The following is a 57,451-nucleotide window of genomic DNA, read 5'->3' on the forward strand; positions in this document are numbered from 1 at the left end:
ACTGGTCCGCTACAAGCGCCCGGAACTCGCTGTTGAAGCTTTCAATCGTGCCGGTCTCAAGCTCATCGTCATTGGCGGCGGAGAGATGCTCGATGAGCTTCGTGCGCTCGCGGGTCCGACCGTCCAGATACTCGGCTCGCAACCTTTCGCTGCGCTCCAGCATCACTATGCCCGGGCAAAAGCCTTGATTTTCCCCGGCGAGGAAGACTTCGGCATCGTTCCGCTAGAGGCAATGGCAAGCGGTCGCCCGGTCGTCGCTTTCGGCCGAGGCGGCGCAACCGAAACCGTGATCGACGGCGTCACCGGGACGTTCTTCATGGAGCAGACCGTCGATGCCCTTCTCGAGGCCGTGGATCGCTGCAGCCGGCTTTCTTTCTCATCCGAGATCGCCGTTTCGCATGCGCGACAATACGGGATTGACCGCTTCATCAGCGAAATGCGTGACTTCATCGCCCAATCATTTGAGCACCACAATCAATATATCGAATGAACATCGACCATTCTAATTCGCATTTAGCATATTCGAAAGTCCGTCAAGTCAAACAAAGGCAACTTGATGACCAGTGCGTCTCATGATTTGAATCGCCTCCGTGGACGCCCGAGGCAGAGCGAGCGTGAAGTCGGGCGGGACAAGTTGATCGAGCAGTCGCGGAAGATCATGAATCTGCGTCCGAGGATGGACATTCAGCGCCGCGAGATCGCTGAGATCGTGGGCGTCACGCCGGCCTTGATCAACTATTACTTTCCGGACAAGTGGACCCTACTCGAAGCGGCAGCGTATCCGTTCGTCACAGAACTCGTGACCAATATCACATCAACATTAAACTCACCATCAACAGATACAATAAAATTTCAGGAAATCGTTTCAATTTATCTCGCCTTTCATGAGAAAAGCGGGTTTGCATTGTATTATTATATCATATCATCCAAAAGGCTTAGAAAAAGGGAGAATCTGAGCGCTATACAATCTTGTAGAAACGAAGTCTATGGTTTGATCAAGCAGATCATCCCGATCAATGCCCCCCCGGAACAGACTGTCGAAACTGTCCACGCGATGTTGTGGAGTGTCTGTGAATGCCTCGGACGTCTCCCCCCGCGACAGCGTGGCCCGGATCTCGTGGACGATACGGTGTCCGCGAATGTCCGGGCCTATCGCCCGCTTGTCTTGGACCTCTTCTCACATGGCGTTCTGAACCTCTCGAGCTATCCGCGATTTTCGGCGAGGCGAAGCCCCGCGAGAGCAGCATCGATTGCCTGAATGATGTCTGGCATTTCGAACGCCGCGGGGTGTCCCGTCGGAGAATTCTCAGCCCTGAGCTCACCCATCTGTTCAATCGGACGAATCTCTGACAGAATCGGCGGCGACGCAGCAAGACGATATCGTTTCGTTCACGAAGAAGGTGCCAGTCTCGCAGACCGGTTGCACGTCGATCGGGTGGATGTCGCATCGTGCGAACGTGCAGAGACCATCGTCCTAATCGGGACCATGGAGCGGGCTGGAGCGCCTCATGACCCAGATTTGCGCTGGTGCATTCTGCGTCGGCTTCCTAATCGCCTTCGTCATTTCCTTTCTCCCGTTCGCCGCCAGCTTGACGGTCTCCGTCGTCATCGGCGCAGGACTTTCGCTCGCGTCCGGTCGTTCGATGGGCGAGACCGTGATGGCGGCGTCGAGCATCTGGTTTGCTTGCCAAATCGGCTACGGGCTCGGCCTGATTGCGGCCGCCTTCTGTGAGCCGGTTTGGCGCACCCATCGACGCTGGTGGCCGCCGAATCGTGCCGAGGCGGTCAAACGTCTACGCTCCGGGCGCAAGTAAGCGTCGCTTTCCTTCGTGGCCCGCCCCTGGCCCGCTCTTGCGAATGCATTTCGCAACGAGGCATTCCGCGGAAGAGGTCGACCGATCCAGCTTCTCGAAGTCCTCGACGCCGAGATGGATCCCGGATTGGCGCAAGACGGTCGGCCAAGACAGAGATTCATATTCGTTTCTCAACGCAGGGTGTTCGCGAGCCATTCCGGGGGCACGGTTCCCCATGCGCGGATTACGAATTGCGATGAATCTTCGACGCTTCCGTCATAAGCGCGCGACAGCCCAAACTCGAAGGGAAAGCCGTATCGGATGAGCATCGAGCCGATCGGGGCCGTGACGATGCTGCTCGGTCTGATTGCCCTCTTCCGGGGGCCGGACTTCGCGCTCGGCGCGTTCATTCCTCTGACCCTCCTCGGAGCAGCGGCCGCCATCCTGCTCGGCGGATCGGGAACGATTCAGCCCGCTCACTTGATGCTGGGGTTCTTCGCCATTGCCGTCTTTGCAAGTCCGAATCGTTTCGGTCCGGTCCTGCGCAGCCTGACCTTTCCACGCGAAGGGTTCTGGTTCTGCGCCCTCGCGGCCTACGGGATCGCGGGCGCATTTCTGCTGCCACGCCTCTTTGCAGGTGCGACGGGGGTAAACGCCATCGGCGCGACCGAACACGGCCCCTCCGTCGTCCTGGTACCCCTCGGGCCTACCTCGGGCAACATAACGCAATCCATCTATCTCATTGCGGACATCGTCTGCTTTTTGGCGGTCCTGACCTATGCCGCAAGGCCTCGCGGCTTTGTCCGCGTCTTGAGGGCATTGCTGGTTTATGCCGGTGTCAACATCATCCTCGCGGGCATCGATCTGGCGACGGGTCTGACGGGCACGGGCTTCCTCCTCGATTTCATTCGGAACGCCGACTATCAGCTTCACCTTGAGGAGACGACGGGCGGTCTTCGGCGGATCGTCGGCTCCTTCACGGAAACCTCCGCGTTCTCTTACGCCACTGTCGGATCGCTCGGGTTTACGGCGCAGCTCTGGCTTTTAGGCTACCAGCCCTGGTTGACCGGGACGCTGAGCCTCGCATCGCTTATGCTCCTAGCGTTCTCGACCTCGACCACGGCCTACGTTGCGACCCCCCTGCTCGTGGCAGTGCTTTATGCCAGCTCGCTTCTTCGTGTGTCTCGAGGACGCGCCCCGGCCACGACGTTCGTATTTCTGGCGCTCGCTCCCCTGGCGACGCTGCTGCTTGGTTTAGGCATCGCGCTGACGCCCCCCGCCTCACAGGCGATTCTCGATTTTCTCGATGTTGCGATTGTCGGAAAGTCCGCGAGTCAGTCCGGACTGGAGCGGGCGCAATGGAATCAGACCGCGTTTCAGAACTTCGTCGACACATCTGGCATGGGTGGCGGACTGGGGAGCATCAGGGCATCGAGCTTCCTATTGGCCGTGCTGTCGAATCTCGGCGTCATCGGTCTCCTGTGTTTCACCATGATCCTACTCCAGATCTTCCGACCTTTTCAGCAAGCTCGGCAGGGGGATGACAAGACGTACGGGCGCAGCGCGGCAAGAATCGCCTGCGGGGGAATTCTGATCGCCGCCACGGTCTCGGGGGCCCTCGTCGATCTTGGTCTTCCGTTCTTCGTCTTCGCCGGTCTGGCCTGCGCTGCAGGCGACCGATCGTCGGCGAGGGAGGAGTGGGCCTGTGACCTGTCCCCGGACAGAAATCCAAGCTCATCATCCCGCTGAACCGCGTTGACCCTGCCCCAGCAAACGGGTCCGCGCTGAGCGCAAGTTCATGGGCCCTCTGAACCCTGAAGGAGGATGGACGCCATGCCTCCCACCCGCGTCATGAACGAGCGGATCGCTTTGGCCCCGGGGCCGGGGAGAACTGTGCGAGAGCGGTCTCGAAATCTACCTATCCGGGGAATGCCAAGCCGCCCACACGAGACTTACACAGGTGGAGGAGGTCTCGGCGCAGCGGGGGGCCCGGTGTCTCCCGGCCTTTCCTTTAGGTTGCTCACCCGCCTCACCGTCGAGCGCGTCGCGTCGATGGCCACGTTGGCTGCTCCGAGCATTCGGAGTTCGGTCGGTCGATTCAGAGCTTGTCGCGCGATGCTGGCAGCCAGATCGTCCACCTCGGCCGCCATCGCCTCCAGACGATCGCGATCGGTTTCCCGACAGGCCGCCGCACGCAGTTCGAGAAGGCGGCTCGTCGCGACTTCGATCCGCTCCCGTCGGATGCGGCCGAGCCGTTGGCGCAACCAAGCTATCGTCGACCCGACACCGCCACCCAGGATGGCGACGAGGTAGATCCAGCTCTCGTAGCGCTCGATGAAGGTCTCCTGCTCACGCTCGTAATAGTCGATCGCCCCCGGATGAATGGGGAGGTGCGCGCTCGTGGCGTCGGCGGTGTCTTCGTAGGCCGGACTCGTAATGGCATCGGCTGCGGGCACCCGATCGGCCAAGGCGCTGCGCATCTCGAACAGATGCTGCGTCACCTCTGCGGCAAGGCTGCGCGACAGGTCGGCCCGGGCCATCAGGCGGTAGGACGATCCCACGGTTGCCACGTCCTCGGCGGGAAGGCGGGGGTTGCCGCCAAACAGCCCAGATGGAAGCGTGACCGCTTGAAGGCGCGGCCAGCGGGCCAGGAAAGCCGTCGCATCGGCCACCCCGAAGAAGGCGATTTCGTTGTCGGCGCTCTCGTCCTTGATGAGGAAGACAAGTCGTTTGGCGATGGGAGAGGTCGGCGTGGTGATCATCACCAGCGCGTCGATCCGACGATCGCGCAGGGCGGCGCCGATGTCGGCTTCATCGAGGGCCACGAGGGTTACGGCCTTCTTCGACACGATCTGCCCTGGGGACTCCGTGAGTTCCAGGTCATGATGGACGGCGAGAGTGCCGACCAGTGTACGGTCGGCGGTGCGGCTCGCCAGCATGCCGAGGCGTTTGCCGGACAAGTCCGAGAAGCCCTTGATGCCCGCGTCGGAGGGCGCCGCGACGAAGACCGCGAGTTCACGCAGGACGGCAAGCGTCAGGGCATTTCCAGGCATCGCGACGTCGGGTCGAACGACGGCTAGATCGGCCTTGCCGGCCTTCAGAGCCTCCGCGCTCTCCCGAACGCCGTCGAAGGGCACGACCTTCAGCCGGATCCCGAGCTTTCTTCGCATCAGCTCATCCGCATAGGCCTGCAGCAGGGCAGGCTCGCTTCCGCCTTTCGGGGCTACCGCGACGGTGAGCGTCGTCGGACGCGTCAGCTGGTAGGTCGCGATGGACACGAAAACGAGTACGCACGCCAAGCCCAGCAACAGCCAATCCTGCCGCCGGGCGGGGAGCTTCATCCTAGCCACGCAGGCTCTCCATCCCCTCGCGCACGTCCGTCGAGAACGCCTGTCGCGATGAAGTGGGCCTTGCCAGCATAGCGCGTCCAAGACAACGTCACCGTATCGGATGGGGGAGGACCGCCTGACTCAACCACCCTCGGCTTCCTCACGCGCGGAACGCGAGCCTGCGTGCCAGGATCGACCATCACACCACCATGGCCAACTGCGTGCGGGTCGGATCGGACGCTGCGTCAATGGCTGCGGTGCGCGGCAGCCGAAGCGTCGAAACTACGGAAAGCGGCGGCCCGCGCCGCGACGAGGCCGGCAAACGTCAGACCCTTGTCGATAGGAATGGACGTCCCTCGGCCTCGCGCCGCAGGTCACCGACGTGCTGGATCGCGACGGCGCCCTACCGGCCCAGCGCCTGTCGCAGCGGCCGCGATCTTTGGTTTGAAAGGACGCGGACGCCCCATGCGCCTCGGCCCAGGCCTCATTCACACTGCCGCCGACCTTTTCTTCGTGCGAAGGCTCGGCAGAGGCACACAGCTGATCGGAGGGACTGCACCTCCCGCGCAGCCTGCACCCGCAGCCGATCCCGACTGAACGGTCGCTTCTATACCTTGCTGATGACAAGACCTGCATAGAGGTCTCCCAGAATCCGCGCCTGGGCCATCAAGCGTTCGCTGGAGTTCTTGAGATAGGCGATCTCGATCTCGAGAGCGGCCAGGGGGGTGCGAGCGGCCGCGAGCTTCCTGAAGGTGGCCGTTCCCTCGGCATAGGACTGGCGCGCGAAATCCGCCCATTCGATACAAGCGGTCTGGTTCGTCCTGGCGGCGGCCGAGATGGCCCTCATCGTGGTCTCGAGGCCGCTCCCGCCGCCGGAGGCGCGGGGGAAGGTTTTGTCGAACGCCTTGGTCATCGTGATCATGGTCTGCCCCTGCCCTACCGGGCTCTTCCTGGACGATCGAAACGACTTGCGCGTAGCGCAGATTCCTATTTGTGCGATGCAACAACTGCGGTCAAGAACGCACCGCACTGCAATATAACCGATCAAATCCCGTGCGCCTCATTAACCCGGCTGTAACTGCGTGCGCCTAGCCTGATTGACAGATGTTTCGGGTTGACGGCGGCAGCGCCACACCTGTCCCCATGTTGCAGTGCAAACCGGCCATGCCGTGTTTGCCGAAGCGGTGAGCATGATGCGTAGCGTACCCAACCGCGTGGTGGACGACTTGGTACGAGTGTCGCGCCCGAGCGCGAAGCATTCCCTGCCCGCCCTAATCGCCGCGGCGGCGGTGCTGACTGCCCTTGCGTCGCCGGCCGAGGCCAAGCGCCGGGTGAATCATCGCGGCGGGGGCGGCTACAACCCACCCTACGCGGCGATGGTCGTCGACGTGAAGACGGGCAAGACCCTTCACGCGGTGAACGAGGATTCCCTCCGCCACCCCGCCTCCATCACCAAAGTGATGACCCTCTACATGCTGTTCGAGCAGCTGGAGCGCGGTCGTTACACACTAGAATCCCCCCTCACCATTTCGCCTTACGCCGCCGCGCAGGCGCCATCGAAGCTCGGCCTGCGCCCCGGCTCGACCATCTCCGTCGAGGACGCCATCAAGGCGATCGTGACGAAGTCGGCCAACGACGTCGCCTGCGCCATTGGCGAGAACATCGCCGGCGGCTCCGAAGCGCGCTTTGCCGAGATGATGACCGCCAAGGCCAAGGCCCTCGGCATGAGCCGGACGAACTACGCCAATGCGTCGGGCCTGCCGGACTCCGATCAGATCACCACGGCGCGCGACCTTACGGTACTGGCCCGCGCCATCCAGGACCGCTTTCCACGCTATTATCGCTACTTCCAGACCCGCTCCTTCGCCTTCCGCGGCCGGGTCATCGGCAATCACAACCGCCTCCTCGGCAACGTCCAGGGCGTCGACGGCATCAAGACGGGCTACACCCGCGATTCCGGCTTCAACCTCATGACGGCGGCCCGCCTCGACGACCGCCAGATCGTCGCCATCGTGCTCGGCGGCAAGTCCGGTGCGAGCCGCGACAAGATCATGGCCGACCTCGTGCGGGCCAACCTGCCCCGCGCCTACGCGGGCAACCGCCAGACGCCGGCGACCGTCGAGGTCGCCGAGCGCGCCCGTCCCGCCGTGGTGGCGGACGGCGCATCGCGCACCCGCACCCAGGTGGCGTCGGCCGACGATGAGGAGATCGAGACCACGGCGTCCACGGCGCAGCCCCTCGACATCTCCCCGAACCGGGCAACCACCACCCCCGGCAGCGCCGGCGCCAAGGGTCGCCTGCCCGCCAGCGCTCAGGCCTACGCCCCGGCGGCACCCGCCGCCCCGTTCCCGATGGCCACGAAGAGCCCCGCCCGCCTCGCCTCCGTCGACGGCGCACGCACTGAATCCGCCCCCAAGACGGTGTCGGGCGCCAAGGCGACGCCCACTGCCTGGGTGATCCAGCTCGGCGCCATGGACGACGAGGACAAGGCGAAATCGATGCTGGCCGAGGCCCGCAACCGCGCTGGCGGCTCCCTGGCCCGTGCCGCTCCCTACACGGTGAAGGTCGAGCATGGCGGGGCGACCCTCTACCGCGCGCGTTTCTCGGGCTTCTCCGAGCAGGATGCTGCGCAAGATGCCTGCAACGCCCTGAAGCGCAGCGGCTTCTCCTGCTTCGCTACCCGAAGCTGACCGGATCGGCCGATCCCGTACGGATCGGCCCTCGCTCCGCGCGACGCCGCACCGCTCCGCGCGGTCGGTCCGTCGTGCCGGTGAACGACGTTGTCTCGTAAATTCCCCCCTCTGGCACGCGCGTGGAGTATCAGCGATGTCGGTTCGTCAGCCTGTCCCGGGCCGCGTTGACGCGCGCCGCCTGCTCGGCCGTCCCCCCCTGGTCGGGGTGGAGCCGCTTCATCAAAGTCCGGTGAGCCATGCGGACGCGCTCGAGGGACGCCCCGCGCTCAAGCCCCAGGATCTCATAGGCCTGCTCCTGCGTCATCGTCCCTGGGTCCGCCGGACGGCGCGGCCGCGGGTCGGCATCCGGCTCAGCGTCTTCACGCCCGCCGGCCGGCCGGCTGTGCACATCCGCCTGTAGGCGCCCCCTCCCCCGGACCCAATTCGTGAAAGCGCGCCAGCGGCGCCGCAGGCCCGTGCCCCCTTCGAGGAGCCAGAGGCCGGCCAGAACCAGGATCACTCCGAGTTCGGGGCGGCCCCGGACGAGGACCAGGCCAGCCGCCGCGAGGGCGCCATAGCCACCGATCCGCCGCAGCAGGCGGGCCGTGCGCGCCGGCGAGCGTCGCAGGGCGTTGCGGCCGAGCCACCACAGCAGCAGCAATCCGAAGCCGGCGAGCAGGAGCGTCATCGGGCAACGCCGTATTCGGCGCTCACCCGGCCACCGATGCGCAGGCGCACGCCGCCGATCTCGCGAAAGCCGTCGTCCCCCCGCGCCGGTGGCGAGAGGCGCCCGGCGCAGTCCGGCCGGTCGGGCAGGCGCACGCCCTCGGGGGCGTCCTGCGGACAGGGGAGCCGGGCAGCGCGTGCGCGAGCCCCCTCCCCCGCCTGCACGGCGGGCGTCAGGAGAAGGACGAGGAGGGTCGGGAATCCAAGGGCGAGACGCATCGGTCCCTCGTGTGGGTCGTGGATCGTTCGTGACGCGTCCGGCGCGAAACGCTCGAGCATCGTCTTTACCCGATAGTCGGAAGCCAGCTGTCGGGACGATGCTCTAAGCGATCCCGATGGCATGAAAGATGTCGGGTGACCATTGGATCGTCCCGCGCGGGCCGCGAGCCTGATCGAAATACGCCCGGAGCGTCCCCTCGTGCGCGGGATCGGTGATCGTCCGCTCACCGACGCGGAAGGCCTCGATGCCGCCGAGGACGATTTCGTTGTTCGCCCCCCTCGTGCCCGCCATGACGATCCTCGGAACGGCGTCCATGTAATCCACCATCCCACGCGCAGCGTCGATGGAAAGATCGCCGTGTTCGAGGTCCCGCAGGATCCCGGCGGTGGCGGGCAAGTAGTGTCCCCGGACCTTCGCGAGATCGAATTGGGTCGCGATCTCGATCTGCCGCGGGGACAGGCGCTGCTTGAGCCACCGTGCCGGCACGCCGCCATAGAGGCCGAACGCCTCGCAGGCACCGACCGCGACCGCGCCTGCGGCGAGCACGGCACCCTCGGCGATCCGGACCCCATCGACGACGGTGGTGTCGGCCGAGAGGATGACACCGTCGCCGAGCGTGACGCCCAAAGCCTCGTTCTTCAGGGACTCCTTCTGTTCCTCGGAGAACAGATGCGAGAACAGCTTGCCGTACACCCCGGCCGAATTGTGCGACACACTCGAAACCCGATGTTCGCCACCGACGATGATCTTGCTCGAGGGGTGAGCTTCACAGAAGGCCCCGGAGCGGAACAGGATCGTCGGCGATCGCGGCTGCTCGGCCAACAGCACCGGGCGCCCGATGAGGCCGACGGAGAACCGACCGAACAGGAAGATCGAGTTCCGCATCCGAACCTCGATCTCGTAGGGGTAGTACAATTCGCCGATCAGACGGTCGAATGTCGGCCCGAGATCGAAGTTGTAGTATGTGTCCCTGGACAGATGCATGGCTCATCCCCTCCACTTTCGGGCGGCTTGGTCGGGACACCGCCCGTGTCCGGGGTTTCGCGACCTGCGTCGGGGACGGTCGCTCACGGCCGTGCGTCCGCCACATCCGTCGTCGTGACGCGGACCCGACGGGTGCGTCCGTCGCGCTCCACGGTCAACTCCAGGGCCGCATCGACGCCCGCCTCCGCCATGGCAGCGGTGAGGTCGGCGAGGCGGTGGACGGGGCGGTCGCCAGCGGCCACGATGATGTCGCCGAGGGTCCCGGCCTGCGGATCGACGCCGCGCAGGCCGGCTTGCGCGGCGGGAGAGCCACGCAGCACCCGCACCACCACGACGCCGTCGATGCCCAGTCGCGCGGCGACGGATTCCTGACCAGCGATGATGCCGATCCCGGGATTGCGGGTGCGCCCGTTGCGGATGAGTTCGGGCACGACGCGATTGACCACGTCGACGGGGATGGCGAATCCAATGCCGGCACTCGCCCCCGAGGGCGAGAAGATCGCCGTGTTGACGCCGATGAGCCGGCCGGCCGAGTCGAGGAGCGGGCCGCCGGAATTGCCTGGATTGATCGCCGCATCGGTCTGAATGACGCCCGAGAGTTCGCGTCCCTCGGCCGTCGGCAGACGGCGCTGGAGGGCGCTGACCACCCCCGTGGTGAGGGTGTGGTCAAGGCCGAACGGGTTGCCGATGGCGTAGGTCGACTGACCGACCTTCAGATCGGCCGAGGTGCCGATGGCAAGGGGTGGCGGCGGCGCGGTGCGGCCGAGTTGCAGCACGGCGAGGTCGTAGTTCGGGGCCGTGCCGACGATTCGCGCCGGAACCACCGCCCCGGAGGCGAGGCGCACGGAGACGGAGCTGCCGCCCTGCGCGGCGGCGGCCACCACGTGATTGTTGGTGACGATGTGGCCTGCCGCGTCCCAGACGAACCCCGTTCCCGTCTGCGATCCACCGCCGTCCTGCTCGCCGCCCTCTTCGCTGTCCGCGCCGAACAGACCGCGATTCTGGGCTGCGGCCTGCACGAAGACGTGAACCACCGAGGCGCTGGCCCGGGCGAACAGGGCGACGGTGGAGGCCTCGGCGGGTGCCAGTTCTCCCCGAGCCGTGATTGCCCGTGGGGTGCGTGCGGCGAACAGGAATGCCGTCACGTAGGGCTGCGCCACCAGGAGCCCCAGCAGGAGCAGCGCCGCTCCAACGGTGATCCGTACGAATCGGTCCCGCATCGCCATCCTCTTCAACACAGTGGGATAAATCGTTTGCTGCGCTGCGGCATTAACCCCTCGGTGACTCTTCTGCCGTCAACTGAGGTCAAGGGCGGGACAGGCTGCGGGTGCGTCAGCACACCGTTCAATCCCACGGCCGAGGCTACATCCTGCCTATAGGACGAACGAAGAGAAGACCCGTTACACGACAAAGCGGCACCACCAAAGCAGCTCGCGGCAGAACGATGTGCGTATCATCGGTCTGCTCCTGCACTGGATCGGAGCGACCTTCGGGATTGCGTCCGAATTAAGCGCAGGGCCGCCCCAGTGATGCTTCCATTCCCGGCGATTGTCCCGTTGCGGCCGTTCAGGTTCATGCGCCTATCAGGTGTGGACCGGACTGCCGGCATCGCGGGGAGCGCCCCTCTCGATCAAGGAAAAGGACCCATGGAAACCGAAGCCCTCGAACGTCCCGCCGACCTGACCATCTGGCGGACCGCCCCCGTCTCGGCCCCCGTGGCCCAGCCGGAGCGTTATGACACCCTGCGCGAGGCCATCAAGGCTGCCGCCGGTGCCCTCACGGACCCCGCCAAGCAGCCGTGGATCATCACCGAGGAGGGCGAGATCCTTTCTCCGAACTGGATCCGTACCTACCTGAACTGAGCCTTCCGAGACGACTCCGGCCCTAACGATGGGCCGGGCTTCCCCTTGAGCCGACCGCCGGGTTTCCCGGGGCCGGCTCACGAGGGTGACGGGACCGGATGGGGCGAGGATCGATAGGCCCGCCGATCCGGATTGAGAACCGGCGCCTGTTCGGACGGTCCGCGATATCGGATTTGCTGAGGGACAGGTCTGCGAGGCGGACGCCCGCCAAGAGTAGTCATCGCGGTTGATCGCGCCAGATCCCGAATTACTACTCAAAAGCCCTTAAACCGGAGCACGGCGGTTTCGGCCAGCGTGCGTCCTCTGTGACGGCCGAACGGCGCGTCTTTCCAGGGAGCGGCCGGCTCACGTCCGGAAAGACTTCGATCCGGCTGCGCGTCGATCGTCCCGATCCTGATTCACATGCCGTCTCGGCAACGCGGCGACTCCGGCGGTGGCGGCAGCATCAGTGACGAGCCAGCATCGAACCGCTCTGTCGCCCCGATGGACGGGACCACAATCCCTACATGCGCAAGACACGGCCTCGGATGAACCGAAGGATCCGCGCCGGTGGCCCCGACTTGATCGCGCGCCCTGCCGTTCCCCCGAGAGGGCAGCGTAGCGCAGAAAAAAGGCCGCTCCGAAGAGCGGCCCGAAGTCTAGGGAGGAAACGCCCCAAAAGGGCAACGGGACCGCGACGCCATCGCGCTCCCGCAAGGCACAATCTAGTGTGCGCCGCACAAAACACAAGGGCAAACCGCGCCAAACGTCGCTCTCCGAGGCGAACGCTAAGGGTGTCCGCCGCCGTGGCGGTGCCTTCAATCCTGGGCCAGCAACCGGGCGATCTCGGCCCGCAGGGGACCTTCGAGGTCCTTGCGCTCCAGGGCGTAGGCGATGTTGGCGGTGAGGAAGCCGAGCTTCGAACCCGTATCGTAGGTGCGCCCGGCATAGCGCATGCCGAAGAAATCCTGAGCCTTAGCGAGTTCGATCATCGCATCGGTGAGTTGGATCTCGCCACCGGCCCCCTTGCGGCCGTGAGACAGGACTTCGAAGATCTCCGGCTGGAGAATGTAACGGCCCGAGATGATGAAGTTCGACGGGGCGGTGCCCTGCTTGGGCTTCTCGACCATGCCGGTGATCTCGAAGGTCTGGCCGAACGTCTCGCCGACGCTGACGATACCGTACTGGTGCGTTTCCTCGGGCTTCACCTCCTCGACGGCGATGACGTTGCCGCCGTGCCGCTCGTAGGCCGAGAGCATCTGCTGCATGCAACCACGGCTGAGCATGTCCGGCAGGAGCACGGCGAAAGGCTCGTCGCCGACGATCTCGCGGGCGCACCACACGGCATGGCCAAGACCGAGGGGCTCCTGCTGACGGGTGAAGCTCGTCTGTCCGGCGGCCGGCAGATCCCGCTTCAGCTCCTCGTAGGCCGCCTGTTTGCCGCGCTCCTGCAACATCCGGTCGAGCTCGAACGAGATGTCGAAATGGTCCTCGATCACCGCCTTCCCGCGCCCGGTCACGAAGATGAAATGCTCGATGCCGGCTTCGCGCGCTTCGTCGACCACGTGCTGCACCACGGGCCGGTCGACGACGGTGAGCATCTCCTTCGGCACCGCCTTCGTCGCGGGAAGGAAACGGGTCCCGAGGCCCGCGACGGGAAGGACGGCCTTACGAATCGGTTTCATCGAACGGGACCCGGAATCGAGTAATGTGGAGCGAGCCTCGGAGGCGACGCACGATAGCATCCCGAGCCCGATGGCACACCGTGGCTGTAAGACGGCATAACCGATGCGGTGAATTTGCGATATATCGTTACCTGACGGTTCGCGGGAGAACGATCATGGCGGTTTTGGTGACGGGTGGGGCCGGCTATATCGGCAGCCACATGGTTCTTGCCCTCCTCGACGCCGGCCATGACAAGGTCGTCGTGATCGACGACCTCTCGACGGGCTTCGATTGGGCCCTGCCGCCGGAAGTGACCCTCGTCGTCGGCGACATCGCCGACCAAGACCTGGTGGCCGAAACGATCCGCCAGCACGGGGTCGACGCCCTGGCGCACTTCGCGGCGCGCATCGTGGTTCCCGACTCCGTGGCGGACCCCCTCGGCTACTACCTCGCTAACACCGTCAAGACCCGCGCCCTCATCGAGACGGCGGTCCGCGAGGGCGTACGCCACGTCATCTTTTCCTCCACGGCGGCCGTATACGGCGAGCCCGATCACGTGCCGGTGCCGGAAGACCTGCCCGCCGCGCCGATCAATCCATACGGCCGCTCCAAGCTCATGAGCGAATGGATGATCGCCGACGCCGCGCGGGCCCACGGCTTCACCTACGTCATCCTCCGCTACTTCAACGTCGCGGGCGCCGACCCGCGCGGGCGCACGGGGCAATCCACTCCCAACGCCACCCACCTCATCAAGGTCGCGACCCAGGCGGCACTCGGGCAACGCAGCCACCTCGACGTCTACGGCACGGATTACCCGACCCCAGACGGCTCGTGCCTGCGCGACTACATCCAGGTCTCCGACCTCGCCGAGGCGCATCGCGTCGCCCTCGACCACCTGCGCGGCGGGGGCGCGAGCCTGACGATGAATTGCGGTTATGGACAGGGCTATTCCGTCCTTGACGTGATCGAGGTGGTCAAGCGCGTGTCGGGCAGGGACTTCGAGGTTCGCCTGTGCCCGCGCCGACCCGGCGATCCGGCACGGATCATCGCCCAGGCCGACCGCATCCGCAGCCTCGGCTGGACGCCGCGCCACGCGAGCCTCGACGGGATCGTCGCCCAGGCGCTTGCCTGGGAGGATGCGTTGACGAAGCGCAACCGCCTGTGAAGGCCGCGCCCCTCGGCCTCGCGCTGCTGCTGGCGGCGGTCGGCTTGGCGGACGCCGCCCCCACCCGGCCCTCCGCGCCGGCGCCGCCGGCGGCGGGTGCACAGGATCTACGACCTTTCATCGAAGCCCTGCGGCCCGAGGCCCTGGCGCGCGGCATCTCGGCCACGACCTTCGCGGCGGCCTTCGCCGACGTGACCCGGGCCGATCCCGACGTCCTGGCGCGGACCCGGCGCCAGGGCGAGTTCGCCCGTCCGGTCTGGGAGTACCTCGTCGGCGCCGTCTCGCCCGGCCGCATCGCGCGCGGACAGGCCCAGGCGGCGCGGCTGGCCACGACCCTCGCGGCCATCGAAGCGCGCTTCGGCGTCCCGCGATGGATCGTCCTCGCGTTCTGGGGCGTGGAATCCGATTTCGGCGCCAGCGCCGGCACGGTGCCGACGATCCGGGCCCTCACGACCCTCGCCCAGGCCGGCTTTCGCGGGCCCCTTTTCCGTGACGAACTCCTGGCCGCCCTCACGATCCTGGAGCGCGGAGACATCACCCCGGGTGCCATGAAAGGCTCGTGGGCCGGGGCCATGGGACAGGTTCAATTCCTTCCGTCGAGCTTCCTCGCCCAGGCGGTCGATTTCGACGGGGACGGGCATCGCGACATCTGGAACTCGCAGGCCGATGCACTGGCCTCCATCGCCAACTTCCTCAAGTCGCTCGGTTGGAATCCGGCCGTCTCGTGGGGCTACGCCGTGACCCTGCCCCCGAACTTCGACCTCACGGCCTACCGTGCCGACCTGTCGGATTTCGCGCGTCGGGGCGTGCGACGGACGGACGGAAAACCCTTCCCAGCTTCGGGCAACGCCAGCCTGTACCTGCCCGGCGGCCTCGGCGGCCCGTCCTTCCTCATCACCGATAATTTCGAGGTGATGCGAGCCTACAATACCTCCGATTCCTACGCCCTGGCGGTCGGCCACCTCGCCGATCGCCTTGCCGGCGGGCCGCCCCTCGCCGCCCCTTGGCCGAACGGCACGGCCCGCCTCGACAAGGCCGGGCTCCAGGCCCTGCAGACGGGACTGTCCGCACGCAACCTCTATGGCGGCGAGGCCGACGGCCGGGCCGGACCGAAGCTGCGCGAGGCCGTGCGCCGCTACCAGATCGAGCAGGGCCTGCCGGCGGACGGCTACGCGACACCCGCCCTCCTCGATCACCTCCGGGGACGTCCCTAACGCGCGGCAACCGCCCGGGAAGCGTTGCGCCGCTCCATGGCTCTCCGATTGGGCGGCGACGAAACCGGGACAGCGCGAGAGCCCCACTTAGACCCGGACACGTTCCTCGGTTAGGATACGGGCATCCAGCCGGACCGCCCGGCGTCGAGACGAAGGCTTTTCATGACGGTGCCGGCATCGCGCGCGGCCTGGTCCGCCCTGACCGGCCTCGTTCTGCTCCTCGGCGCGGCGCCGCCGGCGGCAGCGCAATGGGGGGATTCCTACGACGCACCCTCGCGGCGGTCTCGGGAGTACTATCGCGACGACGGCGGCTACGGTGCCCGCCAATCGAGCCGCCGCTACGCGCCCCCGCCCCAGGAGGCGCCGCGCCAGTTCTACTGGCCGTGGGAGGACCGTCCGCAACAGGCTCAGCCGGTGCCCGCGCCGACGATGCGGCCGACGCCCCGGCCCCGGACGCCGGCCTATGCCGACGAGCCGCGCGCGGTACGGCGCAAGCCCCGCCCGGCCCCCGTCATCGCCCAACCAAAGCCCGTGGTGCCCAAGGTCGAGCCCACGACCCGTATCGCCGTGTTCGGCGATTCCCTCGCGGGTTCCCTCGGCACCGGCCTTACCGACGTGTTCGAGGACAACACCGAAATCGGTGTGGTCGATCGCTCGCGCGCCGATAGCGGCCTCGTGCGCAAGGATCTGGTCGATTGGCCGAAGGCCGCCGAGGACTACCTCAAGACCAATCCCAAGATCGCCTATGCCCTGGTGATGGTCGGCGCCAACGACCGCCAGCCCATCCGCGACGGCGATCAGACCGTCGAGCCCCTGACCGAACGCTGGCGGCAGCTCTACGGCGAGCGGGTCGAGGCGTTCGTCAAGGTGTTCACGGATCACGCGATCCCGCTGGTCTGGGTCGGCGCGCCGCCCATGCGGAGCGAATCCCTGACCAAGGATCTCGCCGAGATCAACGACATCGCCCGCAGGTACGTCGCGAAGGCGGGCCAGACCTATGTCGACATCTGGCCGGGCTTCGTCGACGACCGGAACCGCTACGCCGCCACGGGACCGGATCTCGAGGGCCAGGAAGCGAAGCTGCGCGCCGGGGACGGCGTGCATTTCACTAAGGCCGGCGCGCGCAAGCTCGCGCACTTCGCCGATGTCGAACTTAAGCGGATGATGGGGACGAGCCCAGCCGCCACAGCGCCCGTGGCAACAGCGCCCACCGCCCCGGCGGAGGGCGAGACTCCCCGCCTCGACGACGCAGCCGCCATCGATCGGCAGATTACCGCCATGCTGCCGAGCCTGCCCGAGCCGCCCGGCATTCCGGCCCTGCCGGTCAAGCCGGCCGCCGGACCCGTGGTGCCGCTGGGGCGCGGTGAGATCGCGCCCGGCGGAACCCTCGTGAGCGGACGCCCCCGCGATTCCGATCCGTCCGGGAATGTCGAGCGGGCACTCCTGCGCGGCGCGGCGCCCGTCACCCAACCCGGTCGGGCCGACGATTTCCGTTGGCCCCCTGGCTGATCGAACGGGATCGGCCGGGCGGGACCGAAGGCGTCCCGGTCCCGCCCGTCGTTGGTCTCAGCGCGGCAGGACGCTGGCGCCCATGAGGGCCTCATCGATGGCGCGCGCAGCCTGCCGGCCCTCGCGGATCGCCCAGACCACGAGGGACTGACCGCGACGCATGTCGCCGGCGGCGTAGATCTTCTCGTTCGAGGTGCGGTAATCGACGGTGTTGGCCGTGACGTTGCCGCGCCTGTCCATGGTGACGCCGGACTCCTCCAGCAGGCCCTTGCGAACGGAGCCGGCGAACCCGATCGCCAGGAAGACGAGGTCGGCGGGCAGGACGAACTCACCGCCCGGAACCGGCTGGCGCTTCTCGTCGACGCGGGTGCAGACCACGCCGGTGAGCTTGCCCTTCTTGCCTTCGAGACGCAGGGTCGCTGCCTGGAACTCGCGCTCGGCCCCCTCGGCCTGGCTCGACGAGGTCCGCATCTTCGTCGGCCAGTACGGCCAGACCGAGAGCTTGTCCTCGCGCTCCGGCGGGCGCGGGCGGATATCGAGCTGCGTCACCGAAAGGGCGCCCTGGCGGAACGAGGTCCCCACGCAATCCGACGCCGTGTCGCCGCCGCCGATGACGACGACGTTCTTCGCAGTCGCGAGAATCGGCAGCTCGCCGTTGCCCGGCATCGGCTCGGCCCCGACCCGGCGGTTCGACTGGACGAGGAACGGCATGGCGTAGTGCACGCCGACGAGATCCTGGCCCGGCAGCTGCGGGTTGCGCGGGTCCTCGGCGCCGCCGGCGAACAGAACGGCGTCGTGCTCGGCTGTCAGCTCGTCCAGGGGCTTCGTCACGCCGACATTGACGCCGTAATGGAAGCGGACACCCTCCGCTTCCATCTGCTTCACGCGCCGATCGATGTGGCGCTTCTCCATTTTGAAGTCGGGGATGCCGTAGCGGAGCAGGCCGCCGGCCTTCGGCTCACGCTCGAACACGTGGACATCGTGGCCGACGCGGGCGAGTTGCTGCGCGGCGGCGAGGCCGGCCGGGCCGGAGCCGATGATCGCGATCTTCTTGCCAGTGCGGTGTGCGGACGGCTCGGGCTTCACCCAACCGGCATTCCAGGCGCGGTCGGCGATGGCCTGCTCGATGGTCTTGATCGCCACCGGCTGGTTCTCAAGGTTGAGGGTGCAAGCCTCCTCGCAGGGCGCCGGACAGATACGACCGGTAAATTCAGGGAAGTTGTTGGTGGAGTGGAGGTTGCGCGCCGCCTCCTCCCAGTCCGACTGGAACACGAGATCGTTCCAGTCGGGGATCTGGTTGTGGACCGGGCAGCCGGTGTCACCGTGGCAGAACGGGATGCCGCAATCCATGCAACGGGCCGCCTGCTTCTTCAGGTCGTGCTCGTCGAGGGGCAGCGTGAACTCGCGGAAGTGCCGCACGCGATCGGCGGCGAGCTGATACTTCTGCTCCTGCCGGTCGAACTCGAGGAAACCCGTGATCTTGCCCATAACCTAAAGCCCCACCTGACGTCCGTCCCTCGCGCGAAGCGGAGACCCAATCCTTTGCGCGGATGCGCTAGCGCTCGAGCCAATTCTCGACGCGCAACCCCGGCACACGCGAGAACTCACCGACATTGTCGGTCACTATGATACTGGCGTCGCACAGTGCATGCGACGCGATCAGCAAATCGTTCGCACCGATCGGTTGCCCGATCCGTTCCAGATGTCGACGAACCTCCCGTACACGCGATCGACCGGAACCGTGTACGGGGCGATGTCGATGGCCCCAAGCACCGTCTCGACCTGCCGGGACAATCGCTCCGATCCTCGTTTGGCCGCGCCGAACCGGAGTTCGGCGGCGACGACGATGCTCGTGTAGACGTTGGCTTCGCCGATCTCGGCGATCTTTTGCGCCAGCGGGCCTCTCGGGACGCGAACGAGCCCCGAGAGGATGTTCGTATCGAGAAGATAGCGCACCTACAGAGCGACCGGTTCGGGGAGGCGATCCTCGATGTCCGGCCAGTCCTCATCGATGGTCTCAAGGTCCGAGAGAGTTTCTAGCAACGAGGGCCGGGTGAGCGGCACCAGCGTCAGACGCCCGCCCTCGATGGGCAACAGCGCCTCCTCTCCCGGTAGAGCGAACTCGGCCGGAATCTCGATGGCTTGTCCCGTGCCCTTACGTTGGAGCCCCACCCGTCGCTCGATCATACGACACTCCCTCCGAGCCGCTTCATCCCCCGAGGCCCTCGCCCGTCGTCAGCCCCTACTCCGCCGCCACGGGCATCCGCGCCAGTTCCATCTCGCGCAGCGCGCGGCGGTACTCCACCGGCATCACCTTGACGAACTTGGTCCGGAACTCCGCCCAATTGTCGAGGATCTCCTTGGCACGCGGCGAGCCCGTGTACTTCAGGTGATTGGTGATGAGCTGGCTCAGGCGCTCCTCGTCGTGACCCGACATGTCGGCGAGGATATCGACGCGGCCCTTGGTCTCGAGGTCGCCGTCCTGGTGGAAGCGACGCATGATGTCGTCCTCCTCCTCGATGGGCTCGAGATCGACCATGGAGAGGTTGCAGCGGGCCGCGAACGAGCCATCGGAATCGAGCACGTAGGCGATGCCGCCGGACATGCCGGCCGCGAAGTTGCGCCCGGTCTCGCCGATGGAGACCACCACACCACCGGTCATGTACTCGCAGCCATGGTCGCCCATGCCCTCGACCACCGCGATGGCGCCGGAATTGCGGACGGCGAAGCGCTCGCCGGCCGATCCGCGGATGTAGCACTCGCCCGCGATGGCCCCGTACAGCACGGTGTTGCCGGCCATGATCGTGTGCGCGGCCGGCGCCTTGAGAGCGTCGGACGGGCGGATGATGAGCTTGCCGCCGGACAGACCCTTGCCGACGTAATCGTTGGCATGGCCCGTGAGCACCACGGTCACGCCCGCCGCGAGCCAAGCGCCGAAGCTCTGGCCGGCGGTGCCCGCGAGGTTCACCCGGATGGTGTCGTCGGGCAGGCCCTCGTGGCCGTAGCGCTTGGCCACGGCCCCCGACAGCATGGCGCCGGCGGTGCGGTCCGAGTTCTTGATCACGTCCTCGACAACGACGGCCTCCCCGTTCTCGAGGGCCGCTCCCGCCCCTGCGATGAGGCGCCGGTCCAGCACGTCGTCGATGGGGTGCTTCTGGCGCTCGGTGTGCCGGATCGCGACGTGCTCGGGCACCTCGGGCCGGTGGAACAGCTTCGAGAAGTCGAGTCCCTTGGCCTTCCAGTGCTCGATGACCTCGAGGGTGTCGAGGTAGTCGGCCCGGCCGATGAGATCCTCGAGCTTGGTGAAGCCCATGGCCGCCATGAGCTCGCGCAGCTCTTCCGCAACGAAGAAGAAGTAGTTGATCACGTGCTCGGGCGTGCCCTTGAAGCGCTTGCGCAGCACGGGGTCCTGGGTCGCCACGCCGACGGGGCAAGTGTTGAGGTGGCACTTGCGCATCATGATGCAGCCGGCCGCGATGAGGGGCGCGGTGGAGAAGCCGAACTGATCGGCGCCGAGCAGGGCAGCGACGAGCACGTCACGCCCCGTGCGGATGCCGCCGTCGGCCTGGAGCACCACGCGTCCGCGCAGGTGGCTGAGCACCAGGGTCTGCTGGGTCTCGGCGAGCCCCGTCTCCCACGGACCGCCCGCGTGCTTGATCGAGGTGAGGGGCGCCGCGCCCGTGCCGCCATCGAAGCCCGAGATGGTGATGTGGTCGGCGCGCGCCTTGGCGACGCCCGTGGCCACGGTGCCGACGCCGACCTCGGAGACGAGCTTCACCGAGACGTCGGCCTCGGGGTTCACGTTCTTCAGGTCGAAGATGAGCTGGGCCAGATCCTCGATGGAGTAGATGTCGTGGTGCGGCGGCGGCGAGATGAGGCCGACGCCGGGGGTGGCGTAGCGGACCTTGGCGATCTTGGCATCGACCTTGTGGCCGGGCAGCTGGCCGCCCTCGCCGGGCTTGGCACCCTGCGAGACCTTGATCTGCATCATGTCGGAATTGACGAGATATTCCGTCGTGACGCCGAAGCGCCCGGACGCCACCTGCTTGATAGCCGAGCGGCGCGAGCGCCCGTCCGCCATCGGCTTGAAGCGCTCGACCTCCTCGCCGCCCTCACCCGAGTTCGAACGGCCGCCGAACGAGTTCACCGCGATGGCGAGCGTCTCGTGGGCCTCCTTCGAGATGGAGCCGTACGACATGGCGCCCGTGGCAAAGCGCTTGACGATGTCGGCCGCCGGCTCGACGGCGTCGATCTCGACGGGCGCGCGGCCGAGTTCGGCCGCCTGGCGGATCCGGAACAGGCCCCGGATGGTCTTGAGGTGGCTCTCCTGCTCGTTCACGAGGCGCGCGTATTCGCGGTAGCGCTCGGGCAGGCCGAGGCGCACGGCGTGCTGGAGGGTCGCCACGGAATCCGGCGTCCAGGTGTGGCTCTCGCCGCGCAGGCGATAGGCGTACTCGCCGCCGACATCGAGCGCCGTGCGGTAGACCGGCGCGTCGCCGAACGCATCCGTGTGCCGACGCGCCGTCTCCTCCGCGACCTCGGCCATGCCGATGCCCTCGATGGTGGTGGCCGTGCCGAAGAAGTCCCGCGCCACGAAGGCCGAGTTCAACCCGATGGCGTCGAAGATCTGCGCGCCGCAATAGGACTGATAGGTCGAGATGCCCATCTTGGACATGACCTTGAGCAGGCCCTTATCGATGGACTTGATGTAGCGGTAGACGATCTCGTCCGGCGTCAGGTCCGGCGGGAACTCGTCCTTCATGGCGATCAAGGTCTCGAAGGCGAGATACGGATTGATCGCCTCGGCGCCGTAGCCGGCCAGACACGCGAAGTGATGGACCTCGCGCGGCTCGCCCGACTCCACCACGAGGCCCACGGAGGTGCGCAGACCTTTGCGGATGAGGTAGTTGTGCACGGCGGCCGTGGCGAGGAGCGCCGGGATCGCGATGCGATCCGGGCCGACGCCGCGATCCGACAGGATGATGATGTTGTAGCCGCCGCGCACGGCGGCCTCGGCCCGGTCGCACAGGCGGTCGACGGCGCCCTCCATGGCGGCCGCTCCGGTCTCGGCCGGGAAGGTGATGTCGAGGGTGCGGGTGTCGAACCGGTCCTCGAAGTGGGAGATCGAGCGGATCTTCTCGAGATCGCCGTTGGTGAGGATCGGCTGACGCACCTCGAGGCGCTTCTTGCGCGAGGCCCCCTCCATGTCGAGGAGGTTCGGGCGCGGGCCGATGAACGAGACGAGGCTCATCACGGCCTCCTCGCGGATCGGATCGATGGGCGGGTTCGTGACCTGCGCGAAGTTCTGCTTGAAGTAGGAGTAGAGCGACTTCGGCTTGTCCGAGAGCGCCGAGAGCGGCGTGTCGGTGCCCATGGAGCCGACCGCCTCCTGACCCGTCACGGCCATGGGCGCCATGAGGAGCTTGAGGTCTTCCTGGCTGTAGCCGAAGGCCTGCTGGCGATCGAGGAGCGACACGTCCGAGCGCGAGGCGCGCGGGATCACGGGCTTGAGGTCCTCGAGCACGATCTGGGTGTTCTTGACCCACTCGGCATAGGGGTGCGCGGCCGCGAGTTCGGTCTTGATCTCCTCGTCGGAGACGATGCGGCCTTTCTCCAGGTCGATGAGCAGCATCCGGCCGGGCTGAAGGCGCCAGGACTCGACGATCTTCTCGTCGGGGATCGGCAGCACGCCCATCTCGGAGGCGAGCACGACGAGGCCGTCATCAGTGACGAGGTAGCGGGCCGGGCGCAGGCCGTTGCGGTCCAGCGTCGCGCCGATCTGGCGCCCGTCGGTGAAGCACACGGCGGCCGGGCCGTCCCACGGCTCCATCAGGGCGGCGTGGTATTCGTAGAACGCGCGACGCTCCTCGTTCATGAGCGGATTGCCCGCCCAAGCCTCGGGAATGAGCATCATCATGGCGTGGGCGAGGGAGTAGCCGCCCTGCACGAGGAACTCGAGGGCGTTGTCGAAGCAGGCCGTGTCGGACTGGCCCTCGTACGAGATCGGCCACAGCTTCGATATGTCGTTGCCGAACAGCTCGGAATCGACGCTGGCCTGACGCGCGGCCATCCAGTTCACGTTGCCGCGCAGGGTGTTGATCTCGCCGTTATGCGCGACCATCCGGTAGGGGTGCGACAGGCGCCAGGTCGGGAAGGTATTGGTGGCGAAGCGCTGGTGCACGAGGGCGAGGCCCGAGACGTAACGCTCGTCCTGCAGATCGCGGTAGTAGTCGCCGAGTTGCGTGACCAGCACCATGCCCTTGTAGACGATGGTCCGGGTCGACAGCGACACGGGATAGTACATGTCGGCGCGCGGGTCCTTGAGGCCGTAGACCTTGTTGGAGATCACCTTGCGGACGATGAAGAGCCGGCGCTCGAAGGCGTCCTCGTCGGCGATGGCGGCCGGGCGGCCGATGAACACCTGACGGTGGTGCGGCTCGGTTTCCTTGACCATGACGCCGAGGTCGCTCGGATCCACCGGCACGTCGCGCCAGCCCAGCAGCGGCAGGCCTTCCTCGGCCAGGGCCTTCTCGACGATCTCCTCGATGAGCCGGCGGGCCTCGGCGTCCTTCGGCAGGAAGAACTGTCCGACGCCGTAATGGCCGGGCTCCGGCAGGGCGATGCCGAGACCCTCGCACTCGGCCTTGAAGAAGGCGTGGGGGATCTGGGTGAGGATGCCGCAGCCATCGCCCATCTTGGGATCGGCCCCGACGGCGCCGCGATGGTCGAGGTTCTTCAGGATCTGAAGCCCCTGGGCGACGATGGCGTGGGTGCGCCGGTCATGCATGTCGGCGACGAAGCCGACACCGCAGGCGTCGCCTTCACGAGCCGGGTCGTACAGGCCCTGGGCCTTCGGCAGGGCACGGTCGCGCACGATCAGCGGCGCGCCACCGTCGCGCGTCGCGGGAACCGACGCCTGAAGCGCCCCGAATTCAGCAGATGCGACCACGCTCACCATCCCTCGCCTCCGACGTGCTCGCTCGCGAGCATGTTTCGTGCCCAAACGCCATGGGGCGCCCAGGTGCATCATTCGCCAGCGTCGGCTCTCGGCGGGATTTTGTCTCAAGGGGACTTCGGTGAGGAAGCGCCCGTGACCCGCGGGCGCGACGCCGGCTTGATCTCAAGCCGTGCGGGCCCAAATCACCCACTGGGTGATCGTCTTGGAATCTCGTTTGCTCGCCGGAAACGTCACCCGCGGAGATCCTTGGCCATCCGGGAAGCCACCGCCCCGGAAATGGGACAGCCTTGCTGTCCTAACGATGGAAAGTGACAGATTTTAAACGGTCCAGCAAGGGGCGTACCGCTGCTGGTCTCTTCTTTTCCGCGCGCGCGGACATTTCCGCGGACGGTCCGTTGCCGCAGGGGGATCACTCCATGGCCCGGCACGGCATCCCGCGGACAGAGTCCCGCCTGGAACGGCCCGCAATCCCGCCCCAATCCCGCAGTTAACAGAGCGTTGCCGGGCACAAGCGGCATGCGGGGGCGAGGCCATGGCGGAGCCCCACCGGAGGACCCGCGCCAACAGCGGGCCTCCGGATCGAGATATCTGGAACGAGGTGCCATTGGAACGGGGTACCATGCGAGGTTTTGTGAACGCGCGCGGCGGCAACCGACGCGGAAAACCCCAGCTTGCCTCCCTGGCGGGTGGTCTTGTCCTGTCCGTCATCGGGTCGGGATTCGCAGCGGCACAGGGGTTTGACGACCGTGACATGCCGATGCCACCGCGCGTCGTGGTATGGCGCCTGAACGATCGCGGCTTCACCGCCGTATCCCGTCCCCTCTTCGATGGCCGCGCCTACGTGGTCGAAGCCGACGATCCCTACGGCGAACGAGTCAGGGTGTTCGTCGATGCACACGACGGCGCCATTCTGCGCCGTCAGCGCCTCGCCTTCGCTGCGTCACCGCCGCCCATGCGGGCCGCGCGTCCAGCCCCCGGCTACGGCTGGACCGAGGAGGAAGCGGTTCCCCGTCGTCCGATCCGCGAGGTCGAACGGATTGTGCCGCCGGGCGATCGGTTCGATCCGTCGCCGCGCCGTGCGCCCCTCGACGTCGCACCATCCGCCCGGACCGACCTTCCCGATCGCAATCCGATGGGGCTCAATCCCGACGCCAGGGGACGCACCGAAGCATCCACGAAGGCGGCACGGCTGAATTCCGCGCCGAAGCCGGTCATTCCGAAGGCTATCCCGGCAGCGCCCAAACTGTCCGAAACACCGCCCGCGCGGCCGACTCCCGAACCGGCGCCGGCCACCGCTGCCCTCGAAGCCCCGAAACCCGTGACCCCGGCCACGAACGCCACCGCGGCGACTCCGGCCGCCGTGCAGCCACCGGAGACAAAGGCAGCCAAGGATTGGAAAGACCCGCCGGCCGATCAGAAGAAGCCGGTTCGGGTCATCGGCGGAGCCACCCTGGTCCCAGGCGCCACGGAGCCCGCCAAGGACTGATCCGGCGACGGCCTCCGCCGAGGGGAGAGGCTCGATCAGCCAGCGTCGCTCGCACCGGCCCCCTGGAGTGCGGGATCGCGGGTGGCGGCCCGCACCGGGCTCTCAGCCTGCGGCGGCTCGCTGATCGCCTTCAGCGCCAGGGGATCGAGACCGCTCTCCTCCCGAGGCCCGAAAGTCTCAAGGGCGTGGCGCATCTTCGGCGTCCAGAATGCGACGATGTGCTTGTGAATGCCGGCCACGGCCTCGTCGTCCGGGTAGGAGCGAAAGAACGTGGCGATCTGGTTCGCCATGCGAACGAGCTTCTGGTCGGAAGTCAGGGCGCTCATGGGAAGGCTCGCGTGAATGCGGTCAGGGGCTGGGGGCGAGGATGAGGCGCTCACGGCCAGTGAAGACCGTGAGGGTATCGGAGCGGGCGATGGCGCAGAGGGTCATGCCGTGCCGCCGCGCCCGGTCGATGGCGAGGGACGTCGGCGCCGAGATCGCCACCACGAAGGAGGCGCCGAGGCTCGCGGCCTTCTCGACCATCTCGAACGAGCACCGGCTCGTGATGACGACGAAGCCGGTGGCTGGATCGACTCCCTCGCGCATCAGGGCGCCGATGAGCTTATCGAGACCGTTGTGGCGCCCGACATCCTCCCGCACGGCCACCAGGTTACCGTCGAGGTCGGCCCAGGCGGCGGCGTGGACCGCGCGGGTCCGCCGATTGAGCACCTGGGTATCGCCGAGGGCCGTGAGAGCCCGCTCCACGGCGGCGATCCCGACGACGACGGGGGCGCCCACCTTGGTCTCCGCCATCGGCAGGGCGCCGAGATCGTCGATGCCACAGACACCGCACCCCGTCCGTCCCGAGATGGCCCGCTTCCGGGCGAGGTGCTCGCGCAACCGTCCCGGCGCGAGATCGACGAGGAGGCGCAGCCCGCCTTCGCCGTCCTCGATGGTGACACCCCGGATCTCCTCTGCGGTGGCGATGATGCCCTCCGTGAGACTGAACCCGTAGGCGAAGTCCACGAGGTCGGCCGGGGTGGTCATCATCACCGCGTACGGCACATTGCCGTAGACGAGGTTGACCGGCATCTCGACGGCGAGGTCGCGCTCGTCCGGCCGGGCCACGGCCTCGTCGTAAGCGACGACGAGGGTCGGAACGCGTCGGGCCGTTTCGGCCGACGCGTTCCGGTTTTCAGGGCCTGTGTTATTCGGCAGCATTCAACTGGGTCGCGATCCGGGTGAGGGAGAAGTCCTCCTCGAAGAACTTCGCCTGCCAGTCGGAGGGCCGGTTGGTACGCCGGACCTGTACCGCCGTCACCTTGTATTCGGGGCAGTTGGTGGCCCAGTCCGAATAGTCGGTCGTGATGACGTTGGCACCGGTCTTGGCGTGGTGGAAGGTGGTGTAGACCACGCCGGGCTGCATGCGCTCGGACACGACGGCCTTCAAGGCGATGTCGCCGGACCGGCTCTCCAGGGCCACGAGATCGCCGTTGACGATGCCGCGCACCTCGGCGTCGAACGGATGGATTTCCAGCACGTCCTCCTCGTGCCAGCGGGAGTTCTCCGTACGGCGGGTCTGCGCGCCGACATTGTACTGTGACAGGATGCGGCCGGTGGTGAGGATGAGCGGGAAGCGCGGCCCCGTGCGCTCCTCCGTCGGCACGTATTCGGTGATCATGAACTTGCCGAGCCCCCGAACGAACCGGTCGACGTGCATCATCGGGGTGCCGCGCGGCGCCGCGTCGTTGCACGGCCACTGGATCGAGCCGAGTTCATCGATCTTGGCAAAGCTCACGCCCTTGAAGCTCGGGGTCAGCGCCGCGATCTCGTCCATGATCTCGGACGGGTGGCTGTAGTTCATCGGGTAGCCGAGGGCGTTGGAGAGCAGCATCGTGCCCTCCCAGTCGCCGACGCCGGAGAGCGGCGGCATGACCTTGCGCACGCGAGAAATGCGGCGCTCGGCATTGGTGAAGGTGCCGTCCTTCTCGAGGAACGACGCGCCCGGCAGGAAGACGTGGGCGTACTTCGCCGTCTCGTTCAGGAAGATGTCCTGGATGACGATGCATTCCATGGCCATCAGGCCGGCGGTGACGTGGTGCGTGTCGGGGTCGGACTGGGCGATGTCCTCGCCCTGGATGTACATGCCCTTGAAGGCGCCATCGACGGCTTCATCGAGCATGTTGGTGATGCGCAGGCCCGGATCCTTGTCGAGGGAGACACCCCAGAGGGACTCGAACGTCTCGCGGGTGGCATCGTCCGAGACGTGACGATAGCCCGGCAACTCGTGCGGGAACGAGCCCATGTCGCACGAGCCCTGGACGTTGTTCTGGCCGCGCAGGGGGTTCACGCCGGCGCCCAGCATGCCGATGTTGCCCGTGGCCATGGCGATGTTGGCCATGCCCATCACCATGGTCGAGCCCTGGCTGTGCTCGGTGACGCCGAGACCATAGTAGATGCCGGCGGCTCCGCCCGTGGCGTAGAGGCGGGCGGCGGCCCGGAGCTCGGCCGGATCGACGCCGGTGAACTGCTCCTGGGCTTCGGGCGAGTGGCGCTCATCGGCCACGAAACGGGCCCAGGCCTCGAAGTCGGCGAGATCGCAGCGCTCGCGGACATAGGCCTCGTCGATCAGCCCCTCGGTGACAATGACGTGTGCCATCGCGTTGATGAAGGCGACGTTGGAACCGGGCTTCAGGGGCAGGTGGTAGTCGGCCTTGATGTGGGGCGACTTCACGAGGTCGATCTTGCGCGGATCGGCGACGATGAGCTTGGCGCCCTCGCGCAGGCGCTTCTTCATCCGCGAACCGAAGACGGGGTGACCGTCCGTCGGGTTGGCGCCGATGACGAGGATCACGTCGGAATGGGCCACGGACGCGAAGTCCTGGGTCCCGGCCGAGGTGCCGAGCGTCGACATCAGGCCGTAGCCCGTCGGCGAGTGGCAGACTCGGGCGCAGGTATCGACGTTGTTGTTGCCGAAGGCAGCGCGCACGAGCTTCTGAACGAGGTAGGCTTCCTCGTTGGTGCAGCGCGACGAGGTGATGCCGCCGACGGAATCCTTGCCGTACTTCGCCTGGATGCGCTTGAACTCGGACGCCGCGCGCTCGATGGCGACCTCCCACGACACTTCCTGCCAGGGGTCCGTGATCTTGTCGCGGATCATCGGCTTGGTGATGCGGTCCTTGTGCGTGGCGTAGCCGTAGGCGAAGCGACCCTTGACGCAGCTATGGCCCTCGTTGGCCTTGCCACCCTTGTAGGGCACCATCCGCACGACGCGAGTGCCCTGCATCTCGGCCTTGAACGAGCAGCCGACGCCGCAATACGCGCAGGTGGTGATCTCGGAATGCTCGGGCTGGCCGTGCTCGATGATCGACTTCTCCTGGAGCGTCGCCGTCGGGCAGGCCTGGACGCAGGCGCCGCAGGACACGCACTCGGATTCCATGAAGTTCGTCGGGCCGGCGGCGACGCGGCTATCGAAGCCACGGCCTTCGATGGTGAGCGCGAAGGTGCCCTGCACCTCCTCGCACGCGCGAACGCAACGGTTGCAGACGATGCACTTCGACGGGTCGTAGGTGAAGTACGGGTTCGAGGTGTCCTTCGGCAGGTACTGCTCGGACGTCGGCTTGACGTGGTTGGCGCCGTCATAGCCGTAGCGCACGTCGCGCAGGCCAACGGCACCCGCCATGTCCTGCAGCTCGCAATCGCCGTTGGCGGCGCAGGTCAGACAATCGAGGGGGTGATCGGAGATGTAGAGCTCCATCACGCCCTTGCGGAGCTTGGCGAGCTTGTCCGTCTGGGTCGAGACCACCATGCCGTTCTCGGCCGGCGTGGTGCAGGAGGCCGGCGTGCCGCGACGGCCCTCGATCTCCACGAGGCAGAGGCGGCAGGAGCCGAAGGCTTCCAGTGAATCCGTCGCACACAGCTTCGGGATCTGCGTGCCTGCGTGCATGGCGGCGGCCATCACGGAGGTCCCGGCTGGAACCGTGACGCTCATGCCGTCGATGGTGAGCGTGACGGTCTGTTCGGACACCCGGATCGGGGTGCCGTAGTCGATCTCTTTGATGAGGGCCATGGGTCGCGCCTCCTTACTCGGCGGCGACGGACATCTGTCCGCCACGCGAGAAATCCTCGGGAAAATGGGTGATCGCGCTCATGACGGGCATCGGTGTGAGCCCGCCCATGGCGCAGAGCGAGCCGTCGGTCATGACGTCGCAAAGGTCGGAGATCACCGCGAGATTGCGCTCGGCGTCCTGGCCGGCGATGACCTTGTCCATGGTCTCGACGCCGCGCGTGGCGCCGATGCGGCAAGGCGTGCACTTGCCGCAGGATTCCACCGCGCAGAACTCGAACGCGAAGCGGGCTTGCTTGGCCATGTCCACGGTGTCGTCGAACACCACGATGCCGCCATGGCCGACGAGGCCTTTCTTCGCGGCCATCGCCTCGTAATCCAACGGGGTGTCGAGGAGATGGTCGGGAAAGTAGGCGCCCAGCGGCCCGCCGACCTGCACCGCGCGCACCGGCCGTCCACTCTGCGTACCGCCGCCGAAATCCTCGATGATCTCGCGCAGCGTGATACCGAAGGCATACTCGATGAGGCCGCCGTGCTTGATGTTGCCGGCGAGTTGGATCGCCAGGGTGCCCAGCGACCGCCCCATGCCGTACTCGGCGTAGGCCTTCGCGCCGTGTTCCAGGATGTAGGGCACGGCCGTGAAGGTCATCACGTTGTTGACCAGGGTCGGCTGGCCGAGGAAGCCCTTCAGGGCCGGGATCGGCGGCTTGGCCCGCACGATGCCGCGGCGGCCTTCGAGGCTCTCCAGCAGCGAGGTCTCCTCGCCGCAGATATAGGCGCCGGCGCCGAGCCGGACTTCGAGGTGAAAGGCCTTTCCGGAGTTCATGACGTTGTCGCCAAGAACACCAGCCGCGATGCCGTTGGCGATGGCCTCCTTGAGGGTGGCGAAAGCCTGCGGATATTCTGAGCGCAGGTAAATGTAACCGCGCGTCGCGCTGGTGGCGATGCCCGCGATGGTCATGCCTTCGATGAGGTTGAAGGGATCGCCCTCCATCATCATCCGGTCTGCGAAGGTGCCGGAATCGCCCTCGTCGGCGTTGCAGACCACGTATTTGTGCGGCGACGCGGCGAGCATCACCGTGTTCCACTTGATGCCCGCCGGGAAGCCGGCGCCGCCGCGCCCGCGCAGGCCAGACTCCCGCACCTCGGCGACGATGCCGGCGGCATCGAGCTTCAGCGCGGCCTCGAGGCCCCGGTAGCCACCGTGAGCGCGATAGTCTTCGACCGAAACCGGATCGACGACGCCACAACGCTGGAACGTCAGCCGGTGCTGGCGGGCAAGATAGGGAATCTTCTCAGGGTCGCCGAGGCGCAGGGCGTGCGCGCCGCCATTCACCAGACCGGCGTCAAGCAACGCATCGACGTCGCTGGGCGTGACGGGGCCGTAGGCGACGCGCCCCTCCGGCGTGCCGACCTCGACCATCGGCTCCAGCCAAAGCAGACCACGCGACCCGGTGCGCACGATGGTGACGTCGAGACCCCGGCGCTCGGCTCCGGCGAACAAGGCGCGGGCGACGCGATTGGCGCCGAGGCCCAGGGCGACGGCATCGCGGGGAACGTAGAGGGTGATGCTCATGACTTCACCTCGGCGAGGGCCGCTTCCAGGGAGTCGGCGGTGAGCCGGGCCAGGGGCTCGTCGTCGACGAGGGCCCCCGGACCGTTGGCGCACAGACCGAGGCAATAGACCGGCTCGACGGTGACCTGCCCGTCCGGAGTGGTGCCGTGCCAGTCGATGCCGAGGCGGGCGAGGATATCGGCGTGGAGCCGGTCGGATCCCATGGCCTGGCAGGCCTCGGCGCGGCACAGCTTCACCTGATGCCGGCCCGACGGTGCGCGGCGGAAGTCGTGGTAGAAGGTGATGCAGCCGTGCACTTCGGCCCGCGAGAGGTTCAGCGCGTCGGCGATGAGCGGCACGGCCCCTTCGTCGACGTACCCGAAGGTCTCCTGCAGGGCGTGCAGGATCGGGAGCGTTGCACCTTCAAGATGGAGATGTTCGGCGATGATCCCAGCGGCGCGGGGCTCGCTCCAGGGCTCGTTCGGCAGCATTGTTCCACCCGGATTGGTCTTGTTCTCGTTCCAAGGTGGTATATCGCCGACCGTGAATCAATCGCGCCTTTCCGTTGGTCGACAACGAATTTTTGTCAACCCGGTATTGTGCGACGCAAAAATCGATAGCGACCACCCCTCACAGGGAAGCAATATCCTGCGCGATTCCAGCCGCCGTGGCCCGCGCTTCGACCATGAGGGCGGCACAGAGGGGCGTCATCGGCTCGCGCTCAGGCACGACGAGGCCGATGAGATGGCTGACGTCGGGCTCCACGATCGGCACGGCGCGGATCCGCTCGTTGAGGCGGAAGCTGTCGGCGAGTACGGCCGGCATGATGCTCGCCCATTTGGCCGTGCGGACATGGGTCAACAGCACGATCATCGAGTTCGATTCAAGCAGCGGGGCCGACACCCGTCCGACATTCGTGAGGTGCCGGTCGATGATCCGGCGGTTCTGCATGTCGGGCGTGAGGAGGCACAGGGGAATGCGCGTGACCTCCTCCCAAGTGACCGAGTCACGGGCACCGAACACGCCGTCGACGGCCGTAAGTAGCCTGTAGCGTTCCCGGTAGAGCGGCACGGTCGTGAGACGCCCGAGCGGCTCGTTCTCCAGGTAGGTGATGCCGGCATCAATCTCGAGATCGGCGATGAGACGGCCGATCTCTCCCGAGGTGGTGGAGTGAACGGAGAAGCGCACCTCAGGATGACGCATGCGGAACGGCGTGGTCAGGGCCGCGACGACCGGCGTGGCCGTCGGGATCGCGGCAAGGCGCAGGGTGCCGGACAGGCCGCGGCGCAGGCTCGCCACCTCCTCACGCATGGCGCGGGCGTCACCGACGATCCGCCGTGCCCATTCGAGGACCCGCTCACCTTCGGGCGTGAAGCCCTGGAAGCGCGAGCCCCGCTGGACCAACATGACCCCGAGGCGCTCCTCGAGCTGCTTCACGCCGGCCGACAGCGTCTGCTGGGACACGTTGCAGACCTGCGCCGCCCGGCCGAAATGGCGTTCGCGGGCTAGGGCGAGGATGAATTCGAGGCGTTCGATCACGGCGCGGTTCGGACCTTCCTCACGACCGTGGCGAGATGCAGCGACCCTCGTGCCCACTCCGGAAATCGCGTCGTGGGTCCCTGTATAACACGGGGGTGTCGCGCCGATGCGACGCTGTTGCGGTTGCATGACCACGGTCCATGTGGTCTGTCACGGCGATCGGCATCCAGGGTGGGAAACTCCGTGGCGTGCCGCAACACCCGCAGAACGCACTTGCGCTTTCGTCCAAATATCGCAAGAGGCGCGGGGACAATCGATCACGTCAAGGGGAGCCGAGAGAGGCAGATGCGGACGACGCAAGCGCAACACCGGTCAACATGGGGGCTTGCCGCGCTTGGCGCCGTCCTCGTTTCGTCGTCCTCCGCCCTGGCGGCAGGCATCGGGCAACCCGAGCCCTGGCAGATGGGCCGTCAGGTTCCCGTCACCGAGAACGCGCGGGATATCCTCTCGTTCGAACACGGCATGCACTGGCTGTCGTTCGGCATCTCGCTCTTCGTGCTCGGGCTGCTGCTCTACTGCATCTACCGCTTCAGCGAGAAGGCGAACCCGACGCCCTCGAAGACCACCCACAACACCCTCATCGAGGTGGCGTGGACCATCGTTCCGGTGCTCATCCTCGTCGCCGTCGCGATTCCCTCGTTCCGCCTGCTGCGTACCCAGCTCTCGGACCCGAAGGCCGACGTGCTCGTGAAGGTGATCGGCCACGCCTGGTACTGGTCCTACGAGTATCCGGCCGTCGAGCAGGGCGGCGGCTTCACGTTCGACGCCAACCTCGATGAGGACAAGCAGCCGAAGCTCCTCGGTACGGACAACGACATGGTCGTGCCCGTGAACAAGATCGTGAAGATCCAGGTCACGGCCGCCGACGTGATGCACTCCTGGGCGATGCCGTCCTTCGGCTTCAAGATCGACGCTGTACCGGGCCGCCTGAACCAGTTCTGGTTCAAGGCCGACCGCGAGGGCACCTACCACGGCCAGTGCTCCGAGCTCTGCGGCGCCCGCCACGCCTACATGCCGATCACCGTCCAGGTCGTGAGCGAAGAGGCGTATGCCAAGTGGCTCGCCGAGGGGAAGACGAAGTTCGCCCGGATCGACAACGACACCGCGAAATTCGCTGCGGCCCGCTGACGGGCCCCGCCGGACCGGAACCCGGTCCGGCCTCACGTCACGAGATTCATGAGAAACCTGGACTGAGGTCTATCCATGGCTAACGCCACAGCACATTCGGGGCTCCACGACGCCCACGATCACAAGCCACCCTTCTTCTCCCGCTGGTTCCTCTCGACCAACCACAAGGACATCGGCACCCTCTACCTGCTGTTCGCCTTCTGCGCGGGCATCATCGGCGCGTTCCTCTCCTTCGGCATCCGCATGGAGATGGAGGAGCCCGGCCTGCAGTACTTCTCGAGCCCCGGCACCTACAACGTGTTCGTGACCGGCCACGGCCTCATCATGGTGTTCTTCATGGTGATGCCCGCCCTCATCGGCGGCTTCGGCAACTGGTTCGTGCCCCTCATGATCGGCGCGCCCGACATGGCGTTCCCGCGCATGAACAACATCTCGTTCTGGCTGACGGTCGCGGGCTTCTTCAGCCTCGTCTGCTCGCTGTTCGTCGAGGGCGCTCCGGGCGCCAGCGGCGCCGGCACCGGCTGGACCGTCTATCCGCCGCTCTCGACCTCCGGCCATCCCGGCCCGGCCGTCGACTTCGCGATCTTCGCCCTCCACCTCTCGGGAGCCGGCTCGATCCTCGGCGCCATCAACTTCATCACCACGATCCTGAACATGCGCGCGCCGGGCATGACCCTGCACAAGATGCCGCTGTTCGCCTGGTCGATGCTGGTGACGGCCTTCCTGCTGCTCCTGTCGCTCCCGGTTCTCGCCGGCGCGATCACGATGCTGCTCACCGACCGCAACTTCGGAACGACCTTCTTCGATCCGGCCGGCGGCGGCGATCCGGTGCTCTATCAGCATCTGTTCTGGTTCTTCGGTCACCCCGAAGTGTACATCATGATCCTGCCGGCCTTCGGCATCGTCAGCCACATCATCTCGACCTTCTCGCGCAAGCCCGTGTTCGGCTACCTTGCCATGGCCTACGCCATGGTCGCCATCGGCGTCGTCGGCTTCGTCGTGTGGGCCCACCACATGTACACCGTCGGTCTGTCGCTCCAGACGCAGTCCTACTTCGTATTCGCCACCATGGTGATCGCGGTGCCCACCGGCGTGAAGATCTTCTCGTGGATCGCGACCATGTGGGGCGGCTCGATCCGCTTCACCGCCGCCATGCACTGGGCCGTCGGCTTCATCTTCCTGTTCACCGTCGGCGGCGTGACCGGCGTGGTGCTGGCGAACTCGGCCGTGGATAAGTACCTGCACGACACCTACTACGTCGTCGCGCACTTCCACTACGTGCTCTCGCTCGGCGCCGTGTTCATCATCTTCGCCGGTATCTACTACTGGTTCCCGAAGATGACCGGCCACATCATCCCCGAATGGGCCGGCAAGCTGCACTTCTGGTTGGCCTTCATCGGCGCGAACGTCCTGTTCTTCCCGATGCACTTCCTCGGCCTCGCCGGCATGCCGCGTCGCTACGCCGACTATCCGGAAGCCTTCGCGGGCTGGCACAAGGTCTCCACCTGGGGTGGGCACATCTTCGCGCTGGGCATGGTGGTGTTCTTCATCGGCGTGGTGCTGGCGTTCCGCTCCAGCAAGCGGGCCGCCGCCAACCCGTGGGGCGAGGGTGCGACCACCCTCGAGTGGACCCTGTCCTCGCCTCCGCCCTTCCACCAGTTCGAGACGCTGCCCCGCATCGTCGACGAGCCGGGCCACCACTGAGAGAAGCGATCAGCTTCACGGATTGCGAGGACCGCGCGAGCGGTCCTCGCTCTTTCCCGGATGCCCGGCCGCGCACCACGCGACGGACATCCCGAAAAGGGCGGCGCCAAAACGACATCGTTCGATGTCGGCGCGATCCGAAGCCCTGCAGGACAACCGCAATCGGGACCCCATGACGAGCCTGTCGAACAGCCTATCCGCTGGCGCCGAGCCGCACCCGGCCACCATGGTCGTCGGCGGCGAAGTCTCCGACTTCTTCGCCCTCCTGAAGCCGCGCGTGATGGTGCTGGTGATCTTCACCGCCCTGGTCGGCATGGCCGTCTCCAACGTCCACATTCAACCCGTTGTCGGGACGATCTCGCTCCTCATGATCGCCGTCGGCGCCGGTGCGTCCGGTTGCCTCAACATGTGGTGGGATGCCGACATCGATGCGGTGATGACCCGGACAGCGAAGCGCCCGATTCCGGACGGACGCATCCAGCCGGGTGAGGCTCTGGCCTTCGGCATCGTCCTCTCCGTCGGCTCCGTCCTCGTCCTCGGCCTCGCCTCCAATTGGCTCGCCGCCGGGCTCCTCGCCTTCACCATCGTGTTCTACGCCGTGTTCTATTCCATGTGGCTGAAGCGGGCGACGCCGCAGAACATCGTCATCGGCGGTGCCGCCGGCGCCCTTCCCCCGGTCATCGGCCAGGCTGTCGTCACCGGCTCGGTGGGCATCGAGTCCCTCGTCCTGTTCCTCATCATCTTCATCTGGACGCCGCCCCATTTCTGGGCGCTCGCCCTGATCAAGTCCGGTGAGTACGCCAAGGCCGGCATTCCGATGATGCCGAACGTCGCCGGGCCGCAATCGACCCGCCGGCAGATCATCTACTATTCCCTCGTGTTGTTCCCCATCGGCCTCGCCCCGGTGTTCCTCGGCTTCGGTGGCTTGCTCTACGGGCTGACGGCCCTGTTTGGCGGCCTCGGCATGCTCGCGTTCAGCGTCCACGTCTTCCGCAACCGTGAGGGCGAGGCTGAGCGCAAGGCGGCGCTCGGGATGTTCGGCTTCTCGATCCTGTACCTCTTCCTCCTGTTCTCTGCGCTGCTCGCCGAGCACAGCCTCGGTCTGTTCCGCGCGGTGATCGCATGACCGGTCCTCGGCCGCGTCCGCTGACACCCGAGGAGGCCCAGCGCCGGCGCAAGCGGTCCCTCGCCATCGCGGCCGTCCTGTTCACCCTCGTGGCGATCTTCTACGTGCTCACCATCGCGAAGCTCGGACCTCAGGTCCTCAATCGCCCGCTGTGAAACGCGGCGAGGGAGACAGAATGACGGATCGCAACAGGGCTACGCGCAAAGCCGGTATCACGGCCTTCGCCTGCGCCGGCATCGCGTTCGGGATGATCGGTCTCGCCTTCGCGTCGGTGCCGCTCTACAACATGTTCTGCAAGGCGACGGGCTTCGATGGCACGCCGCGCCAGGGTGCGGCACCCGTGGCGGCCGCGACGGACGACAGCATGCTCGTCCGCTTCGACACCAACGTCGCCGCCGGCCTCCCCTGGCGCTTCCAGGCCGAATCACCGCAGGTTTCGGTGAATCTCGGTGAGACGAAAACGGTGTTCTTCCGGGTGACGAACACCGGCCCGGCGCCCTCCACCGGCATCGCGACCTTCAACGTCCAGCCGGGCCTGATGGGGGGGTTCTTCGTCAAGATCGAGTGCTTCTGCTTCAACGAGCAGACCCTACAACCGGGCGAAACCATGGATTTCCCGGTGGTGTTCTACGTCGATCCCGCCATGCGGCAGGACTCGAACACCGCGCATCTCACCGAGATGACCCTGTCCTACACCTACTTCGCGTCGAAGAACGGGCAGCCCACGGCTGCGCTTGCGACAACGGGCGGCACGGACAAGAAGTCGAATTTTTGACGCCCCGACGCTGTTTTCATCGGCTCAAGCGTGACAAGAGAACGCCGGGCCGATTAAGGGTTTGAGCGTAGAGACCGGGTAGCCGGCCCGATCGGAACAATGAAAGAGCCCGAAGCCGGATCACGGTCGGGGCCTGGGGTTAGGAGAGACGTTAGATGGCCGAGGCGCACGCCAAGAACCACGATTTCCACATTCTCGCCCCGAGTCCGTGGCCCCTCATCGGCGCCTTCTCCGGCTTCCTCATGGCGTTCGGCGCCGTGTTCTGGATGAAGAGCCTCACCATCGGCACCCTCGCGCCCGGCGCCTACATCTTTGGTGCGGGCACTATCGGCGTCCTCTACACCATGTACGCCTGGTGGAAGGACGTGGTCCACGAGGCCAACACCGGCGACCATACCCGCGTGGTGCAGCTCCATCACCGCTACGGCATGATCATGTTCATCGCCTCCGAGGTGATGTTCTTCGCCGCCTGGTTCTGGGCCTATTTCGAGGCGGCCCTCTACACCGCCGATCCGATTCAGGCGACCCGTGTTGATTTCACCGGTGGGACCTGGCCGCCCAAGGGCATCGAGGCGTTCGATCCCTGGCACCTGCCACTGCTCAACACCCTCATCCTGCTCACCTCGGGCACGACCATCACCTGGGCGCACCACGCTCTCCTGAACGATGACCGCAAGGGCCTGAAGTACGGCCTCTGGCTGACGATCATCCTCGGCATCCTGTTCTCGGCCTGCCAGGCCTACGAGTATGCCCACGCCCATTTCGGTTTCTCGGGCAGCATCTATTCGTCGACCTTCTTCATGGCGACGGGCTTCCACGGCTTCCACGTCATCATCGGAACCATCTTCCTCGCGATCTGCCTCTACCGCGCCTATCTCGGCCAGTTCACGGTGCGTCAGCACCTCGGGTTCGAGTTCGCCGCCTGGTACTGGCACTTCGTGGACGTGGTGTGGCTGTTCCTGTTCGCGTCGATCTACGTCTGGGGTTCGGGTATCGGCCACGCGGCCCACTGACCGGTCGCAGGCCGTCATTGCATGAGAGCCATGAAAGGGCGGCGCGAGCCGCCCTTTCGCGTGCGTGAGACGATCCCAGCCCCCATATCCCTATCGAGCCATGCGGATCAGGGCTCGAGGAGTACTCATCTTGGACGCAACGCGGCCACTTCCCTCGCCCCTCTCCACCGGCCTGCGCGGCCGGTGTCCCCGCTGCGGCGAGGGGCACATGTTCAACGGCTTCCTCACCTTCGCGCCGTCCTGCGACGCCTGCGACCTCGATTATTCCGGGTTCAATTCCGGTGACGGCCCGGCTTTCTTCGTGATGTCCATCGTCGGCACCCTCGTGGTCGGCCTCGCCCTGTGGCTGGAGATCACCTACGAGCCGCCGATCTGGGTCCATGCGCTGGTCGCCGGCACCTTGGCCATCGGATTGAGCCTCGCCATCATCCGGCCGCTCAAAGGCGTGCTCGCCGCCCTGCAATTTGCCAACAAGGCCGAGCAGGGGCGCTTCCGCTAGTGCCCGCCGTCCGGCCCGGTGCCGTGCGCGCCCTCGTCGCGCCCGGTCTCGTCTCCCTCGTGTGCCTCGCGATCCTGCTCGGCCTCGGTGTGTGGCAGCTCGACCGCAAGGGACAGAAGGAGGCCCTCATCGGGCGCATCCTCGCCAGGTCGCAGGTCGATCCCCCGGGAGAGCTGCCACCTGCAACCGCCTGGAACCCCGAGACCGACGAGTTCCGCCGGGTGCGCATCACCGGCACCCTGCTTAACGACCGCGAGACCCTCGTGCACGGCCTCGCGGCCGGTGCCACGCCCGGCCGGGCCCTGCAAGGCTACTACGTTCTGACGCCGTTCCGGCTCCGGCAGGGCGGAACGGTGCTGGTCAATCGCGGCTTCGTCCCGACAGAGCTGAAGGCCCCTGCAAGTCGCGCCTCAGGACAGGTTTCTGGCGAAACCACGATTACCGGCATCCTCCGGGGTTCGGAACCGCGCACGATGTTCGTGCCGGCGCCGGATGCGGCTCGCAACGAGTGGTTCAACCGTGACATCTCGGGCATTAGCGCGGCCATCGGCCTTTCCGATCCCCTCCCCTACCTCGTCGAGGCTGATGCCAGCCCCAATCCCGGGGGCTGGCCGAAGGGGGGGCAGCTGCGCGTCGACCTGCCCAACAACCATCTGCAATATGCCTTCACTTGGTTCGGGATAGCCGGGTGCCTCGTCGGCGTGTTCGGGGTGTTCGCGTGGAAACGCCTGTTCGACACGTCCGAGGCGGCCTGACAGGTGTCGTCCGCCATGTGGTCACGGCTTGCCCGTGACCGCCGGCGGCCCTACACTTTGGGGAGACGAGATCACGCCTCGGAGCCCGTCCCATGCGCGCAGCGATCCTGTTCCTGGCCCTCGGGCTCACCCAGGGCGCGGCGCATGCCGCGGACGAGGCCGGACGGGAGGCCGCCCGCGCCACGGTGGCGCGCCAGATCGAGGCGTTCCGGACGGACGATGCGGCCACCGCCTATGCGCAGGCCGCCCCGGCAATCCAGGGAATGTTCCCCTCGCCCGACACGTTCCTCGCCATGGTCCGGAAAGGCTATGCCGCCGTCTATCGCGCCCGTACTTTCCGCGTGGACCGCGTCGAGGACGTGGGCACCGACGGTGTCGCCCTCGGTGCGATGGTCCAGGACGAGGCCGGGGCCGATTGGCTGGCCCTCTACACCCTCGAGAAGCAGCCCGATGGTGCCTGGCGCATCACCGGTTGCCAGCTGACGAAGGCGCCGGGCACGAGCACCTGATCGGTGCCGTGGCGCGCCGCACGACAAGCCAGCGGTCGTCACGTTCGCATCCCGGGTCCGCCATAGGTTTCGACAGGCCGGACGGGTTGGTGTAGACGGGGCGCCTTCCCGGAGGCCCCTTTGCTTCACGTTTCGACCCGCGGCGCTGCGGCGCCCCTCTCGTTCTCCGATGCTCTGCTCGCCGGGCTCGCCCGCGACGGCGGTCTCTACGTGCCGGAAAGCTGGCCGCAGCTTTCGCGCGAGACCATCGCGGGGCTCGCCGGCCTGCGCTACGCCGACGCCGCCAAGATCGTTCTGCGACCCCTCATCGACGGCGAGATCGCGGATGCCGATCTCGATCGGATGATCGAGGAGGCCTACGCGTCGTTCCGTCATCCGGCCGTCTGCCCCCTGACCCAGCTCGACGACAACCTGTTCCTGCTCGAACTCTTCCACGGACCAACGCTGGCGTTCAAGGACGTGGCGATGCAGCTCCTCGGGCGGCTGATGGACCACGTCTTACGCGCACGCGGGACCAGGGCCACCATCGTGGGCGCTACCTCGGGCGACACGGGCTCCGCCGCCGTCGAAGCCTTCCGGGGCCTCGATCAGGTCGACATCTTCATCCTGTTCCCGGAGGGCCGCGTCTCCGAGGTGCAGCGCCGCCAGATGACGTCGGTGGGCGCGGACAACGTTCACGCCATCGCCATCGACGGCAATTTCGATGATTGCCAGAACATCGTCAAAGCCCTGTTCCAGCACGCCGAATTCGCCGATGCGGTGAAGCTCTCGGGCGTCAATTCTATCAACTGGGCCCGCGTCGCCGCTCAGGCGGTCTACTACTTCACGGCCGCGGTAGCCCTGGGCGCCCCCCATCGCCCGGTCTCGTTCGCGGTGCCCACGGGCAATTTCGGCGACATCCTCGCCGGCTGGGTCGCCAAGCGCATGGGCCTGCCCATCGAGCGACTCATGATCGGTACCAACGCCAACGACATCCTGGCCCGGACCCTGGAGCACGGGTCCTATGAGGTGAAGGGCGTGCAGCCCACCACCTCGCCGTCCATGGACATCCAGATCTCCTCGAACTTCGAACGCCTGCTGTTCGAAGCCCTGGGGCGCAATTCCTCGAGCCTCGGACGCCTGATGGCCGGGCTGAAGCAGTCGGGCGGGTTCACCCTGGACGCGGCCGTGCTCGACACCGTCCGCGCCGAGTTCGACGCCACCGCCGTTCCGGAAGACAGCGTGAAGGCCGAGATCGCCAGGACCTTCGCGGAGACCGGCCACGTCATCGATCCGCACAGCGCCATCGGGGTCCATGCCGGGCGCAAACTCCTCGACCGGGACCCGCACACGCCCGTCGTCGCGCTCGCGACCGCGCATGCGGCGAAATTCCCCGATGCCGTCGCCGAGGCGGTCGGCGGCGCACGCCCGGCCCTGCCGCCGCACCTCGCCGACCTCCTCGACCGCAAGGAGACCTTCTCGCGCCTCGCCAACGATCAGGCGGCGGTGGAAGGGTTCATCCGCGCCCACGCCCGTATCACCAAGGCCGGCTGACGCCATGAACCAGCACTTCGCCACCCATGGCGCCTCTCCCGACCTGCGGATCACCCGTCTCGACAACGGGGTCACCGTCGTCACGGAGGCGATGCCGGGTGTCGCCACGGCGACCCTTGGCGTCTGGGTCGGCGCGGGCTCCCGCCACGAGCGGCCCGAGGAGAGCGGCCTGAGCCACCTCATCGAGCACATGGCGTTCAAGGGCACCACGACGCGCTCGGCCCGGCGCATCGCCGAGGACATCGAGAATGTCGGTGGCGACATCAACGCCGCCACGAGCGCCGAGGGCACGAGCTACACGGCCCGGGTCCTCGGCGAGGACGCGGGCGTGGCCCTCGACGTCATCGGCGACATCCTCACGGACTCGGTGTTCGACGCCGGTGAGCTGGCGCGCGAGAAGAGCGTGATCCTCCAGGAGCACGCCGCCATCGAGGACACGCCCGACGACGTGGTCTACGAGGCCTTCACCGAGGCGGCCTTCCCCGATCAGCCCATGGGCCGCCCGATCATCGGCACACCTGACACCATCAACAGCTTCAACCACGGCGCCATCGAAGCCTACATCGCCCGCGAATACACCCCGGACCGCATCGTGCTCGCGGCGGCCGGCGCCATCGCGCACGACGCCATCGTGGACGCGGCACAACGCCATTTCGGCAATCAGCGCGCCGCGACGGCGCCCGAGACCGTTCCCGGCGTCTATGGCGGCGGCGAGAAGCGCATCCAGAAGAAGCTCGAACAGGCGAACGTGGTCCTCGGCCTGCCCGGCCTGTCGTTTCGCGATCCCGACTACTACGCCCTCCACATGTTCACCCAGGTGCTGGGCGGTGGCCTGACGTCGCGTCTCTGGCACGAAGTCCGCGAGACGCGTGGCCTCGCCTACGAGATCCAGGCGTTCCACTGGGCGTTCCACGATTGCGGCCTGTTCGGGATCGGCGCCGGCACCTCCGGCGGGGATCTTGGCCAACTCGTGGACGTCACCCTGGAGGCCACGACCCGGGCGGCGCGGGACGCCGACACCGTTGAAGTCGCGCGCGCCAAGGCGCAGCTGAAGGTCGCCCTGCTGTCGGCCCTCGAAACGCCGGGCGGGCGCATCGAGCGCAACGCCCGCCAGATCCTGGCCTGGGGCCGGGTGATCCCGGCGAGCGAGGTCATCGCCAAGGTCGATGCGGTCACCGTCGACGACGTGCGTGCCGCCGGGGCAAAGCTGCTCTCCGGCGCTCCGACCCTTGCCGCCATCGGCCCGATCAAGAAACTTCCGTCGCTGGATCGGATCGCCGCCACCTTGAGGGCCGCGTGAGGTTCACGCCCCCGGCTTGTTTTGGCCGCAAAGGAACGTGATCCAACGGGCGCGGCGCCGCAGTGAAGAAACCGTGTGCGCCTCCGCTCCGGCCAGGTCCCTGCCTTGCCGGTGGGGGTCGCCGCCGATACGACTGAGCCTCGAGCTGAGCCGTAGACGTCTCACAGCCCCGACCGGCCGGAACATTCGCCCGTTGCGTCAAATCTTCTTCGTCCTCGCCGCCCTCGTGACGGCCCTGATCGGCGCCCTGGCGCTGCCGGCGCCGGCCCGGGCCGTCGAAGCCGTGCGCGTCACCCTCGACGCCCCCGCCATCGACCTGACGCCGATGATCGAGCGGTACCGCTCGGACGGCGACCTGATCCAGATCTCGACGGCGCCGGGCAAGGACGGCATCGTGCGCCGCATCGTCGTCAAGGCGCGCGACACGGGTGCGCGGCCCGATTGGATGGTGTTCGCCCTCACCAACGACACCGACGAACAGATCGACCGTGTCCTCGTCGCCCCGCATTTCCGCCTCGTCGGCTCGGGGGTGATCTGGCCGGATCTCGGCGGCTCGCGCATCGCCGCCATCACGGCGAGCCAGGGCATCCGTCCCGAGCGCGACGAGAACCCGGAAGCCGACCAATTCGTCATCACCCTCGATCCCGGCGCCACCGTCACCTACGTGGCCGAGCTGCGCGGGCCGAATATTCCCCAGGTCTATCTGTGGGATCAGGAAGCCTACCGCAAGAAATCCACCGGTCTGACGCTCTACAAGGGCATCATCATCGGCATCGCCGGCCTGCTCGCGCTGTTTCTGACGATCATCTTCGTGGTCAAGGGCGCGATCATCTTCCCCGCGGCCGCCGCCCTGGCGTGGTCGGTTCTTGCCTACGCGTGCATCGATTTCGGGTTCCTCCAGCGGGTCCTGCCCGTCACGGAGGTGGCCGAGCGGATCTATCGCGCGTCGGCCGAAGCGGTGCTCGGCGCGACGCTGCTGGTCTTCCTGTTCGCCTATCTCAACCTCAGCCGCTGGCACGTGCGCTACAGCCATGTGGCGTTCTTCTGGCTCGCCTTCCTCGCCGGCCTCGTGGCCCTCGCGGTGTTCGATCCGCCCGTGGCCGCCGGCGTCGCGCGCATCTCCATCGCGGCGGTCGCGGGCGTCGGGCTCCTCCTCATCGTCTACCTCGCGGCCCACAACGGCTACGACCGGGCGATCCTCCTCATCCCGACCTGGGTCCTCCTCCTCGTCTGGGTAGTGGCGGCGGGCTTCGCCATCACGGGGCAGATCGGGTCCGACCTCGTGCAGCCCGCCCTCATTGGCGGCCTCGTCCTCATCGTCATGCTCATCGGCTTCACGGTGATGCAGCATGCCTTTGCAGGCGGCGGCCTCACCCATGCCCTCGTCTCCGATACCGAGCGGCGGGCGCTGGCGCTCACGGGGGCCGGCGACGTGGTGTTCGACTGGGACGTCCCCGGCGACCGGGTCTTCGCCGGCCAGGAGATCGAGGGCCAGCTCGGGCTGAAGCGGGGGGCCCTCGAAGGTCCAGCCGTGAACTGGCTTGCCCTGGTGCACCCGTTCGACGTCGAGCGCTATTCTGCGGCCTTGGACACGATCATCGAGGAGCGGCGCGGACGCATCGTCCACGATTTCCGTCTGCGGTCCACGGCCGGCCCGTACTACTGGTACCGTCTCAAGGCGCGCCCGGTCATCGGCACCGATGGCGAGGTGGTGCGCGTGGTGGGCACGATCTCGGACGTCACCGAGGTCAAGACCGCCGAGGAGCGCCTCCTCCACGACGCCGTGCACGACAGCCTCACGGGCTTGCCCAACCGCGAGCTGTTCAACGACCGGCTCGACGCCGCCCTGGCCTTCGCGAGCCAGGATCCGCGCCTGAAGCCGACGACCATCGTCCTCGACATCGACCGGTTCAAGGCCATCAACGACGCCATCGGCCTGTCGGCGGGCGACTCGATCCTCCTGACCCTATCGCGCCGCCTCGGCCGACTCCTGCGCCCGCAGGATTCCCTCGCCCGGGTGGCGGGCGACGAATTCGCGCTGATCCTGCTGTCGGAGCGCGATCCCGACCGCATCCTCTCCTTCGCCGAGATGATCCGCAAAGCCATCGCCACGCCGATCACCTATGCCGACCGGGAGATCTTCCTCACGGTCTCCGTCGGGATCGTGCTGCACGAGGCCGGCGCCAACCCGAAGCGCGACGAGGTATTCAAGAACGCCGAGATCGCCATGATCCAGGCCAAACGCGGCGGCGGCGACCGCATCGAGGTGTACCGAGCCGATATGCGCGGCGAGCGCGGCGACCGCCTGTCGCTCGAGGCCGACCTTCGCCGCTCGCTCGATCGCAACGAAATGAAGGTTCTGTTCCAGCCCATCGTGCGGCTGGAGGACCGCACCGTGGCGGGCTTCGAGACCTTGCTGCGCTGGGACCATCCCCGCCTCGGGCGTATTCCGGCCGCGACCTTCATGCCGGTGGCCGAGGAATGCGGATTCGTGGTCAACCTCGGCATCTTCGCCCTGGAGCGGACGGCCCTCGAACTCGCCGCCTGGCAACGGTCCCTCGACGTCGAGCCGCCGATCTTCGCCACCGTCAACATGTCGTCGCGCCAGCTCCTGCGCCACGATCTCCTCCACGACGTGAAGACGATCCTGGCCCGGTCAGGAGTACTGCCCGGCTCCCTCAAGCTCGAATTCACCGAGAGCCTGGTGATGGAGAATCCGGAATACGCCACGCAGATGCTGGCCCGCATCCACGACCTCGGCGCCGGTCTCTCCCTCGACGATTTCGGCACGGGCTATTCGTCCCTCTCCTACCTCCAGCGTTTCCCGTTCGACACGATCAAGATCGACCAGTCGTTCGTCCGCCAGATGGCGACGGGGCGCACGGCGATCCTGCGATCCATCGTCAAGATGGCCCAGGAGCTCGGCCTCGCCATCATCGCCGAGGGGGCGGAATCGGAGGCCGACGCGCAGGCCCTGGCCGAACTCGGCTGCGAATACGCGCAAGGCTTCGCCTTCGGCGATCCGATGTCGATGCTGCAGGCCCGCCAGCTCCTCGGGGCGGCCCCGGAAGCCGCCTGACCCGAACGCAGGCCATTGGGAACCGGCCGCCGGAATCGACCCGACACGGCGCCAAACTGGCTTTCCCCGAGAAAGCCGCCAATCGACTTAAGTCTCCCTTAACCATGATCCATCATCGTCCCTGTGATTGGGAGGCCGGGTTCGGGCGGCCACGCGAGGGGGAATTCACATGGTGGCCGAAGCCGCACTCAGGGACGACGAGGGCTCCGAGTCCGAGATGGTCCGGCGCCTGATGGCCCGGTCCCTTCGCCTCGTGGAAGCTCCCGTCAACGAGCCCGAGGCGCATCGACCGCCGCCCCTCGCCTTCCTGCGAGAGCAGACACCTCCAGCATCCGCCGAAGTCGATCGACTCAAGGCCGAAATCCTCGTGATGAAGGCGGTTCTGCGTTCCCAGCAGGACGAGATCGCGCAACTGCGTGCCTGCCTCATGGCCATCACCGATCCCGAGATCGACCCCGCGCCGCTCACGCCCGAAGCACAGGTAGTGCGGGATCGCTGGGCCACCCTCGTCGATCGCCTCCTCCAAGCTTCGCACTGATCCGAGTTTCCGCGACGCATGACGCGCCGCCTGGCCCCGTTCGAGGGATGATGATGAGCGCCCGCTGCTCCCTCGTGGTTAACGGCAAGTCCGTGCGCATCTCCACGGGCGATACGCCTCTGGAAGCCGCCCTCGCCGACGGCATGATCGCCTCGCCGCCCGGCCTCTTGGGCCAGGGCTCCGGCCCCCTGCCCCGGCGGGCTCAGGCGCGCAGCCATCGCTCCGACGCGATCAAGCTCACCGCACCGCGCGCCGGACTCGTGGAGCGGCCCGAGCCCCTCGTCGCAACGGCGCCCAAGCCGATTCCGGCGCAGAAGCGCTCCGGCACGGTCACGCAGATCACGCCCCTCGGCCCGCATACCCTCGAAGTCGTGGTGACGATCACCAAGCGCCTCGCTTTCGAGCCGGGCCATGGGGCGGTGGCCACCTTCGACGGCTTCGAGCCTGTTATCCTGCACCCGACCCTGCGGATCGATGGCGCGGCCGAGCTCAACGAACTCGTCTTCCACCTCCGCCTGACGGGCGACCGCTCGGCCCTGCCCGACGCCTTCGGGGAAGAGATCGTCCTCGACCACCCGGTGAAGATCAAAGGTCCCGTTGGCCGGGGCTTCTACCGCCCCGGCGGCGGTCGCCTCGTGCTCGTGGCCGCCGAGACGGGGTTCGCGCCGATCTGGTCCATCGCCCGGGCGGCCCGCTACATCGAACCGGCCCGCGAGGTGGCGATCCATGTCGGCGCCCGCGATCCCTTAGACCTCTACATGCGGCCGTCCTTCGACTGGCTGCGCGCGACGGGCGTCGGCCGCCTCGTCCTCGTCGCCGACCGCAGCCGCCAACGTCCGCCCGACGTGCGGCCCGGCCCCCTCACGGCCCACCTGCCGTCGCTGCGAACCACCGACGTGGTTCACGTCGCCGGAGACGCCTCGACGGTGGGCGCCGTCGAGGTCCTGGCCGCCGCCGCCGGAGCCCGATGCTACCCGATCCTCCTGGACGCCAAGCCCTGAAAAAACGGCCCGGCCCCATCGTAGTGGAGCCGGGCCGGAAGGGTTCGGCGGAGGGAAGCGGGGGCCGCGTCTATTCCGGGGGCAGCTGACGCACGGCACCGCGGGCGGCACTGGTCGCCAGCATGGCGTAGGCGCGCAGGGCCGTGGTGACCCGGCGCTTGCGTGGCTCGGTCGGCTTCCATCCCGCCGCGTCCTGCGCCGCCCGGCGGCGGCCGAGTTCGACCTCGTCCACGGCGAGGTGAATGCTGCGATTTGGGATATCGATCTCGATGCGGTCGCCGTCCTGCACCAGGCCGATGAGACCGCCCTCCGCTGCCTCCGGCGAGACGTGGCCGATGGAGAGCCCCGACGAACCGCCCGAGAATCGACCATCGGTCACGAGGGCGCAGGCTTTGCCGAGGCCCTTCGATTTCAAATAGCTCGTGGGATAGAGCATTTCCTGCATCCCAGGGCCGCCGCGTGGTCCCTCGTAGCGGATGAGCACCACTTCGCCGGCCTTGACCCTGCCGTTGAGGATGGCGTCCACGGAGGCGTCCTGACTCTCGAACACCCGGGCAGTGCCCGTGAAGGTGAGGATCGAGGCGTCCACCCCCGCCGTCTTCACGATGCAGCCGTCGACGGCGAGATTGCCGTACAGAACCGCGAGACCGCCATCCTGCGAGTAGGCATGGTTCGCCTCGCGGATCACGCCGCCGGTGCGGTCGAGGTCGAGTTCCTCCCAGCGCGCCGCCTGACTGAAGGCGACCTGCGTCGGCACACCCCCGGGAGCCGCCCGGTAGAACTCCGACACCACGGCGCTGTCCGTGCGGCGCACGTCCCAGCGGTCGAGGGCTTGCCCCAGGGTTCCGGCATGCACGCTGCCGGCCTTCGGGTCGATGAGCCCGGCCCGGTCGAGTTCGCCGAGGATCGCCATGATACCGCCGGCCCGGTGCACGTCCTCCATGTGGACCTCGGCCACGGCCGGCGCGACCTTGCACAGGACGGGCACGCGCCGGGACAGCCGGTCGATATCGGCCATGGTGAAGGGCAGCTCCGCCTCATGGGCGGCGGCGAGCAGGTGCAACACGGTGTTGGTCGAGCCGCCCATGGCGATGTCGAGGGTCATGGCGTTCTCGAAGGCCGAGAAGCCGGCGACGGACCGGGGCAGCACGCTCGCGTCGTCGCCCTCGTAGTAGCGCTTGGCGAGATCGACGATGAGGTGGCCGGCCTCGACGAACAGACGGCGGCGGTCGGCGTGGGTCGCCAGCACCGAGCCGTTGCCGGGCAGCGACAGGCCGAGGGCCTCCGTGAGGCAGTTCATGGAATTGGCCGTGAACATGCCCGAGCACGAGCCGCAGGTCGGGCAGGCCGAGCGCTCGATGGCCGCGACGTCCTCGTCCGACACCCGGTCGTCGGCGGCCGCCACCATGGCATCGACGAGGTCGAGCTTCTTGATCACGCCCTTGAGCTGAACCTTACCGGCCTCCATGGGACCGCCGGAGACGAACACCGCCGGAATGTTGAGGCGCAGCGCCGCCATCAGCATGCCGGGTGTGATTTTGTCGCAATTCGAGATGCACACCATCGCGTCGGCGCAATGGGCGTTGACCATGTACTCGACGGAATCGGCGATGAGCTCGCGCGAGGGAAGCGAGTAGAGCATCCCGTCATGGCCCATGGCGATGCCGTCATCGACCGCGATGGTGTTGAATTCCTTGGCGACGCCCCCGGCGGCCTCGATCTCGCGGGCGACGAGCTGGCCCAGATCCTTGAGATGGACGTGGCCGGGCACGAACTGGGTGAAGGAGTTCACCACGGCGATGATCGGCTTACCGAAATCGCCGTCCTTCATGCCTGTGGCGCGCCACAGGCCGCGGGCGCCGGCCATGTTGCGGCCATGGGTGGTGGTGCGGGAACGATAGGCGGGCATCGCATCTCTCTTCGGTTCACCCGGCTTTTGCGGGCGAGAGGCGATGCGTTGCAAGTCCCTTCCTGAATACCTTCGTCGCGGGGCTGCGACGAAGGCTGACGCGGTCGGCTCAGGCCGCCCGCGCCCTCAGGCCGGCGCCGTTGCCGAAGGCGCGGGCATAGAGGGAGGCGTAGGTGGTGGCGGCCTCGTCCCAGCCGAAGGTGCGCGACATCGCCGTGCGGCGCATGACGTTGAGGCGCTTCTTCTGGGCGAAGGTGTCGAGGGCCCGCCGGACTGCGCCGGAGAGGCCGCAGGCGGAGCTTTCGCTGAAGGTGAAGCCAGTCACGCCATCCTCCACCGTATCGGCGAGGCCGCCGGTGCGATGAACGATGGGCAGGGACCCGAAGCGCTGGGCATACATCTGCGCGAGGCCGCAGGGCTCGAAGCGCGAGGGCATCAGCAGGAAGTCGCTGCCGGCGAACATCCGCCGGGCATCCTGCTCGTTGAAACCGACATGGACGCCGACGGCGTCGGGATGGCGCCGGGAGAGATCACGCAACGCGTCCTCGAACCGGCTCTCGCCCTGGCCGATGACCACGAGCTGGCCACCCTCGGAGACGATGGTCTCGGCGGCCGCGAGGCTGAGGTCGATCCCCTTCTGGTGGACGAGGCGGGACACGATGGCGAACAGAGGTCCGCGCGAAACGGCGAGACCGAACTGGCGCCGCACGGTCTCGGCATTGGCGCGCTTGCCCTTCCAGTCGTCGGCCTCGAACCGGGTGGCGAGGTGCGGATCCGTACGCGGGTCCCAGCTCTCGTCGATTCCGTTGAGGATGCCGGCGAGGCGCCCCTGCGACGCGCGGGTGCGCAGGAGACCGTCGAGGCCGCAGCCGGCGCCCGGCGTCGTGATCTCACGGGCGTAGGTGTCGCTCACGGTGGTGACGTGCGAGGCGTAGTAGAGGCCAGCCTTGAGGAAGGAGAGCTGCCCGTAGAATTCGACGCCGTCCATCTGGAAGGCGTGATCCGGGACGCCGAGACGGCCCAGGGCATCGCGCGAGAACAGTCCCTGGTAGGCGAGGTTGTGGACGGTGAGGATGCTCGGCACCCGCAGACCAGCCCAGGCGAGGTAGGCCGGCGCGAGGGCTGCCTGCCAGTCGTTCAGATGCAGGAGATCCGCGGACCAGGTCGGATCGACGCCGCGGGCGATCTCGGCGGCGGCGAGACTCAGGCGGGCGAAGCGCAGATCGTTGTCGGAAAAGTCGCCCTGCGCGTCGCCGTAGGGCGAGCCGTCCCGCTGGTAGAGTTCGGGGCTGAGGAGCACGTAAATCTGGAGGCCGTCACCGCTCTCGACGAGGCCGAGTTCGCACGGCGGAATGCCGGCATGGCCCGGCAGCTGGGCGACGACGGGGATGTGATCGTACCGCTCAACCACCTGACGGTAGCCGGGGATCAGGATGCGGATGTCGTAGTGCCGGCGGATGGCCCGCGGCAGGGAGGCCGCGACCTCGCCGAGACCGCCGGTCTTGACGAAATCCGCCATTTCCGGCGTAGCGAAGAGGATACGGGGCTGATGGAGGGGCGACGCCTGGCCCATGAGGGCGCTGGCGGAAACGGTATCGGACGCGACCGGTGACAGCATTGGATCCCGGCCACTCAGGGCGTTTCGAGCGTTCAGGGCGAAATTGCCCGCAATCGACGACATCATGATGAACGCCCCGGGGATTAGATCAGTCCGTTGCAATGCACAATCCAAGCCACGCTTTCGGTTACCGATTCCTTTCGATTTGTGCGGCGCAAACGACGTGTGATTGAAAAATTCAGGGACGGTTCAGGGTTGCCCCAACGCGGAGGCGCCCTATTGAAATCCCCCTTTAGAACGGCTGGCCGTGGCGCCAGCGATCGGTCACGCCTCGGCGATCCATGCGCGCAATCCCTCCACACCGTGGAAGGCATTGCTCGATCGAATGGCAAGACTTGGCGCTTGCGTGCGCATCATGTCGGCCAGGGCGTGGCCGGGGCCGAGTTCGAGCACCCTGTGTGCGCCACGCTCAGTGATGGCGTCGAGGCAGGCAACCCAGTCGATGGGGTTCGCGATCTGGCGCGCGAGGCCATCCAGAACGGTCGCGGGTGCGAAGATCGGTGCGCCGTCCGTGCCGTTGAGGAGGGTCGGGCCCGGTGCCGTCCGGCGCAGGGGCGTCGCCTCCAGGCAGGCCCGGAACGGGGCTACGGCCCGCGCCAGCAGGGCCGTATGGGAAGCGACCGCGATGGGAAGCCGGTTCGCACGTGCGGCCCCCGCCGCCAAGGCCTCCGCGCACAGGGCGTCGAGACCGCCCCCCTCGCCGCCAATCACGAACAGGTCGGACGGGTTGCGGATGGCAATGGCGCAGGCGTGCCGGGCGAGAAGCGGAGCGAGTTCGGCCGGCGACAGGCCCCGGACTACGGCGAGACCCTGCTCGGGGCCGCTGGCCGCATCCATGGCTTCGGCGCGGGCCACCGTGAGGGCCAGGGTCTCGGCCGGCGTCCAGAGACCGGCGATGCCCCAGGCGGCCATCTCACCGACGCTGTAGCCCGCCACGATGAGGCGTCGCGGCAGGATGTCCGAAAGGCAGGCATGCAGCGCGAGCGCCGCGGTGACGCAGAGGATCTGCCCGGTGCGGTTGGCGTAGAGGTCCGCCGGATCGGCCTCCACGACGAGGCGGCGGGGATCCTGTCCCAGTCGCGTGGCGGCGGCCGCGAAGACCGGCGCGGCGGCGGGGACGTCCGCTGTCAGGGCGAAGAGATCGGAGGCTTGCAGGCCCTGTCCCGAGCAGAGCAGGGCGAGGGTCACGGATCGGCTCCGTCGACGAACAGGGTCATGGCGAGGAGATCGGCGCAGCCGCCGGGGCTGAGGTTGCGGGCGACGAAGGCCTCGTGCACCGCCCGCGCCCGGAGCCGCCAGTCCGGTCGGCCGATGCCGCCCCCATCGAGGAAGTCGCGGGCCGCCATCCGGGCGAAGGCGAGGCCCGCCGGACCGCCGCGATGCAGCAGATTCGTATCCTCCACGACGGCGACGAGGGCGAAGCAGAGCTGCACCCGCACGGCCTCGGGTTCGTCGGGCCGCAGGGTCCGGGCATGGCGCAGGGCAGGCAGCGCCACGGTATCGATCGTGGGAAAGCCGAGGGCCGCCTCGCGGCGGGCGCCGCCGGCACGGTAGCGCCGGGCTGCGACGGACCCGTGGCTGTGCGGGGAGACCGGCCCGGCCGCGATGGCCTCGCCCCAGAGATCGGCCACGAGGCCCCCGAGGGGGCGGCCGCCACCGTTGGCCTCTCGAAACCCGGCGGCGGCGGTGAGCAGGCCGAGGCCGAAGATGGCGCCGCGATGGGTGTTGACGCCGTTCGTCGCCGTGAGCATCGCCGCTTCCGCCGCGATGCCGATGGCGCGCAGCGTCGCCATCCCGGTGCCGCGCGCTCCGGCCTCCGCGAGGGCGGCGAAATAGGGGCCGAGGGTGTCGGCGCTCTGGTTCAACAGCGCCGCATCCATGTCTGCATGGGCGCCTCGGTCGACGGGGCTGACGAGGCCGGGCTTGGGGTAGGTCGCGACCTCGAGGCGCAGACACGCGACGGCCCGCGCCGCGATGGCCTGCGCCGGGCCGGGGGACGGCCGGACCCGTGCGGCCGTCAGCATCCGGCGTCCGAGAGAAGGGCCGCGCGGGACACGAGGGCGACGTCGCGAAGGCTTTTCACCATGATCTCCGGCGCGTCCCCGGCGAGCTCGCGCCATTGGACGGCCCCACCCCCGGGCCCGATGCACTCGCCATCGAGGCGCATGGGCGCATCCCGGTCGATGGCCGCGAGACCGGCGAGCAACCGCTCGGCCGATCCGTCGAGGCGCCACAGAAGATCGATGTCCGAGGTGGGCGAGAGATAGGGAAGGCCCGTGAGGTGCTGCCAGGCGAGGCTTCCGAACGTGCGGGTCTCCGGGTCCAGGGCGAGGAGGCGGTGGAGCGTCGGCCCCCAGGCCGCCGGGGCCACGGGCACGGTGTCGGCCAAACGGGGCGGAGGCTCGATGGACACAACCGCCGACGGCTCGACGGAGAACGACAGGCGCCGTTTGCCCAGAGCCGGCGGCAGGGGCAGCCCCAGGGCGAGCCCCGTCTCCCCGCACAGGGGCCGCCGCACCACCAGGGGCCAGCCACGCTCGGCCCAGGCGGCGACGAGGGGGAGTCCGTCGACGTCCGGCCGCCCGGCGAGGAGCGCGCGCCAGGACGCGGGCGCGAGCCGGACCATGGCGTGACGCGCCGCTGCCTCAGGCACGGCCCGCGACCTGCGCCGCCACCCGCTCGGCGATGGCGGCGGCGCGGGGCCGGCCGCCGCGCTCCGCGCCGAGGCGGTCGCGGTCATCGCCGCCCGGGTGCGATGCGGCGAGGCTCGCCTCCATCTGCTCGGCCAGCGGTCGTTGCGGGTCCCAGATCGCCCCGATGGCGCCCGTCTGCACGAGGTTGTCGAGGCCGGGCGCGAAGACCGGCGTGGCGCGGGCCATTTGCGTCAGCACGTCGAGGGACAGTTTCGTCACGCGGGCCATGGAGGGAAGGTCCATCACCTCCGGGTGGGCGCCCGGAAGGGCGACGAGCCGCGCCGTGGCGAGGGCCGTCGCGATGAAGGCCCCGGCGGCGCTGCGCCCGTAGAGCAGGCCGAGGGTGGGGTGGCCGGCGGCCTCCGCCAGCATCAGGGCCTTGGCGAGGTGGGCGAGGTATTCGTTGAGCCCCAACAGTTCGTCGCGCCGGCTCATGCGCTGGCTCGCCGAGTCGATCGGCATGAGGATCGGCGCCCCGTCCCCGGAGCGGGCGATGGCGAGCACCCGACCCGCCAGGGCCAGGGCCCCGTCGATGCCGAGCGGCGTGCCTTCGGCGATGCCGAGCACGTGGACGCGCCCGCCGCCGGGGCGAGGCCCATGGCCGAGGATGAGGCCGTCGGCGACGGTGACGGCGTGCCCCTCGGGGAACAGGCCGGCGAGGATCTCAGCGAGCGTCATGGGCGCTCTCCCGGCCAAGGGCTACGGCGCGAAAGGCCTGGGTGGACAGGCCCGGCACGGCCGGCGCCTCCGCGACGCCGAGGGCGGACCAGATGTCGGTGGCGTCCCGGGCGGCGCCGAAACGGGCGAGGCGCCGCTCCAAGCGAGCCTGCTCGGCGTCGAGGGTCGCAAGATCGAGGCGGCCGGGTGCCGCCAGGACATCCCGGACCGCCGCGCGGAACGCCTCGGGTCCGTCGTCGACGTACCGGTCGGCGCCGCCGATGAGGTAGCGGTGCTTGCCCCCCATGGTGCGCCAGACTAGGGCGCGGTCGCGGGCGTCGAACTCCTCGACGCCCCGGTTGGTCTCGATGACCTCCGGGCCGGTGACGCCGATGCGCCCCTGCTCGGTGACGAGGAGCGCCGAGCAGCAGCCAGCGATGAGGCCGCCGCCGCCGTAGCAGCCCGAACGCCCGCCGATGAGACCGACGACGCGCGATCCGGAAAGACGCGCCTCCACCACGGCGCGCATGATCTCGGCGATGGCCGTCTCGCCGGCATTGGCTTCCTGCAGGCGCACGCCGCCGGTGTCGAACAGGACGAGGACATCGAGGGCGAGGGATTTGGCCGCTCGCAGGAGACCAACGAGCTTGGCCCCGTGGACCTCCCCCACGGCCCCGCCCATGAAGCGCCCTTCCTGGGCGGCAACGAGGATCGGCGTGCCCTTGAACGCGGCCTGGCCGACGATCATGCCGTCGTCGAACTGCTCGGGTAGGTCGAACAGAGCGAGATGCGGGCTCGTCGCCCGCTCCTCGGGCCCGACGGCCTCGCGAAAGCTGCCGGGATCGACCAGGGCGGCGATGCGCTGGCGGGCGCTGCCCTCGTACCAGCTCAGGGCCTCGGGCTCGAAGGCGGGGGTCATGCGGCGTCTCCGGCGATGAGGCGCGCCCCCTGGGCGAGCCGCAGGGCGACGGTGTCGGGCCGGGCGCCGCCGTCGTTGATGGCGATGCGCAGGCCGCCCGCCGCGCGGCGGGCGACGAAATCCGCCACCACGGCGGCCCAGATCTCGGCAAAGCCGTGGGCGGCGGTGGCGATCTCCACCGTGCAGAGGTCGGGCGCCAGCGCCCGCTCCAGCAGGACTTCGAGGTTGCCCGAAGCGACCACGCCGACGATGGCCCGGGGCTTCGTCCCCCCGGCGGGGATCGGCGCGGAAAGAGTGTAGCTGAGGCGTTCCATGCTGTGCCCTCACCAGTTCCGGAAGCGGCTCGGCGGGCGGTAGAGACCACCCGACGCGAGGGCGAGGTCCTTGATGGACCGCGCGGCGAGGAGGCTGCGGTCGGCATCGAGGGGGTCGATCCCGAGATCCTCCGGTCGCCGGATCACGCCGCGCTCGCGCAGCCGCGCCACCATGCCGGCGTCGCGCCGACGCCCGATCTCGGTGTAGCCGGCGACGCCCCGGATCGCCTGCTCGCGCTCGTCGGGGTCGCGGCACAGGAGAAGGTTGGCGATCCCCTCCTCGGTGACGATGTGGGTGACGTCGTCGCCGTAGACCATGACGGGGGCGAGCGGCAGGTCGAGTTTCTCGGCCAGCGCCAGGGCGTCGAGGCGTTCCACGAACAGGGGCACGTTGCCGTCCCCGAAGGTCTCGCCGATCTGAACCACGAGCTTGCGACCCCGGCGGAGGGGCGCCGGCGTGTCGGGATCGGCCTCCGCGCCCGCCTTGAGCCAGGGCTCGCTCGGGTGGCGGCGCCCGCGCGGGTCGGACCCCATGTTGGGTGCGCCGCCGAAGCCCGCGATGCGATTGGTGGTCACCGTCGAGCTGTGGCCGGAGAGATCCACCTGCAGGGTCGAGCCGATGAACAGGTCGCAGGCATAGAGTCCGGCCGTCTGGCAGAAGGCGCGGTTGGAGCGCAGCGACCCGTCCGCCCCCGTGAAGTAGATGTCCGGCCGGGCGGCGATATAGTCGTCCATCCCCACCTCGGAGCCGAAGCAGTGGATCTGCTCGACCCAGCCGGCCTCGATGGCCGGGATCAGGGTCGGGTGCGGGTTGAGCGCCCAGTGGGTGCAGACCTGTCCGCGCAGGCCGAGCTTTTCCCCGTAGGTCGGCAGCAGCAGCTCGATGGCGGCGGTGTTGAAGCCGATACCGTGGTTGAGCCGGCGGATGCCGTAGGGCGCGTAGAGCCCCTTGATGGCGAGCATCGCCGTGAGGATCTGGGTTTCCGTGATGGAGCCGGGATCGCGGGTGAACAGCGGCTCGACGTGGAAGGGTCGGCCCGCCTCGACCACGAAGTGGACCCGGTCGCCCGGGATGTCGACACGGGGCACGCGGTCGACGATCTCGCCCACCTGCGCCACCACGAGGCCGTCCTTGAAGCTCGTGGCCTCGACGACGGTCGGCGTGTCCTCGGTGTTGGGGCCGGTGTAGAGGTTGCCGTCCCGGTCGGCGCTCACCGCCGCGATGAGGGCGACCTGTGGCGTCAGGTCGATGAAGTAGCGCGCGAACAGTTCGAGGTAGGTATGGACCGCGCCGAGCGCGATCTGACCGCCATAGAGCATCCGGGCGATGCGCGCCGCCTGCGGCCCGGAATACGAGTAGTCGAGGCGGCGTGCGATGCCCTTCTCGAACACGTCGAGATGCGACGGCAGGACGATGCCGGATTGCACCATGTGCAGATCGTGGATCACGCCCGGATCGACCTCCGCCAGGGCGTCGGCAAGGAGGTCGGCCTGCTTCTGGTTGTCCCCTTCGAGGCAGACCCGGTCGCCCGGCCGCAATACCGCTTCGAGGAAGGGCGCGAGGTCCGCCGCCTGCACCACCTTGCCACGGGCGAAGGAGGCGCCGGCGGCGATCCGCGCCGCGCGGGCGGCTTTCTGCGTCGCCCAATCCCTCATGGATCGTCTCCGTACCCGAAC

Annotated in this window: 49 protein-coding genes and 1 pseudogene (1 of these 50 running past the window's edge); 24 read left to right on the forward strand and 26 right to left on the reverse strand. The window is 67.6% G+C overall.

Annotation, left to right across the window (positions count from 1 at the left end; translation table 11 throughout):
• The 4 genes from MFF01_RS15100 to MFF01_RS15115 all read left to right on the forward strand — a co-directional run.
• Positions 1 to 490: the 3' portion of a glycosyltransferase gene (locus MFF01_RS15100; RefSeq protein ID WP_238226911.1), read on the forward strand. 581 nt of this gene lie to the left of the window's left edge; only the last 490 of its 1,071 coding nucleotides appear in the window; its start codon lies beyond the left edge, outside the window; its stop codon occupies positions 488 to 490.
• A 168-nt stretch (positions 491 to 658) separates the two neighbouring features.
• Positions 659 to 1,258 (forward strand): TetR/AcrR family transcriptional regulator, encoded by a 600-nt coding sequence (locus MFF01_RS15105; protein WP_238226719.1) that lies wholly within the window; start codon positions 659 to 661, stop codon positions 1,256 to 1,258.
• A gap of 250 nt (positions 1,259 to 1,508) precedes the next feature.
• Entirely contained in the window at positions 1,509 to 1,814 is a 306-nt protein-coding gene (locus MFF01_RS15110) for a hypothetical protein (protein WP_238226721.1), read from the forward strand.
• Positions 1,815 to 2,114: 300 nt separating this feature from the next.
• Positions 2,115 to 3,542, forward strand: a complete 1,428-nt coding sequence (locus MFF01_RS15115; protein WP_238226724.1) for a hypothetical protein — start codon at positions 2,115 to 2,117, stop codon at positions 3,540 to 3,542.
• Positions 3,543 to 3,745: 203 nt separating this feature from the next.
• On the opposite strand, the gene MFF01_RS15120 is transcribed toward MFF01_RS15115, so the two are convergent.
• Entirely contained in the window at positions 3,746 to 5,143 is a 1,398-nt protein-coding gene (locus MFF01_RS15120) for a TAXI family TRAP transporter solute-binding subunit (protein WP_373319770.1), read from the reverse strand.
• 586 nt (positions 5,144 to 5,729) lie between these two features.
• Positions 5,730 to 6,044: a phasin family protein gene (locus tag MFF01_RS15125; protein ID WP_238226728.1), complete on the reverse strand. Its 315-nt coding sequence runs from the start codon at positions 6,042 to 6,044 to the stop codon at positions 5,730 to 5,732.
• 271 nt (positions 6,045 to 6,315) lie between these two features.
• Here MFF01_RS15125 and MFF01_RS15130 point away from each other — a divergent pair, with 271 nt between their 5' ends.
• Positions 6,316 to 7,812: an SPOR domain-containing protein gene (locus tag MFF01_RS15130; protein WP_373319771.1), complete on the forward strand. Its 1,497-nt coding sequence runs from the start codon at positions 6,316 to 6,318 to the stop codon at positions 7,810 to 7,812.
• Between the two features lie 130 nt (positions 7,813 to 7,942).
• Here the strand turns inward: MFF01_RS15130 and MFF01_RS15135 are convergent, their stop codons facing one another.
• The 4 genes from MFF01_RS15135 to MFF01_RS15150 form a co-directional block, all read right to left on the reverse strand.
• Complete coding sequence (locus tag MFF01_RS15135; protein ID WP_238226732.1) at positions 7,943 to 8,482, reverse strand: DnaJ domain-containing protein; 540 nt, start codon at positions 8,480 to 8,482, stop codon at positions 7,943 to 7,945.
• Entirely contained in the window at positions 8,479 to 8,739 is a 261-nt protein-coding gene (locus tag MFF01_RS15140; RefSeq protein ID WP_238226734.1) for a hypothetical protein, read from the reverse strand. The genes MFF01_RS15135 and MFF01_RS15140 overlap by 4 nt, the downstream gene beginning before the upstream one ends.
• Positions 8,740 to 8,842: 103 nt before the next feature.
• Positions 8,843 to 9,724 carry an LbetaH domain-containing protein gene (locus MFF01_RS15145; RefSeq protein ID WP_238226736.1) on the reverse strand — a complete coding sequence of 294 codons (882 nt, stop codon included), beginning with the start codon at positions 9,722 to 9,724 and terminating at the stop codon, positions 8,843 to 8,845.
• An 83-nt stretch (positions 9,725 to 9,807) separates the two neighbouring features.
• Positions 9,808 to 10,944, reverse strand: a complete 1,137-nt coding sequence (locus MFF01_RS15150; RefSeq protein WP_238226738.1) for a S1C family serine protease — start codon at positions 10,942 to 10,944, stop codon at positions 9,808 to 9,810.
• 426 nt (positions 10,945 to 11,370) lie between these two features.
• Here MFF01_RS15150 and MFF01_RS15155 point away from each other — a divergent pair, with 426 nt between their 5' ends.
• Complete coding sequence (locus tag MFF01_RS15155; protein ID WP_238226739.1) at positions 11,371 to 11,586, forward strand: hypothetical protein; 216 nt, start codon at positions 11,371 to 11,373, stop codon at positions 11,584 to 11,586.
• Between the two features lie 797 nt (positions 11,587 to 12,383).
• On the opposite strand, the gene galU is transcribed toward MFF01_RS15155, so the two are convergent.
• Positions 12,384 to 13,250, reverse strand: coding sequence for a UTP--glucose-1-phosphate uridylyltransferase GalU (gene galU / locus MFF01_RS15160; protein WP_238226741.1), 867 nt, complete (start codon positions 13,248 to 13,250; stop codon positions 12,384 to 12,386).
• 155 nt (positions 13,251 to 13,405) lie between these two features.
• On the opposite strand from galU, the gene galE reads away from it, so the two are divergent.
• From galE to MFF01_RS15175, 3 genes are all read left to right on the forward strand, one after another.
• A complete protein-coding gene (gene galE / locus MFF01_RS15165; RefSeq protein WP_238226742.1) occupies positions 13,406 to 14,395 on the forward strand; it encodes a UDP-glucose 4-epimerase GalE in 990 nt (329 codons plus the stop codon).
• Entirely contained in the window at positions 14,392 to 15,609 is a 1,218-nt protein-coding gene (locus MFF01_RS15170; RefSeq protein WP_238226744.1) for a lytic murein transglycosylase, read from the forward strand. Before galE ends, MFF01_RS15170 begins: the two co-directional genes overlap by 4 nt.
• Positions 15,610 to 15,771: 162 nt before the next feature.
• Positions 15,772 to 17,118, forward strand: coding sequence for an SGNH/GDSL hydrolase family protein (locus tag MFF01_RS15175; RefSeq protein ID WP_238226746.1), 1,347 nt, complete (start codon positions 15,772 to 15,774; stop codon positions 17,116 to 17,118).
• A 57-nt stretch (positions 17,119 to 17,175) separates the two neighbouring features.
• Here the strand turns inward: MFF01_RS15175 and MFF01_RS15180 are convergent, their stop codons facing one another.
• From MFF01_RS15180 to gltB, 4 genes and pseudogenes are all read right to left on the reverse strand, one after another.
• Positions 17,176 to 18,606: a glutamate synthase subunit beta gene (locus MFF01_RS15180; protein ID WP_238226748.1), complete on the reverse strand. Its 1,431-nt coding sequence runs from the start codon at positions 18,604 to 18,606 to the stop codon at positions 17,176 to 17,178.
• Positions 18,607 to 18,673: 67 nt separating this feature from the next.
• Positions 18,674 to 19,074, reverse strand: a pseudogene (locus tag MFF01_RS15185) (type II toxin-antitoxin system VapC family toxin).
• A complete protein-coding gene (locus MFF01_RS15190) occupies positions 19,075 to 19,305 on the reverse strand; it encodes an antitoxin (RefSeq protein WP_238226750.1) in 231 nt (76 codons plus the stop codon).
• Positions 19,306 to 19,360: 55 nt separating this feature from the next.
• Positions 19,361 to 24,076, reverse strand: coding sequence for a glutamate synthase large subunit (gltB, locus tag MFF01_RS15195; protein ID WP_373319767.1), 4,716 nt, complete (start codon positions 24,074 to 24,076; stop codon positions 19,361 to 19,363).
• Positions 24,077 to 24,827: 751 nt separating this feature from the next.
• Here gltB and MFF01_RS15200 point away from each other — a divergent pair.
• The gene (locus MFF01_RS15200; protein WP_238226752.1) at positions 24,828 to 25,562 is read left to right on the forward strand and encodes a hypothetical protein; all 735 of its coding nucleotides are present in this window, start codon (positions 24,828 to 24,830) and stop codon (positions 25,560 to 25,562) included.
• Between the two features lie 35 nt (positions 25,563 to 25,597).
• Here the strand turns inward: MFF01_RS15200 and MFF01_RS15205 are convergent, their stop codons facing one another.
• The 6 genes from MFF01_RS15205 to MFF01_RS15230 all read right to left on the reverse strand — a co-directional run bounded on the left by MFF01_RS15205 (position 25,598) and on the right by MFF01_RS15230 (position 32,704).
• Positions 25,598 to 25,888: a formate dehydrogenase subunit delta gene (locus tag MFF01_RS15205; RefSeq protein WP_238226754.1), complete on the reverse strand. Its 291-nt coding sequence runs from the start codon at positions 25,886 to 25,888 to the stop codon at positions 25,598 to 25,600.
• A 22-nt stretch (positions 25,889 to 25,910) separates the two neighbouring features.
• Positions 25,911 to 26,765 carry a formate dehydrogenase accessory sulfurtransferase FdhD gene (gene fdhD / locus MFF01_RS15210; protein ID WP_238226756.1) on the reverse strand — a complete coding sequence of 285 codons (855 nt, stop codon included), beginning with the start codon at positions 26,763 to 26,765 and terminating at the stop codon, positions 25,911 to 25,913.
• Complete coding sequence (gene fdhF / locus MFF01_RS15215) at positions 26,752 to 29,613, reverse strand: formate dehydrogenase subunit alpha (RefSeq protein ID WP_238226758.1); 2,862 nt, start codon at positions 29,611 to 29,613, stop codon at positions 26,752 to 26,754. Before fdhF ends, fdhD begins: the two co-directional genes overlap by 14 nt.
• Before the next feature lie 13 nt (positions 29,614 to 29,626).
• Complete coding sequence (locus tag MFF01_RS15220) at positions 29,627 to 31,186, reverse strand: formate dehydrogenase beta subunit (RefSeq protein WP_238226760.1); 1,560 nt, start codon at positions 31,184 to 31,186, stop codon at positions 29,627 to 29,629.
• Positions 31,183 to 31,656, reverse strand: coding sequence for a formate dehydrogenase subunit gamma (locus MFF01_RS15225; protein ID WP_238226762.1), 474 nt, complete (start codon positions 31,654 to 31,656; stop codon positions 31,183 to 31,185). Before MFF01_RS15225 ends, MFF01_RS15220 begins: the two co-directional genes overlap by 4 nt.
• 139 nt (positions 31,657 to 31,795) lie before the next feature.
• Positions 31,796 to 32,704: a LysR family transcriptional regulator gene (locus tag MFF01_RS15230; protein WP_238226764.1), complete on the reverse strand. Its 909-nt coding sequence runs from the start codon at positions 32,702 to 32,704 to the stop codon at positions 31,796 to 31,798.
• 285 nt (positions 32,705 to 32,989) lie between these two features.
• On the opposite strand from MFF01_RS15230, the gene coxB reads away from it, so the two are divergent.
• The 14 genes from coxB (at position 32,990) to MFF01_RS15300 (ending at position 47,664) form a co-directional block, all read left to right on the forward strand.
• Positions 32,990 to 33,832, forward strand: a complete 843-nt coding sequence (coxB, locus tag MFF01_RS15235) for a cytochrome c oxidase subunit II (RefSeq protein WP_238226766.1) — start codon at positions 32,990 to 32,992, stop codon at positions 33,830 to 33,832.
• Positions 33,833 to 33,907: 75 nt separating this feature from the next.
• Positions 33,908 to 35,536, forward strand: coding sequence for a cytochrome c oxidase subunit I (gene ctaD / locus MFF01_RS15240; protein ID WP_238226768.1), 1,629 nt, complete (start codon positions 33,908 to 33,910; stop codon positions 35,534 to 35,536).
• 172 nt (positions 35,537 to 35,708) lie between these two features.
• Positions 35,709 to 36,662, forward strand: coding sequence for a heme o synthase (locus tag MFF01_RS15245; RefSeq protein WP_238226914.1), 954 nt, complete (start codon positions 35,709 to 35,711; stop codon positions 36,660 to 36,662).
• On the forward strand, positions 36,659 to 36,817 hold the full coding sequence (locus MFF01_RS15250; protein WP_238226770.1) for a cytochrome c oxidase system small membrane protein: 159 nt from the start codon (positions 36,659 to 36,661) through the stop codon (positions 36,815 to 36,817). Before MFF01_RS15245 ends, MFF01_RS15250 begins: the two co-directional genes overlap by 4 nt.
• A gap of 20 nt (positions 36,818 to 36,837) precedes the next feature.
• On the forward strand, positions 36,838 to 37,437 hold the full coding sequence (locus MFF01_RS15255) for a cytochrome c oxidase assembly protein (protein ID WP_238226772.1): 600 nt from the start codon (positions 36,838 to 36,840) through the stop codon (positions 37,435 to 37,437).
• A 155-nt stretch (positions 37,438 to 37,592) separates the two neighbouring features.
• A complete protein-coding gene (locus tag MFF01_RS15260; RefSeq protein ID WP_238226774.1) occupies positions 37,593 to 38,450 on the forward strand; it encodes a cytochrome c oxidase subunit 3 in 858 nt (285 codons plus the stop codon).
• Between the two features lie 100 nt (positions 38,451 to 38,550).
• Entirely contained in the window at positions 38,551 to 38,949 is a 399-nt protein-coding gene (locus MFF01_RS15265; protein ID WP_238226776.1) for a DUF983 domain-containing protein, read from the forward strand.
• On the forward strand, positions 38,949 to 39,704 hold the full coding sequence (locus MFF01_RS15270) for an SURF1 family protein (RefSeq protein ID WP_238226778.1): 756 nt from the start codon (positions 38,949 to 38,951) through the stop codon (positions 39,702 to 39,704). The genes MFF01_RS15265 and MFF01_RS15270 overlap by 1 nt, the downstream gene beginning before the upstream one ends.
• 92 nt (positions 39,705 to 39,796) lie before the next feature.
• A complete protein-coding gene (locus tag MFF01_RS15275) occupies positions 39,797 to 40,213 on the forward strand; it encodes a DUF4864 domain-containing protein (RefSeq protein WP_238226780.1) in 417 nt (138 codons plus the stop codon).
• 120 nt (positions 40,214 to 40,333) lie between these two features.
• Complete coding sequence (gene thrC, locus MFF01_RS15280) at positions 40,334 to 41,746, forward strand: threonine synthase (protein WP_238226782.1); 1,413 nt, start codon at positions 40,334 to 40,336, stop codon at positions 41,744 to 41,746.
• Positions 41,747 to 41,750: 4 nt separating this feature from the next.
• Complete coding sequence (locus MFF01_RS15285) at positions 41,751 to 43,046, forward strand: M16 family metallopeptidase (RefSeq protein ID WP_238226784.1); 1,296 nt, start codon at positions 41,751 to 41,753, stop codon at positions 43,044 to 43,046.
• Positions 43,047 to 43,371: 325 nt separating this feature from the next.
• Positions 43,372 to 46,125 carry an EAL domain-containing protein gene (locus MFF01_RS15290; RefSeq protein ID WP_373319772.1) on the forward strand — a complete coding sequence of 918 codons (2,754 nt, stop codon included), beginning with the start codon at positions 43,372 to 43,374 and terminating at the stop codon, positions 46,123 to 46,125.
• Between the two features lie 169 nt (positions 46,126 to 46,294).
• Positions 46,295 to 46,663 (forward strand): hypothetical protein, encoded by a 369-nt coding sequence (locus MFF01_RS15295; protein ID WP_238226788.1) that lies wholly within the window; start codon positions 46,295 to 46,297, stop codon positions 46,661 to 46,663.
• A gap of 53 nt (positions 46,664 to 46,716) precedes the next feature.
• Positions 46,717 to 47,664: a ferredoxin reductase domain-containing protein gene (locus MFF01_RS15300; RefSeq protein ID WP_238226789.1), complete on the forward strand. Its 948-nt coding sequence runs from the start codon at positions 46,717 to 46,719 to the stop codon at positions 47,662 to 47,664.
• A 70-nt stretch (positions 47,665 to 47,734) separates the two neighbouring features.
• On the opposite strand, the gene ilvD is transcribed toward MFF01_RS15300, so the two are convergent.
• The 9 genes from ilvD to mdcA form a co-directional block, all read right to left on the reverse strand.
• Complete coding sequence (gene ilvD / locus MFF01_RS15305) at positions 47,735 to 49,573, reverse strand: dihydroxy-acid dehydratase (RefSeq protein WP_238226792.1); 1,839 nt, start codon at positions 49,571 to 49,573, stop codon at positions 47,735 to 47,737.
• Between the two features lie 109 nt (positions 49,574 to 49,682).
• The gene (glgA, locus tag MFF01_RS15310; RefSeq protein ID WP_238226915.1) at positions 49,683 to 51,146 is read right to left on the reverse strand and encodes a glycogen synthase GlgA; all 1,464 of its coding nucleotides are present in this window, start codon (positions 51,144 to 51,146) and stop codon (positions 49,683 to 49,685) included.
• Positions 51,147 to 51,455: 309 nt separating this feature from the next.
• Positions 51,456 to 52,379 carry an acyltransferase domain-containing protein gene (locus tag MFF01_RS15315; protein WP_238226794.1) on the reverse strand — a complete coding sequence of 308 codons (924 nt, stop codon included), beginning with the start codon at positions 52,377 to 52,379 and terminating at the stop codon, positions 51,456 to 51,458.
• On the reverse strand, positions 52,376 to 53,215 hold the full coding sequence (mdcB, locus tag MFF01_RS15320) for a triphosphoribosyl-dephospho-CoA synthase MdcB (RefSeq protein WP_238226796.1): 840 nt from the start codon (positions 53,213 to 53,215) through the stop codon (positions 52,376 to 52,378). Before mdcB ends, MFF01_RS15315 begins: the two co-directional genes overlap by 4 nt.
• Positions 53,209 to 53,844, reverse strand: coding sequence for a malonate decarboxylase holo-[acyl-carrier-protein] synthase (gene mdcG, locus MFF01_RS15325; RefSeq protein WP_238226799.1), 636 nt, complete (start codon positions 53,842 to 53,844; stop codon positions 53,209 to 53,211). Before mdcG ends, mdcB begins: the two co-directional genes overlap by 7 nt.
• On the reverse strand, positions 53,837 to 54,562 hold the full coding sequence (gene mdcE / locus MFF01_RS15330) for a biotin-independent malonate decarboxylase subunit gamma (RefSeq protein ID WP_238226801.1): 726 nt from the start codon (positions 54,560 to 54,562) through the stop codon (positions 53,837 to 53,839). Before mdcE ends, mdcG begins: the two co-directional genes overlap by 8 nt.
• Positions 54,549 to 55,460: a biotin-independent malonate decarboxylase subunit beta gene (locus MFF01_RS15335; protein ID WP_238226803.1), complete on the reverse strand. Its 912-nt coding sequence runs from the start codon at positions 55,458 to 55,460 to the stop codon at positions 54,549 to 54,551. Before MFF01_RS15335 ends, mdcE begins: the two co-directional genes overlap by 14 nt.
• On the reverse strand, positions 55,457 to 55,774 hold the full coding sequence (gene mdcC / locus MFF01_RS15340) for a malonate decarboxylase acyl carrier protein (RefSeq protein ID WP_238226805.1): 318 nt from the start codon (positions 55,772 to 55,774) through the stop codon (positions 55,457 to 55,459). Before mdcC ends, MFF01_RS15335 begins: the two co-directional genes overlap by 4 nt.
• A 9-nt stretch (positions 55,775 to 55,783) precedes the next feature.
• Positions 55,784 to 57,430 carry a malonate decarboxylase subunit alpha gene (gene mdcA / locus MFF01_RS15345; protein WP_238226807.1) on the reverse strand — a complete coding sequence of 549 codons (1,647 nt, stop codon included), beginning with the start codon at positions 57,428 to 57,430 and terminating at the stop codon, positions 55,784 to 55,786.
• Positions 57,431 to 57,451 lie beyond the last annotated feature (21 nt).

It is taken from the genome of Methylobacterium adhaesivum (genome assembly GCF_022179065.1).
In the GTDB taxonomy this organism is placed as follows: Bacteria; Pseudomonadota; Alphaproteobacteria; order Rhizobiales; family Beijerinckiaceae; genus Methylobacterium; species Methylobacterium adhaesivum.

Coding starts and splice junctions, on each gene's coding strand:
- MFF01_RS15105 (WP_238226719.1), top strand. CDS start 659: ATGAATCTGCGTCCGAGGATGGACATTCAGCGCCGCGAGATCGCTGAG.
- MFF01_RS15110 (WP_238226721.1), top strand. CDS start 1,509: ATGACCCAGATTTGCGCTGGTGCATTCTGCGTCGGCTTCCTAATCGCC.
- MFF01_RS15115 (WP_238226724.1), top strand. CDS start 2,115: ATGAGCATCGAGCCGATCGGGGCCGTGACGATGCTGCTCGGTCTGATT.
- MFF01_RS15125 (WP_238226728.1), bottom strand. CDS start 6,044: ATGATCACGATGACCAAGGCGTTCGACAAAACCTTCCCCCGCGCCTCC.
- MFF01_RS15130 (WP_373319771.1), top strand. CDS start 6,316: ATGCGTAGCGTACCCAACCGCGTGGTGGACGACTTGGTACGAGTGTCG.
- MFF01_RS15135 (WP_238226732.1), bottom strand. CDS start 8,482: ATGACGCTCCTGCTCGCCGGCTTCGGATTGCTGCTGCTGTGGTGGCTC.
- MFF01_RS15140 (WP_238226734.1), bottom strand. CDS start 8,739: ATGCGTCTCGCCCTTGGATTCCCGACCCTCCTCGTCCTTCTCCTGACG.
- MFF01_RS15145 (WP_238226736.1), bottom strand. CDS start 9,724: ATGCATCTGTCCAGGGACACATACTACAACTTCGATCTCGGGCCGACA.
- MFF01_RS15150 (WP_238226738.1), bottom strand. CDS start 10,944: ATGCGGGACCGATTCGTACGGATCACCGTTGGAGCGGCGCTGCTCCTG.
- MFF01_RS15155 (WP_238226739.1), top strand. CDS start 11,371: ATGGAAACCGAAGCCCTCGAACGTCCCGCCGACCTGACCATCTGGCGG.
- galU (WP_238226741.1), bottom strand. CDS start 13,250: ATGAAACCGATTCGTAAGGCCGTCCTTCCCGTCGCGGGCCTCGGGACC.
- galE (WP_238226742.1), top strand. CDS start 13,406: ATGGCGGTTTTGGTGACGGGTGGGGCCGGCTATATCGGCAGCCACATG.
- MFF01_RS15175 (WP_238226746.1), top strand. CDS start 15,772: ATGACGGTGCCGGCATCGCGCGCGGCCTGGTCCGCCCTGACCGGCCTC.
- MFF01_RS15180 (WP_238226748.1), bottom strand. CDS start 18,606: ATGGGCAAGATCACGGGTTTCCTCGAGTTCGACCGGCAGGAGCAGAAG.
- MFF01_RS15190 (WP_238226750.1), bottom strand. CDS start 19,305: ATGATCGAGCGACGGGTGGGGCTCCAACGTAAGGGCACGGGACAAGCC.
- gltB (WP_373319767.1), bottom strand. CDS start 24,076: ATGGTGAGCGTGGTCGCATCTGCTGAATTCGGGGCGCTTCAGGCGTCG.
- MFF01_RS15200 (WP_238226752.1), top strand. CDS start 24,828: ATGCCGATGCCACCGCGCGTCGTGGTATGGCGCCTGAACGATCGCGGC.
- MFF01_RS15205 (WP_238226754.1), bottom strand. CDS start 25,888: ATGAGCGCCCTGACTTCCGACCAGAAGCTCGTTCGCATGGCGAACCAG.
- fdhD (WP_238226756.1), bottom strand. CDS start 26,765: ATGCTGCCGAATAACACAGGCCCTGAAAACCGGAACGCGTCGGCCGAA.
- fdhF (WP_238226758.1), bottom strand. CDS start 29,613: ATGGCCCTCATCAAAGAGATCGACTACGGCACCCCGATCCGGGTGTCC.
- MFF01_RS15220 (WP_238226760.1), bottom strand. CDS start 31,186: ATGAGCATCACCCTCTACGTTCCCCGCGATGCCGTCGCCCTGGGCCTC.
- MFF01_RS15225 (WP_238226762.1), bottom strand. CDS start 31,656: ATGCTGCCGAACGAGCCCTGGAGCGAGCCCCGCGCCGCTGGGATCATC.
- coxB (WP_238226766.1), top strand. CDS start 32,990: ATGCGGACGACGCAAGCGCAACACCGGTCAACATGGGGGCTTGCCGCG.
- ctaD (WP_238226768.1), top strand. CDS start 33,908: ATGGCTAACGCCACAGCACATTCGGGGCTCCACGACGCCCACGATCAC.
- MFF01_RS15245 (WP_238226914.1), top strand. CDS start 35,709: ATGACGAGCCTGTCGAACAGCCTATCCGCTGGCGCCGAGCCGCACCCG.
- MFF01_RS15250 (WP_238226770.1), top strand. CDS start 36,659: ATGACCGGTCCTCGGCCGCGTCCGCTGACACCCGAGGAGGCCCAGCGC.
- MFF01_RS15255 (WP_238226772.1), top strand. CDS start 36,838: ATGACGGATCGCAACAGGGCTACGCGCAAAGCCGGTATCACGGCCTTC.
- MFF01_RS15260 (WP_238226774.1), top strand. CDS start 37,593: ATGGCCGAGGCGCACGCCAAGAACCACGATTTCCACATTCTCGCCCCG.
- MFF01_RS15265 (WP_238226776.1), top strand. CDS start 38,551: ATGCGGATCAGGGCTCGAGGAGTACTCATCTTGGACGCAACGCGGCCA.
- MFF01_RS15275 (WP_238226780.1), top strand. CDS start 39,797: ATGCGCGCAGCGATCCTGTTCCTGGCCCTCGGGCTCACCCAGGGCGCG.
- MFF01_RS15285 (WP_238226784.1), top strand. CDS start 41,751: ATGAACCAGCACTTCGCCACCCATGGCGCCTCTCCCGACCTGCGGATC.
- MFF01_RS15290 (WP_373319772.1), top strand. CDS start 43,372: ATGATCGAGCGGTACCGCTCGGACGGCGACCTGATCCAGATCTCGACG.
- MFF01_RS15295 (WP_238226788.1), top strand. CDS start 46,295: ATGGTGGCCGAAGCCGCACTCAGGGACGACGAGGGCTCCGAGTCCGAG.
- MFF01_RS15300 (WP_238226789.1), top strand. CDS start 46,717: ATGAGCGCCCGCTGCTCCCTCGTGGTTAACGGCAAGTCCGTGCGCATC.
- ilvD (WP_238226792.1), bottom strand. CDS start 49,573: ATGCCCGCCTATCGTTCCCGCACCACCACCCATGGCCGCAACATGGCC.
- glgA (WP_238226915.1), bottom strand. CDS start 51,146: ATGGGCCAGGCGTCGCCCCTCCATCAGCCCCGTATCCTCTTCGCTACG.
- mdcB (WP_238226796.1), bottom strand. CDS start 53,215: ATGCTGACGGCCGCACGGGTCCGGCCGTCCCCCGGCCCGGCGCAGGCC.
- mdcE (WP_238226801.1), bottom strand. CDS start 54,562: ATGACGCTCGCTGAGATCCTCGCCGGCCTGTTCCCCGAGGGGCACGCC.
- MFF01_RS15335 (WP_238226803.1), bottom strand. CDS start 55,460: ATGACCCCCGCCTTCGAGCCCGAGGCCCTGAGCTGGTACGAGGGCAGC.
- mdcC (WP_238226805.1), bottom strand. CDS start 55,774: ATGGAACGCCTCAGCTACACTCTTTCCGCGCCGATCCCCGCCGGGGGG.
- mdcA (WP_238226807.1), bottom strand. CDS start 57,430: ATGAGGGATTGGGCGACGCAGAAAGCCGCCCGCGCGGCGCGGATCGCC.